Raw genomic sequence first — 57528 nt, 5'->3', positions numbered from 1 at the left:
GCCCGCCTCCAGAGTTCTGGCCAGCACTTCGGGATTGGTCAGGGGGTTGTTGGACGGCGAGAGCATATCCAGCATCTGCCGCGCCGTGAAGGACACGACGTCCTCATGGTGCGGGGTTACGCCCGGCACCTCATGGGTCGCGTTGTGCCACCATTGCTGCGCGAGCAGGAAGGACTGGGCGAAAGACGAGAAGGGCTGCTGCGACCAGGCCTGCGCCTTGAAACGATAATCTCCCGGCAGCGGCTCTATGCAGGGCGGCGTTTCGGGATCGACGGCGGCGGCTGCCAGATAGGTGGAAAGCCGGGCAGATTTGCGGATGGCCTTATCAATGAGTTCAAGCCGTTTGCCGGGCGCGGCGGCAAGATGGATGTTCCAGTCGATGAGCGCCAGAGCGAGCGAGGCCGGCGACAGCCCCCCGGTGAGATGCGCGCTCAGCGCCTCGCGCATCTGGTCGATGGCACGGTAGGCTTCGGACGAGACGCTCTCGTCAATCGCCCGCGGAATAACGGCATTTTTGCTGGTCTTCCGAAGCTGCGTCTGGCTCCTGGCAGGCGCCTTGTTCCGCGGAGATGTTTGAGCACTCACTGGATTCACCTTTCCATAGAGGAGAAGAAGGGGTGGCACATGGGCCGTTGCCCAGCAGCTGACCAAGTGCCAGCACGAAGAGACGTTCGGTCTCGCCGTCATCACCTTCGAGTAGCGGTTCGCTGCCGATGACGTCATGCAGAATGCTGACACCGGCAAAGAAAGCGGCCACCAGGGCGGCCTGGCGTTTCGACACATGCGGATGAGCGGCAATCATAGGGCCGATGAAATCTTCCATCAGCACCTCACGCAGCACCTGCGAGGCATCAGGACTGGAGAAGGATCGGAAAACAATGTCCAGCATGCGGACTTCATTTTGCGGCTCGTCGCCCAGCGTCTGCCGTGCAAGGGTGGCGGCGAGTTCCTGAATGTTGCCGGCAAACATCCAGTCCGGCCGCATGGCCGCACGGATGGACGCCCGGAACAGATTTTCCTTGGAACCGAAGCAGCGGTGGACATAGGCCACATCCACACCGACATCGGACGCCAGATCGCGCAGCGAGGTGGTGCTGTAAGACTGGGTCGCGAAACGCGCCATGGCAGCCCTGAGAATGCGCTCGCGGGTGTTTCCGCCAGAGCTGGCGGCTGCTGTTCTGACTGGCGCTATGTGGGGAACGGTCATCTGGGAATTCTTCGTGGCCTCATGCTTTCGCGATACAGCTTGCTTCTATCGGCAATGGAGGTCAACATTGTTGACATAGATCAATGACGATTCATCCGCTTCGGTGAATCCTGGGGTCGAAGGTTCTCATCATTGCGAGGAGTGGACGATCATGGCCGAGGGGAAACCGACTGAAGCGCAGACGCATTACGCCCGCTTTCCATCCCTGTTTCGACCCGACTGGCTTGCCGTGGCAACAGCCGCACAGGTGCGGTTCGGCGTCGGCCTCTGGGGTGGCGTGCTCAGCACCACAGCCAAACAGCTCCAGTATCAGGCCGATTATCTGAAAAAGCTTTCGGAAGCCGAGCAGCCGTCCGATGCGGTCAAGAGCAGCAGGGAATTCGTGCAGAAGGTCGTCAGCAGCGTCGCCGCCGAAGGGCGGCAGGTGTTCGACAGGAATGTCGCGCTCATTGCCGCTTCACGACAGGTCGGCTGATCCGGGCACGTTAAACCTTCAGGTAAGGAAAGAGCAAGCAACAGGTTGCACTCTCCGGATTTGAAGATACCGTCATCCGCGACTTAACGACTCGAAGTAAATCGAAACATCCGTTTCACTTCGAGGGACACCGAATTTAAGTATCATGACCGCCGGTTCGCGGCGGATCAGGCAGCGAGGGGATCAAGTGAAATATATCCTGTCCGGTCCGGCGCGGGTTTCTCCGTTCGCGCCCTCTTTCGAGTGCGGGCTCATCGCCGCCGCAAATGCAGAGGTTACAGCATCATGAAATCTGCCAAGAACTGGATTGTGGCCATAGTGGTCGCCGCAGTGGTTGCGGGAGGCTACTATTTCTGGCGGTTCTACGATGGTTCCGGACTGCCTGACGGCATTGTCGCGGGCAACGGGCGCATAGAGGCTGTGGAGATAGACATCTCCGCGCGAACGCCCGGCCGCATCAAGGAGATTCTTGCCGACGAAGGCATGTTCGTGGAGGCCGGACAGGTTCTGGCCCGCATGGATACCGAACAGATGGAAGCGCAGCGGCGCCAGCTGGAAGCGCAGCTCAAGCGGGCTTCGATCGGCATCGAAACGGCGGGCGCCCTGGTCAAGCAGCGCAATGCCGAGAACGCTGCCGCGCAGGCCGTGGTCGCCCAGCGCGAGGCGCAGCAGGACGTCATCGACAAGAAACTGGTCCGCTCCGAGCAGCTTGCCCGCACCGGCAATCTTTCGCAGCAGCTTCTGGACAATGACCGCGCAGCTGCGCTGGAGGCGGCAGCAGCCGTCAATGCAGCCCGTGCCCAGCTTGCGGCAACGGAGGCCGGCATCAGCGCCGCGCAGGCACAGGTCGTCGATGCGGAGGCTGCCGTGGATGCAGCCAGGGCAGCGATCGAGAGCATCACCGCCGACATCAATGATGCCGTCCTGCGTTCACCGCGCGATGGCCGCGTCCAGTACCGCGTGGCGCAGCCCGGAGAAGTTATCGCCAGCGGCGGCCGCGTGCTCAATCTGGTCAATGTCGGCGATGTCTACATGACCTTCTTCCTGCCGACGGCACAGGCCGGGCGCGTGGCCATGGGCACCGAAGTGCGCATCGTGCTGGATGCGGTCCCGCAGTATGTCATCCCCGCCAAGGTGAGCTTCGTCGCCGACGTCGCCCAGTTCACGCCGAAGACCGTGGAAACGGAAGAAGAGCGCCAGAAGCTGATGTTCCGCGTCAAGGCACAGATTTCGCCTGAACTTCTGCGCGAATATATCCAGTATGTGAAGACCGGGCTGCCGGGTGTCGCCTATGTCAAGCTGGACCCTGAAGCCGAATGGCCGGCACAGCTGCGCGAGGTCGTCAAGCCGTGACCATGGATGCTGCCGAAGCCGTGGCGCCGTCAGACGAAAAGCCAGATGGCAAATTCGTCGCGCGGTTGCAGAATGTCGGCCTGAGCTACGGCGAGACACGGGCGCTGGACGGGATCAACATCGAGATCCCGGCCGGGTGCATGGTCGGCCTGATCGGTCCCGACGGCGTAGGCAAATCGAGCCTGCTGTCGCTGATCGCGGGTGCCCGCGTGGTTCAGGAGGGACAGGTCGAGGTGCTGGGCGGCGATATCGCCGACCGGCGGCACCGGCGCGAGGCCTATTCCAGCATCGCCTACATGCCGCAGGGCCTCGGCCGCAATCTCTACCCGACCTTGTCGGTGTTCGAGAACATCGACTTCTTCGGCCGCCTGTTCGGCCACTCGAAGGAAGAGCGCCAGCACCGCATCGACACGCTTCTGGCACGCACCGGCATGTCGCCTTTCGCGACGCGGCCGGCCGGCAAGCTTTCCGGCGGCATGAAGCAGAAAACCAGCCTGTGCTGTTCGCTGATCCACGATCCTGACCTCCTCATTCTCGACGAACCGACCACGGGCGTCGATCCGCTGTCGCGCGGGCAGTTCTGGGAGCTGATTGACGATATTCGCGGCGAGCGCGAAGGCATGAGCGTCATCGTCGCCACAGCCTACATGGAAGAGGCCGAGCGCTTCGACTGGCTGGTGGCCATGGACGACGGCAAGATCCTCGCCACCGGCACACCGGCGGAACTGCTGGCCAGGACCGGCACCGACAATCTGGATGCGGCTTTCGTGGCGCTGCTGCCGGAAGAAAAGCGCAGAGGCCACAAGCAGGTGGTGATCCCGCCACGGCCGGCCGATGCCGCCAGCGACATTGCCATCGGCGCGAAGAACGTCACAGTTCGCTTCGGCAACTTTACGGCCGTCGACAATGTGAGCTTCGAGATCCCGCGCGGCGAGATTTTTGGCTTCCTCGGTTCAAATGGCTGCGGCAAGAGCACCACCATGAAGGTGCTGACCGGGCTGTTGCCGGCCAGTGAAGGCACTGCCATGCTGTTCGGCAAGGAAGTCGACACGCGCGACATGGAGATACGCCGGCGCGTCGGCTATATGAGCCAGGCTTTCTCGCTCTATTCCGAGCTTACCGTCCGCCAGAATCTTGAGCTTCATGCGCGCCTGTTCGCCATGGCGCCTGAAACCATTCCCGGCCGCATCGAGGAAATGGTGCGCCGTTTCGATCTCGGCGCCGTTATGGAAGCGCTGCCCGAAGCGCTGCCGCTCGGCATCCGCCAGCGCCTGTCGCTGGCCGTGGCGCTGATTCACTCGCCTGAAATCCTGATCCTCGACGAGCCGACATCCGGTGTCGATCCGGTGGCGCGTGATGCATTCTGGGAAATCCTCGCAGAACTGTCGCGCAAGGACGGCGTCACCATTTTCGTCTCGACTCACTTCATGAACGAAGCAGCGCTCTGCGACCGCATCTCGCTCATGCATGCCGGCAAGGTGCTGGTGTCCGACACGCCGGACGGGATCATCAGACGCAAGGGCGCGCAAACGCTTGAAGAAGCTTTTGTTGCCTATCTGGAAGAGGCGATCGGCGACGCAGGCCAGCCGCAGGCCGCGGCAGTCACGCCCATTGAGCCAGAATCTGAACCCGGGAAAACTTCCGATCAGCGTTTTTTCAGTTTCCGCCGAATGTTCGCCTATACCCAGCGTGAGGCGCTGGAACTGCGCCGCGACCCGATCCGCGCCAGCCTTGCTATCATCGGATCGGTGCTTCTGATGTTCGTCGTCAGCTTCGGCATCAGCATGGATGTGGAGGACCTGTCCTTCGCGGTGCTCGACCGCGACGACACCACCATCAGCCGCGACTACGCACTTCAGCTCGCCGGCTCACGCTACTTCATCGAAAAGGAGCCGATCAGGGACTATGAAGACCTCGACCAGCGAATGACCAGCGGCAAGCTCAGCCTCGCCATCGAAATTCCGCCCGGCTTCGGGCGGGATGTCGCGCGCGGCAGCAATGTCCAGATCGGCGCATGGATCGACGGCGCCATGCCCACGCGCGCCGAAACCGTCCGGGGTTATGTGCAGGGCGTGCATCAGACATGGCTGATGCAGAAGGCACGCGAAATCTATGGCGATGCCGCCACGGCCGGAAAGTTCCAGCTCGAAGTACGCTACCGCTACAATCCCGACGTCCAGAGCCTCGTGGCGATCGTTCCTGCCATCATCCCGATCCTGCTTCTGATGATACCGGCCATGCTGGCGGTGCTGAGCGTGGTGCGCGAAAAGGAACTGGGTTCCATCGTCAACTTCTATGTGACGCCGGTAACCCGCACGGAGTTCCTGCTTGGCAAGCAACTGCCTTATGTGGCGCTTGCCATGCTGAACTTCGTGATGCTGTCCTTCTTCGCCGTCTACATATTCGGCGTGCCGTTCACGGGAAGCTTCGCGGCCTATACGGCAGCGGCCCTGCTTTATGTGATCTTCACCACCGGCATGGGACTGGTGATCTCCACATTCATCGAAAGCCAGATCGCCGCGATCTTCGGCACGGCGCTGCTCACGCTCATCCCGGCGGTGCAGTATTCCGGCCTCATCGACCCGGTCTCGTCATTGCAGGGTTTCGGCGCCGTTATCGGCAACATTTACCCGACGACCTATTTCGTCAACATCTCGCGCGGCGCCTTCTCGAAGGCGCTGGAATTCGCCGACCTCGCCCCGCAATTCATCCCGCTGCTGATTGCCGTGCCGGTGCTCTTCATCCTCGGCATCGTGCTCCTGAAAAAACAGGCGTCCTGATCCATGCGTGTTGCCAACATCTACAATCTGGGCGTGAAAGAACTGCGTGGCCTCGGCCGCGACAAGATGCTGTTGTTCCTGATCGTCTACGCCTTCACGGTCGCGATCTATACGGCGGTGACGGCCATGCCCGAGACGCTCAACCGCGCCGCCATCGCCATCGTCGACGAGGACCAGTCGCCGGTGTCTTCGCGCATCACCACGGCGTTCTATCCCCCCTATTTCGTGGTGCCGAAGCTGATCGACCAGTCCGAGATGGACGCGCGCATGGATGCCGGAAGCGACACCTTCGCGCTCGACATTCCGCCGAATTTTCAGCGCGACCTGCTGGCCGGGCGCTCGCCTTCGATCCAGCTCAACATCGATGCCACCCGCGTCAGCCAAGCCTTCACCGGCGGCAGTTATGTGCAGTCGATCGTCACCAGCGAAGTCAATGAGTTCCTCAACCGCCACCGGGGAACCACGGAAATTCCCGTCGACCTCGCCTTGCGGGCCCGCTTCAACCCCGAACTCAACAAGGGCTGGTTCGGCGCGCTGTCGAATGTGATTTCATCGGTTACCATGCTCTCCATCGTGCTCACCGGCGCCGCACTCATCCGCGAACGCGAACATGGCACGATCGAGCATCTGCTCGTCATGCCGGTCACGCCGACCGAGATCATGATCAGCAAGGTGCTGTCGATGGGGCTGGTGGTGCTGGCCGCCACGGCCGCCTCCATCGTTTTCGTGGTGCAGGGCGTGCTCGATATTCCCATTCAGGGGTCGGTGGCGCTATTCCTGCTTGGCGCGGCGGTGCATCTCTTCGCCACGACCTCGATGGGCATTTTCCTTGCCACCATGGCAGGCTCGATGCCGCAGTTCGGCTTGCTGCTGATGCTCATCCTGCTCCCGCTGCAGGTGCTCTCGGGCGGTCTCACGCCGCGCGAGAGCATGCCGCAGATCGTGCAGGACATCATGCTGGCCGCGCCCAACACGCATTTCGTCATTCTGGCGCAGGGCGTGCTCTTCCGCGGCGCGGGTCTGGATGTGGTCTGGCCTCAGATACTGGCTCTGTTCGTGATCGGCTCGGTGCTTTTCATGCTCTCGCTGCGACGCTTCCGAAACTATCTGCGCTGATTTACCCGTCCGGGCGGATAACCGGAAAAATATGCCGCCGCCAGGTCGTAGCCTGCCCCGCAAGGGGCAGGCGGATTTCATGCCGCTGTCAGCCGGCTGCGCGGTCCCCGATTTCGTAGCTGCGGATCATATCCTACAGCTGTTCGGCGCGCAGTTGTTCGGCGCTTTTGGGAGAAAGCAGGCCGGGGGCCACATCGAACACGGTCTTGGCGCCATATTGCCCCATCTGGTGGAGGCGATGCACGGCACGCGCATAAGCCACCAGAACACTGGCCGTGAATTCGGGATTACTCTCCAGTTTCAGGCTGTATTCTATCGTTTGTTTTGTTCCGGCCGCTGTGTTGCCGCTGCGGATGACGAAGCCGCCATGCGACATCGCCGAATGATCCCTGGCCAGTTCCGCCGCACTGATGAAATTCACCGTTGTGTCATAGTCGGCAAAATAGTGCGGCATCTTGATGATCGTGTCGCGCACCTGATCCGCATCCGCGCCCTCGTCCAGCACCACGAAACATTCGCGATTGTGTTTTTCCCGCGTGGTCAGAACGCGCCTCGCGCCGCTTCGGGCCTGTTCAACCGCGGCCGGAACCGGACGCGTATATTGCACCGCGCCGGCCACACCGGGGATGCGGCGCACCGCATCGGAATGCCCCTGGCTCAGGCCGTCACCCCAGAACGTATAGGTGTCGCCATTGGGCAGCAGGGCTTCGCCGACAACGCGGTTGATGGAGAACATTCCCGGATCCCATCCGGCGGAAATCAGCGCAGTTCTGCCGCCAGACCGTGCCGATGCATCCATAGCGGCGAAGTATTCCGGGATACGCGCATGCGTATCGAAGCTGTCGACAGTGTTGAAAAGGGCAGCCAGCTCAGGCCCTTGTTGCGGCAGATCCTCTTTGGATCCCCCGCACAGGATCAGCACGTCAATGTGATCCGCATGGCCCGATATCTCCGCCATGGAGAATACCGGCGTTGCCGGGCACTTCGGGCTGAGCTGTTCAGGTGCGCGCCGCGTGAAGATGCCCACAAGGCTCATGTCGGGGTTGTGCGGCATCGCCGCTTCAACACCTCTTCCGAGATTACCATGGCCGGCGATGGCAACACGGATGGGCTGGGGCATGCTCATGATCGTCATTCCTGATGGGGAGATGATTCCTCTGAAACGGCGAGGAAGCGAAGAACGGCAAGGCAATACCGAATCGGAGAAACATTTCAAGAAGCGCAGGGCGCCGTTCCGGCATCGCCCGCAACAGCAGTCGCTCCGGCGTTCTACTACCGTCGGCATGACTGCCAATTAATTGACCGGCTAATAATTATGAGCCGTACTGCTACTCCTGATATTTCTGAATGTCAGCGCGCAGGCAAACCAGCCGTAGATACAGTCTGCGCTTCTCCCATTCGGTGTTCGGGGAAAAAGCAAGGGTATCGCGAATTGCGGAGGTAGCGAGCCGCTACTGTTGCCGTGATGTGACAGTTGCCGATATTCATCCGCCCACCGACAATCATCACAGAACACCATCCGAGGCAGGGAACGGCATGCATATGCGCCGCACCCCGCAGAAAACATGATAATTTCATACATGTTTTTCGCCGAATGGCCGCAATTGCGCCGATTCCGGTGCAATTCAACACCATTGAAGAGGTTTCAGCGATCTGATTAGAGAGTTCTGCCGCTCTGCGCCTCGCAGGAACGACGGCAGGATGAATATGCGGTCGATGCACTGATGAAGCCAGAGTGGCAAATCGCTCCGATGGTGGGGCTCCACATTGCGCAGTTTTCCGATCGGAGTGGGCAGCCGTGGCGAGTGGTCTGACGGCAGCGTTTCTCAACAACCGCCGCTCCCTGATGTGGAGCCTGATGCGGATCGTGCGCGATCCCCAGATCGCCGAAGATCTGACGCAGGAAACCTATGTCCGGGCCAGTCAGGCGATGGTGTCGGGACCAGTGGAGCACATCGAGGCGTTTCTCTATCAGACGGCCCGCAATCTGGCGCTTGATCACCAGCGTCGCAACCGGATGCGCAAAGGGGTCGAGCATTTCGATGCGACGGAGGCCGAGATGGCCAACATCGCCGCCGATCAGCCTACGCAGGAAGCGGTGGTCATCCATCGGGAGCGGCTGAGGGCATTTGAGGATGCCCTTTCCCAACTGCCCGCCCGCGCGCAGCAGGTCTGGCGGCTCAGCCGGGTCGAAAAATGGCCCTATCCGAAGATTGCTGCCCACCTCGGAATCTCCCCCAACACAGTTTTCAACGACGTGAAGCTGGCGCTGGCCCATTGCCAGCAGGCGCTCGATCGTCTCGACCGCGGTTAAATCCGATATTAAGAGAGCATTTTATCGCGCAGCCTGAGCGGGAGCCGGGAGGTTTTTTGTGAGATTGCATCCGGTCATTCGTCTCATCTGTATGAGCTTGCGATTCTGCAACATGGCAGGTGGACCGAGTGGTGAGTGACAGGGCCGATGGCCCGCAGCCAGACCAGACCTTGCAACATCCCGATCCGGTGACGGATGCGGCGCTTGACTGGTTTGTGCGCCTTCAGGAAGCGCCGGACGACCTTGGCTTGCAGGCCAGGCTTAAAGACTGGCTGGACAGTGATCCGCGCCACGCAGCAGCTTTCGCAAAGCTTCAGAACATGTGGGAGCTTCCCGAACTGGGTATCGCCAGCGCCCGTCATGCCAGCCGGCTTGATGCAAGGCAGGAAGAAAGGACGCCGATGGCCCGGGTGCCGGTGTACCGCTCCGGCAGCTGGACGATACGGATCGCCGCACTCGCGGCCGTGGTCATGGTCGCGGCCGGTATCCGGTATTATCCCGAGATGCTGCTGCGCTGGAACGCAGACCATCTGACGGCCACCGGCGAGCAAAGCGCCTTCGTGTTGCCGGATGGCTCGCGCATTATGCTCAACACCGCTTCGGCGGTGGCGCTCGATTTCGAGGGACAGAAGCGATCCGTCACTTTGCTGCGTGGGGAAGCCTTCTTCGATGTCGTTTCGGATCCGGCCCGACCTTTCAGGGTTGCGGGTTCTTTCGGCGACGTCGAAGTGAAAGGCACCGCCTTTTCGGTACGCACCGGCGGTGAAGACACGGTCATCCTTGAGCGCGGGCGTGTCGAGGTTGCCCAACGCGCGCATGAGGCACACCATGCCAGCCTGTCGCCCGGCCAGATGGTGGAGGTATCGCCGGCGGGTCTTTCCCCTGTCGCCGGGGTCGACACGGAAAGCGAGCTGGCCTGGCGCACCGGCTGGATCATCTTTCAGGAAAAGCCGCTCGCAGATGTGCTGGCCGATCTCGGCCGCTATTACACAGGCCGCGTGATAACCGTCGACCGCGGCCTTGGCCACATCAGGGTCAGCGGCAATTACAGGCTGGACGATGCTGAAGGCGTCATCCGTTCTCTGGCGGAAGCGGCCGGAGCGAAAGTGACGCGTTTGCCCGGCGGAATCATAATTCTTCGCTGATTACTCAAGTTTTTTTGTGAGATCGGACCAGCTCGTTCGTCAGATGTTCGAGGCGCTCTTCCGCAGGGAAAAATCGCCGCATCTACTCTGACGCAAGGAACTCTCCTCATGGGGCATCGCACTGGTCCGGCACCGCACGCAGCAATGGCTCGCGCCAAAACGGCAGCCATGGGCAAAGCGCCGGTCCGGCTCCTGCTGGCAAGCACCGTTCTGGTATCCTCGCTGATCCTGCTGCAGGGCGTTTCCTTCGCCCAGTCGACCTCGACCACCGCGGCGCAGACGGTGCGTTTTTCCATTCCCGCTCAGCCGCTTTCCGGGGCACTCAGCGCGTTCAGCCGCGCCTCCGGCTGGCAGGTCGGCTACACGTCGGAAATCGTGCGCGGCAAGACCTCGGTGGCAGTCTCGGGCGCGATGTCGCCCGCGCAGGCATTGCAGACCATGCTTGCCGGAACCGGCATCCGGGTGAGCCTTACCGGACCGGCGACCGCAACGCTTGTGGATCGTGTGTCAGAGGCTTTCGAGCCGCAGCCCTCCGATGGCTCGATGGTTCTTGCCACCATCGACGTCAAGGGCAATGCCGAAGGCTCGCCCTACAGCCCCTATGAGACGGCAGCCGCGACCAGCCATATCGAGGGCGAAAACATCGAGCGCTTTCGCGGCTCCAGCCCGGCGGACATGTTCCGCGGTACGGCGGGGGTCATGTCAGGCGAGGCGCGCAACGGCGCCGGCGCCGTCGACGTCAACATTCGCGGCATGCAGGGCATGGGCCGCGTGACCACGACCATCGACGGCGCCGAAAACGCCGTCACCGTCTATCAGGGCTATCAGGGCGTCTCCAACCGCACCTATGTCGATCCAGACTTCATCGCCGGCATCGACGTCACCAAGGGTGCGGATACCGCCTCATGGGGCAATGCCGGCTCGGTTGCCATGCGCACCGTGAATGCCGACGATATCGTCAAGCCGGGCAACACCTGGGGCGTCAGGGTCAAGGGCGAGATCGGCACCAACACGTCGAAGCCCCATGCCGGTGACAAGGCAGGCTATCAGTGGCCCTTTGCACCGTGGGACCCTGCCGGCGAAGTTCCGAAAGCCTCGGAAACCGGGATGGACAAGCCTTCCCTGCTTTCGCCGACACGCGGCGCCGGCAGCGTTATCGGCGCCTACAAGGGCGAGGATTTCGACTTTCTTGCCGGCTATGCGCGCCGCAAGCAGGGCAACTATCACGCAGGCAAGCACGGGCCTTCCGCCAATCCGGTCAACAAGGGCCGGCAACAATGGTGTCCCAACGGCGTCTGCAATCCCAACGGCACGACCTACTGGGAAAATTACTATGAGAACGACGGGGTTGTGAACTATCGCGCCGGCGAGGAGGTGCTGAACACCCAGCTTGAGACGGAATCCTGGCTGGCCAAGCTGACCGCACGCTTTGCCGATGACCACACCCTACAGCTCGGCTATACCGGCTATCGCAGCGAAGCCGGAGACCGGCTCGCCTCGCGGCTGATCGGCAAGCACGGGCAGTCGGAGCAGCAGGCGCAGACGTCGGGCACCAGCCTCGACACCGTAACCGCGCGCTATCGCTGGAATCCGGAAGATAACGAGCTTTTCGACCTGAAGGGCAATCTCTACTGGACGCATCTGGAACTGCGCAACCCGATCCGCGGCGGTCGCGGCGTAACGCCCGAACAGATCGGCTTGCCTGCCGGGTTCCGGGTCGGCTCCGATTCCGACATGTGGGGTGCCGATCTCTCCAACCTGTCGAAATTCTCGACCGGCTATGGCGATGTCGATCTCAGCTACGGCCTGTCCTATCGCGGCGAGGATACGCGCGGCAGCCGCCACACGGCGGCGCTGGAAGCCTGGAACACCGCGCGTGACGCCATTCGCCACGAAGCCGCAATCTATGCGAAGGCGGCATGGAAGCCGGTCGACTGGGCAACGCTGAACGCCGGGCTTCGCTATTCGCATTTCTGGTCGAAGGATCGTTACGATCCCTATGAGCGCGAGGACATCGAGAGCAGGGTTCTCGGCTTCCGCACCAATGATGGCGGGTTCAGCCCATCCGTCGGCGTGACGCTGGAGCCCTTCGACGGTTCGCAGTTCTACGTCAACTATTCCAACACGATGCGCGCACCCAGCGTCATCGAATCCGTCTCGGCCTTCAACAGCGTGGTCGCCAACGCCGATGTGAAGCCGGAGCGCTCCAGCAACTGGGAAGTCGGCACCAACCTGACCCGTGACGGTCTGCTGACCGGCGAAGACCGGGGCATGCTCAAGCTCGGCTACTTCAACTGGGGTGTGAAGGACTATATCGCACGGTCGGTCCGTAACGGCTCGGGGCCGCTGACGCTGAACATCGAGAACATCGACCGGGCGAAGTTCTCCGGCATCGAGCTTTCCGGCCGCTACGAGATCGGCGGTTTCACGGCCGATCTCTCGGCCAACTACTTCCTCAACGTCGAGTATTGCCGCACCGCCGGCACCTGCGAGAACAAATCGCTCTACGGCGACTATGCCACCAACCATGTGCAGCCGGAATATACGATCGACCTGACGCTGTCGCAGAAGCTGCTCGAAGATCAGCTTACGGTTGGCGGGCGCATTTCCCATGTCGGCCCCCGCGCCATCGGCCATGGCGACGTGACCGCGCAGGGCGCCAGCGAGTTCATCTCCCTTGTCGACTGGAAGCCCTACACGCTTGTCGATGTCTTCGCCGAATACAGGATCACCGAGGACCTGACCGCTGCGGTGCGCGTGGAGAACCTGTTCGACCGCTTCTATGTCGATCCGCTTGGCCTTGTTACGCAGCCGGGACCGGGCCGGACTTTCTATGCGAGCCTGACGGGATCCTTCGGTGGCGAGCAGAGTTTCCAGCCGTTCAGCAATCCGCTCGCCGGGTTGTCGGGCGGCCACGGCGCGGCGCGCGGTGGCGAAGCTGCGGCCATCGACTGGAGCGGGCTCTATGCCGGCGTGCATGCCGGCGGCGCCTTCGGCCGCACATGGGGCTCCACGACGACGCTCGACGGTTCCGACAGCACCATCGCTGCCCGGGAATCGGCGGATCTCAAGCTCAACGGCGCCATGTTCGGCGTACAGGCCGGCTACAACTGGCAGCTCGACAACGGGGTTGTGTTCGGTCTGGAGGGAGACTGGAGCAAGACCTACAACATCACCGGATCGAAGAAGGTTCTGTCCACCGATCCCGTTCTGGCGGCCAAGGGCCATGCCGATGCCTATACGAGCTACGACATCGACTGGATGGCCAGCCTGCGCCCGAAGATCGGCTACGCTTTCAGCAACCGCTTCATGGCCTATGCCTCGGGTGGACTGGCGCTCGCCCGCGAAACACAGTGGCGCGACCAGTACATTTCCGACCAGGCCGATGAAACCCTCCCCAACGGTACGCAAACGACCGTTTTCTCCGTCGAGAAGGCCGCCGCCACACGCGCCGGCTTTACCATCGGCGGCGGTCTCGAATATGCGCTGAACGACAACTGGTCGATCAAGGCCGACTATACCTACAGCCGCTTCGGCAAGAAAGATTTCAGGTTCAGAAATGCCCGTGCCGGCACAGGCAAGGATTATACTACCTCGACGACCACCGTCGTCGGATATGAAACGGTCGACCCTTCGCAGGACCCCAGCATGGCATGGCTGTGCGACATGGATCCGAGCTTCTGCACGCCCTATGAAAAGCCCATCTATGAGACGACGACCACCAACCATCCGGGCAGTTCGAGCACCGTGAACGGCCGCAATGCCTCAAACGCTCTCGATTTCCACATGATCAAGGTCGGGCTGAACTACAGGTTCTGAGATCAGCAGATCACGAAACAGCACCTGAAGGGCTTTACCGCAGCGGGAGGCGCCCAAATCGGGCGTCTCCGTGCCGGACGTGCCACCCACGGCAAGATCGGCAGGGTGCTCGCACAGGCCGGCGAGCGTCAGAGCCTCTCTCCCTGCAACAACTGCATCCGGCAGCTCTTTCAGCCTCATCATGGGTCAAGGCAGGAGCGGGCTTGCAAGCTGTGATCTTCCCCCGACAGGGGCCGCAAAAGGCTCTGGGGAAGGCGCGACGAATAGCTTGAAAAGCCTGACGCACATGCGATACGAGCAGGTGTCGGTTTCCGCAAGGAACGAAGAGGGAATTCGCCGTAGGCTTCAAAAAGGCCTGCGAAACGAAACTGCCCCCGCAACTGTAGGCGGTTGAGTCCTCTCCCCGAAATGCCACTGGGCTTCGGCCCGGGAAGGTGGGGAAGGGACGGTGACCCGTCAGTCAGGAGACCTGCCGACAACTGGAACTGAATGTGCCGGGCGGGGTGCCCGGGAGAGGTTGTCGATGAAGCCGTCCCTGCCTGTACGGGCTCTATTGCGCATCCGTGGCGATGCGCGGCTTTCCATTGCCGTCCCGACCCGAAGCCTTCGGTCCCTGCCGCAAACCGATCGGAGAACTTCGCGTCATGACCTTCCCGCGTCTGGCACTTGCCGCCGCCAGCCTTGCGCTGCTCACGGCCCATGCGTCCGCTGAACCCACCAGATACCCGCTCACGCTGGAAAACTGCGGTGAGACGATCACCTTCGACAAGGCTCCAGCCACGAGCGTAACCGTCGGACAGGCCGCCACCGAGGCGCTCTATGCCCTTGGCCTGGGCGACAAGGTGACCGGCACCTCCGTCTGGTTCACCGACGTTCTGCCCGAGCACAAGGCGATCAACGACAAGGTCGAGCGCCTTGCCGACAACGACCCGAGCTTCGAAAGCGTCGTGGCGAAGAAGCCCGGCGTCGTTGCCGTCCAGTTCATCTGGCATGTCGGGCCGGAGGGCATCGTCGCCACCCGCGAGCAGTTCCACGAGGTCGGCATCCCGACCTATGTGATGCCTGCCGATTGCGTGGCCAAGGACAACTCGGTCGGCGTCGACGGCACCCGCACCGCCGCCTTCTCGACCGAAACCATCCATCAGGGCGTGCGCGAGCTTGCCGAAATCTTCGACGTGCAGGACAAGGGCGAGGAAGTCGTCGCCGATCTGGTCAAGCGCGAGCAGGATGCGGTCGAGCGCGCAAAAGCACTCGATCTCAAGGACGTGTCGGCCGTGTTCTGGTTCTCCAGCGCCGACATGAACATCGATCCCTATGTCGCCGGTCGCAAGGGCGGTCCGGCCTACATGCTGGACAAGCTCGGCATCCGCAACATCGTGGAATCGGATGAGGAATGGCCGGTCGTGGGCTGGGAAACCATCGCCAAGGCCAACCCGACGCTGATCGTGATCGCAAAAATGGATCGCCGCCGCTTCCCTGCCGACGACTTCGAGAAGAAGCTCGAATTCCTGAAGAGCGATCCGGTTGCCAGCCAGATGGATGCGGTGAAGAACAACCGCATCGTGGTGATGGACGCCCATGCCATGGACGCCACCATGCGCACGGTTTCCGGCATCGAGGTGCTGGCGGACGCGCTGGTCGAAAAGGGCATCGCCAGGTGACCATTACCACCGCAGGCCGGCCTTCCGTAGCGCGCCTGTGGTGGCGCTGGCCTGCGGGGCTCGTCGCCATGGCGGCGACGGTCTTTGCCGGCACCTGCATCGGGGAGACGCCCATTCCGCTCTCCATCGTGGTGCAGACGCTGGCCAACAAGGTTCTGGGTGCTGCCTATCCGCTCGATCCGATCGACATGGGCATCATCTGGAACTATCGCCTTCCGCGTGCGCTGGTGGCCGCATCCTGTGGCGCGGGGCTGGCGCTGTCCGGCCTCGTGCTGCAATCGCTGCTGCGCAATGCGCTGGCCGACCCCTATCTGCTCGGCATCTCCGCCGGTGCCTCGACGGGTGCGGTGACGGTGACGATTGCCGGCATCGGCGGCGGGGCGGTATCCATGTCGCTCGGCGCCTTCGCCGGTGCGGTCACCGCCTTCCTGCTGGTCGCCCTGCTGGCACGGGCGGCGGGCGGCGGCGTTTCCACGCGCGGCACAGGACAGATCATTCTGGCGGGCATCGCCGGCTCGCAACTCTTCAACGCACTGACCTCCTTCATCATCACCAAATCGGCCAATGCCGAACAGGCGCGCGGCATCATGTTCTGGCTGCTCGGCAATCTGAGCGGCGTGCGCTGGCCGGATGTAACGCTGGCCGTACCCATCGCCCTGACCGGGCTGATTGCCTGCGTCTGGCATGCGCGCGCGCTCGATGCCTTCGCCTTCGGCGCCGACTCCGCAGCCTCGCTGGGCATTGCCGTGCGCAGGGTGCAGGTCGTGCTGATCGGGTTGACCGCGCTGGTCACTGCCGTCATGGTTTCCATCGTCGGCTCCATCGGCTTCGTCGGGCTGGTCATCCCGCATGCCGCGCGTTTCGTCGTCGGCGTACGCCATGGGCGCCTGGTGCCGGCGACGGCACTGACGGGCGCAGCCTTCCTCATCGCGGCTGACGTGCTTTCGCGCACCATGATCCCCGGTCAGGTGCTGCCGATCGGCGTCATCACGGCTTTGGTCGGCGCGCCGGCCTTCGCCCTGATCCTGCTCAGGGGACGCCGCCGGCCATGATCCTTGAAGCAAGCAATCTCGGCTGGAGCGTGCGCCGTCTCCGGATCGTGCAGGGCGTGGATCTTTCCGTGCGCGAGGGCGAGACGTTTGGACTGGTCGGTCCCAACGGTTCGGGCAAATCGACCCTGCTGCGCCTGCTTGCCGGAATTCTGAAGCCGACAACGGGCAAAGTCGCCGTGGAAGGGCAGCCGCTTTCCGGTCTGCCGCGCCGGCTCGCGGCCCAAAAGATCGCCTATCTCGAACAGCAGGCGGATACCGGCGAGGCGATCACCGTGCGCGATGCGGTGGAGATTGGCCGCACGCCCTGGCTGACGCCCCTGCAACCGTGGTCGGACGAGGACGACCGTATCGTTGCCGGGGCACTGGCCGATGCGGATCTGCACGGATTTGAAAGCCGCTTCTGGGCCACGCTTTCCGGCGGCGAGAAGCAGCGCGTGCATCTGGCGCGCGCCCTTGCCCAGCGCCCGCGCATCCTGCTGCTCGACGAGCCCACCAATCATCTCGACGTGCGCCACCAGCTTTCCATGCTGGACCTTGTGGCCGCCCTGCCGGTGACATCGATCATCGCGCTGCACGATCTCAATCAGGCGCTGGCCTGCGACCGCGTCGGCGTCATGGCTGGCGGGCGGCTGGTGGCGCTGGGGCCACCGCAGGAGGTTCTGAGCGTCGACCGCATCGCCGAGGTATTCGGCGTGCGCGCCAGCATCGTCGTCGATCCTGCCGACGGCGCCCGCATTTTCCGCCTCGACCATCTCCGCTGAAAGGTATTCCATATGCGTCTCGTTTCCGCCCTGATGCTTGCCTCGCTCGTCATCTCCGCACCGGCTTTCGCCGAAATGCACGAGGTGAAAATGCTCAACCGCAACGCATCCGGCCCGATGGTCTATGAGCCTGATTTTCTGCAGATTGCTCCCGGCGACACGGTGAAATTCATAAAGACCACCAGCGGCCACAATGCCGCGACGGTCGAGGGCATGGTGCCGGAAGGGCATGAGGGCTTTCTCGGCAAGATCAACGAGGAGATCGAGGTCAAGCTGGACGAGAAGGGCTTCTACGGCATCAAATGCTCGCCGCATTACGGCATGGGCATGGTGATGGTCATCCGCGTCGGCGATTCCGATCTGCCGGCCGCGTTCCCGGCCGCCGACGTGCCTGAGCGCGCGAAGAAGCGTTTTGTCGAAATCCTGGAACGCAACGGATACGGAAAATGACCGCGCCGTCGCCCCACGGCGACAATTTCGACCTGAAGGAAGAAATCCGCTCCTACTGGTCGAAGCGCGCGCAGACCTTCGACCTCGCCTTCGGCCATTTCATCGCGCCGGGACCGGAGGCGCGTGCGTGGCAAAAGCCGATACGCGACACGCTGGGTGAGAAGGCGCTGCGCGTGCTGGAGCTTGCCTGCGGCACGGGCGAGGTGACGCGGCTCATCCACGATCTCGGCCACGACGTCACCGCGCTCGACTTCTCCGAGGCGATGCTGGAAGTGGCGCGCGCCAAGCACGAGGGCAAGGAGCGGCTGCGCTTCATTCTCGCCGACGCCGAAAACACCAGGGAGCCCGATGCCGCCTATGACGCCATCGTCTGCCGCCATCTGGTGTGGACGCTGACCGTTCCGCAGGAAGCCTTCCGCGAATGGCTGCGGCTGTTGAAGCCCGGAGGCAGGCTGCTGGTTTATGATGGTGACTGGGCAGCGCCGAGCCCGACCGGGCGCCTGTTCGCATGGATGATTTCCCTGATCGATCGCATGCAGGGAGCCGATCCCTATTATGACGGGGCGATGAGCGACAAGCATGAGAAGATCATGCGCGCGATCCCGTTCCGCGAGGGCCTCACCTATGAGCGGCTGGCCCCAATGCTCAAAGATGCAGGGTTCGCAGAGATCCGCTACATGTCGCACGACAGCATCGCCAAAGCCCAGCGCGAAACCGCCACGTTGCGCAACTGGCTGCGCACCCGCGTCTACCGGCGTTTCATCCTCAGCGCCGTCCGCCCGGCCTGACCGGCCGCGTCATTTCACCACGAAACCGTGGGCGAAGGGGTCGCGGTCATCGATGAATATGGTGTTGTAGCCGGTCATGCGCGCCCAGCCGGCAATCGAGGGGATGATGGCGGAGTGGTCCGCCACGGTCGTCATGGCCTCGACCCGGCCTTTGAAAAGCGATCCGATGATCGATTCATGCACGAACTCGTCGCCGGCCTTCAGTTGTCCCTTTGCGGCAAGCTGCGCCATGCGCGCCGAGGTGCCGGTGCCGCAGGGCGAACGGTCGATGGCCTTCTCCCCGTAGAAGACGGCATTGCGGGCATGCGCGCCCGCCACCGTCGGCTTTCCCGTCCACTGGATATGGGAAAGGCCGCGAATTTCCGGATGCTCGGGATGCACGAATTCGTATTTTGCGTTCAGCGCAGCCCGCAGCTTTGGCGACCAGCCCACCAGTTCGCCGGCGGAGTGGTCGGCCATGTCGCGGAAATTCTTCTGCGGCTCGACGATGGCGTAGAAATTGCCGCCATAGGCGACATCGACGACGATCTCGCCAAGGCCCTCCACTTCGGCGGTCAGCCCTTCGGCATAGAGGAACCCCGGCACATTGGTCAGCCGCACTTCTTCCACGAAGCGACCTTCCTGCTGGTAAGTGATATCCACCTTGCCGGCGGGTGCGTCGATGGAAAGGCTTCCCGGCGCGCGCGGCGTGATCAGCCCGTTCTCGATACCCATGGTGATGGTGCCGATGGTGCCATGCCCGCACATGGGCAGGCAGCCGGAAGTTTCGATGAACAGCACCGCAACGTCGCAATCCGGGCGCGTCGGCGGATAGAGGATCGAGCCCGACATCATGTCGTGGCCGCGCGGCTCGAACATCAGGCCGGTGCGGATCCAGTCGAATTCCCGCAGGAAGTGGGCGCGCTTCTCCAGCATGTTGGCGCCTTCCAGTCGTGGTCCGCCACCGGCGACCAGCCGCACGGGATTGCCGCATGTATGCCCGTCGATGCAGGAAAAGGTGTGCGTGGCCATGGCTTCAGAACCTCTGCGCGGAGAAGGGGGAAAGATCGATGGCGAGCGGGCGGCCCTCGACAAGATCGGCAACGAGACGCGCCGTGCCGGCTGACTGGGTCAGGCCGAGATGGCCGTGGCCGAAGGCGTAGACGACGCGCTGCGTGGCGCGCGCCGTGTCGATGACCGGCAGACTGTCGGGCAGGGAAGGGCGGAATCCCATCCATTCGCTGCCGCCTTGCGGATCGAGCCCCGGCAGGAACGAAACCGCCTTCTTCAGCATGGCGCGGGAACGCGCGAAATTCGGCGGCAGGTCGAGCCCGCCCAGTTCCACCGCGCCGCCGACGCGAATGCCTGTCGAAAGGCGCGTCACGACAAAGCCGTGGCCGCCGAAGGTGATCTGCGTGCGCAGGTCGAAGGCGCCTGCCGGAAGCGTGGTGTTGTAGCCGCGCTCGGTTTCCAGCGGGATGCGCTCGCCGACCGTACGGGCGATGCGGTGCGAAAAGGCACCGGCCGCGACCACCACATGCGCGGCCCGAAAGGTGGTGTCGGCACAAACCACCTCGACGCCGGTTTCGGCAGGACGCAGGGCCGTTACGCCGGCGCGCTCGATCACCCCGCCATCGGCTGCGAAACGTCTGGCCAGCTCCAGTGTATAGACTTTCGGATCGGCGACCGAATACCAGCCGGGCGTGAAGGTGCCATGCGTGAAGCGCGGCGCCAGACCGGGCTGGATCTGCGCCATCTCCTCCGCGTCCATGTGGCGGAAGGCAATGCCGTGATCGGCGCGCGCCTGCCAGCCCGGCAACGAGGCACGAAATTCGGCCTCACCCTCATAGACCTGAAGGTTGCCGTCTTTGCGCAGCATGGAAGATACGCCGGCACGATGCAGGAACGGCTCCAGCTCTGCCTTCGACAGGTCCATGAGCGCGGTCTGCGCCGCCGTCGACTGCGCCACCCGGCGCGGCGCGCAGGCCCGCCAGAAGCGGAACATCCATGGCGCGATCCCCAGCGCATAGGACGGCGGCACCGACAGAGGCCCCAGCGGGTCGAGCAGCCATTTCGGCGCCTTGCGCAAAATGCCGGGCGAAGCCAGCGGCAATATGTCGGTGAAGGCGAACGCCCCCGCATTGCCGGCGGACGCACCCGCCGCGGGTCCCTCACGATCGACGACCGTCACGCGTTTGCCGCGTTGCTGCAGGACAAGTGCTGCCGACAAACCGACCACGCCCGCCCCGATGACAATCACATCCGGGACGATCAAATCTGGCCGGGCCGTGTCGGACATTCTTCTCTCATCGGGAACGCTCTGATCCGAAACGAGCGCATCTCCTGCATGGAGGCGCGCTCATTCACGATCAGACGTCTGCCCGACGAAGTAAAGCGGCTTGCCTGTGCCAGCTACTCTTTTTTTGCAGCGAAGCGGCTGTTCAGCCAGAGCGCCAGAATGGTGCAGATCGCGCCGGAAAGCAGGTAGGCGCCGGCCGAGATCAGCCCGAAATGCGTCGACAGCAGCAGTGCCGCCAGCGGCGCGAAACCGGCACCGAACAGCCAGGCGAAGTCGTTGGTGATCGCCGATCCCGTATAACGGTAAGCCTTGGCGAAGGAGGATGCCACCGCGCCGGAAGACTGGCCGAAGGACAGTCCGAGCAGGATGAAGCCGAGGATCATGAAGATCGCTTCGCCAACCGGACCGGCATCGAGCAACTGCGGCGCAAAGCCCGAGAAGGCGGCGATGGCGATGGCCGAGCCAAGCAACAGCGAGCGGCGGCCGACACGGTCGGCCACAATGCCGGAGACCATGATGGCAATCAGGCCGAAAACGGCGGCGACGGCCTCGATGATGAGGAAGCGGGCGATGCCTTCGGCGGTGAACAGGAACACCCACGACAGCGGAAACACCGTGACCATGTGGAACAGCGCGAAGCTTGCCAGCGGCGCGAAGGCGCCGACCACGACATTGCGGCCTTCGGCGCGGATCGTCTCGAAGATGCGCGCCGGCTGAAGCTCGCGATTGTGGAAAAGCTCGCGATATTCGGGCGTCGAGACGATGCGCAGGCGCGCGAACAGCGCCACCACGTTGAGCGCGAAGGCGACGAAGAACGGGTAGCGCCAGCCCCAGGTGAAGAAATCCTGCGCCGACAGATTGCCGACGAAGAAGGCGAACAGAAGGCTGGCCACGATCAGCCCGGCAGGCGCGCCCAGCTGCGGGATCATCGCATACCAGCCGCGACGGCCTTCAGGCGCATTCATGGCGAGCAGCGAGGACAGGCCGTCCCACGTGCCGCCAAGCGCAATGCCCTGACAGATGCGGGCGAGCGCCAGCAGCCAGATCGCGGCGACGCCGATGCTCTCATAGCCGGGCAGGAAGGCGATGGCCACGGTCGCCGTGCCAAGCATGAACAGCGCGATCGTCATCTTCACGCCCTTGCCCCAGCCACGGTCCACCGCCATGAAAATCGCGGTGCCGACCGGGCGCGCGACAAAGGCCAGCGGGAAGATGGCGAAAGACCAGAGCGTCGCCGTCAGCGCATCGAGATGCGGAAACAGCAGCTTCGGGAAAACGATCACCGAAGCGATGGCATAGACGAAGAAGTCGAAAAACTCGGACGTGCGGCCAATGAACACGCCGACGGCGATCTCGCCGGGCGCGACATGCCCATGGCTCGCCCCTCCACGTCTCGCTTCCGGGCCGAGCGACCCATCTCCTGTCATTGCTGCCTGCGAATGCGCCATGATCACACGGAATTTCTGTCTCTGGAATAATGGCCGGCAACGGCCTGCCGGGCCTTCGCACGGTGCTTAGCCTCTTCATGCTGCATTGCGGCATTGGGCAAATTGTCCAATGTGCCGCTCCCGCTCAAGGGGTTAGCCGTGCCCCCGAACCGCCCATCGATCGGGCCCATTGATCGGATCTTCGCCTTGAAACTGACAAGACTTCTGGCTTTGACCCTGTTGCCGTTCCTGCTGAGCGCCTGCGATCTCGTGGTGCTCAGTCCCGCCGGAGACGTGGCCTGGCAGCAGCGCGACCTCGTCATCATCGCAACAGTGCTGATGCTGCTCATTATCATTCCGGTGATGGTGCTGATTGCCCTGTTTGCCTGGCGCTACCGGGCCGGCAACACGAAAGCGACCTATACGCCCGACTGGGATCACTCCACCCATCTGGAACTGGTGATCTGGGCGGCTCCGCTGCTCATCATCATCTGCCTCGGCGCGGTGACGTGGATGTACACCCATCTGCTCGATCCCTACCGGCCGCTCGACCGCATCGCGCGCGGCCAGCCGGTCGCGGCGGAGGTCGAGCCGCTTGAGGTGCAGGTCGCCGCGCTCGACTGGAAGTGGCTCTTCATCTATCCGGAATACGGCATCGCCACGGTCAACGAGATGGCAGCCCCCGTCGATCGCCCGATCCGCTTCCGCCTGACGTCGACCTCGGTGATGAATTCCTTCTACGTGCCGGCGCTGGCGGGCCAGATCTATGCCATGCCCGGCATGGAAACGACGCTGCACGGCGTCATCAACCGTCCGGGCGAATATGACGGCTTCTCTGCCAACTACAGCGGCGACGGCTTCTCCGGCATGCGCTTCACCTTCCACGGTGTCGACCATGACGGCTTCGACCAGTGGGTCGCCAGGGTAAAAGAGGCTGGCGGCGGCCTCGACCGCTTCGCCTATCTGGAGCTCGCCAAGCCCAGCGAGAACGAGAAGCCCCGCCACTACGCCTCCGTCGACGAGCAGCTTTTCCGGCTGATCCGCGACCGCTGCGCAGAGCCCGGCCGCATGTGCATGGACGAGATGATGGCGATCGATGCCGAGGGCGGCCTCGGTCTGGCGGGCCTGCGCCTGCTGCAACCGCTTGAAGAGGGTCGCCCGTCGGCGCTCACCGCGCTGTTCGGACGCCGTTCCGTCGATGTGGCGAGCATCTGCACGCCTGAGGAAGCGGCCGCTTCGGAAGCCGTCTCCTGGTCGGCATCGCTTGTTCCTCAGGTTGATCCCGCACCGCTCGTTGGTGCCGGGCTGCCGCGTCCTGCTCCCATATCTTCCGCCGCGCCGGCCATGTCCGTGCGCCAGCCCTTCGGCATCTGAGCGTTACAGAGCACATGTTCAACAGTACCGACCTTACCAAGCTGATCTTCGGCAGGCTCACATGGGAATCGCTGCCCCTGCATGAGCCGATCCTCGTCGCCACCTTCGCGGTGGTGGCGCTGGGCGGCATAGCGCTGCTGGGCGCCATCACATATTTCCGCCTCTGGGGCTATCTGTGGCGCGAATGGTTCACCACCGTCGACCACAAGCGCATCGGCATCATGTACATGATCCTCGGCATCATCATGCTGCTGCGCGGCTTCGCCGACGCGGTGATGATGCGCCTTCAGCAGGCGATGGCCTTCAACGGCTCGGAAGGCTATCTCAACGCCCACCACTACGATCAGATCTTCACCGCCCACGGCGTGATCATGATCTTCTTCGTGGCCATGCCGCTGGTGACGGGCCTGATGAACTATCTCGTGCCGCTGCAGATCGGCGCGCGCGACGTTTCGTTCCCGTTCCTCAACAATTTCAGCTTCTGGATGACCACGGCCGGCGCGATCCTGCTGATGATGTCGCTATTCGTCGGCGAATTCGCGCGCACCGGCTGGCTGGCCTATCCGCCGCTGTCGGGGGCCGAGCACAGCCCCGGCGTCGGCATGGATTATTACCTGTGGTCGTTGCAGGTGGCGGGCGTCGGCACGACGCTGTCCGGCATCAATCTCATCGTCACCATCGTCAAGATGCGCTGTCCCGGCATGACGATGATGAAGATGCCGGTCTTCACCTGGACGTCGCTGTGCACCAACGTGCTGATCGTCGCCACCTTCCCGATCCTGACCGCGACGCTGACGCTGCTGACCCTCGACCGCTATGTGGGAACGAACTTCTTCACCAGCGATCTCGGTGGCAATCCGATGATGTACGTCAACCTCATCTGGATCTGGGGCCACCCCGAGGTCTACATCCTCGTGCTGCCCGCCTTCGGCATCTTCTCCGAGATCGTCTCGACCTTCTCGGGCAAGCGCCTGTTCGGCTATACCTCGATGGTCTACGCCACGGTGTGCATCACCATCCTGTCCTATCTGGTGTGGCTGCATCACTTCTTCACCATGGGGTCGGGCGCGAGCGTCAACTCGTTCTTCGGCATCACCACGATGATCATCTCGATCCCGACCGGCGCCAAGCTCTTCAACTGGCTGTTCACGATGTATCGCGGCCGCATCCGCTTCGAGTTGCCGATGATGTGGACGCTCGCCTTCATGTTCGTCTTCGTCATCGGCGGCATGACGGGCGTGCTGCTGGCCGTGCCGCCGGCCGACTTCGTGCTGCACAACTCGCTTTTCCTGGTCGCGCATTTCCACAACACCATCATCGGCGGCGTTGTCTACGGTCTGTTCGCCGGCATGGTGTTCTGGTTCCCGAAGGCGTTCGGCTTCAAGCTCGATCCGTTCTGGGGCAAGATTTCGTTCTGGGGCTGGGTGCTGGGCTTCTTCTTCGCCTTCATGCCGCTCTATGTGCTCGGCCTGATGGGCGTGACGCGGCGCCTGCGCGTGTTCGACGACGCCTCCATCCAGATCTGGTTCCAGATCGCGGCCTTCGGCGCGTTCCTCGTGCTGGTCGGCATCGTCGCCTTCATCATCCAGATCGCCGTCAGCATCTGGAAGCGTGAGGAACTGCGCGACACCACCGGCGACCCGTGGGACGGACGCACGCTGGAATGGGCGACCTCCTCGCCGCCGCCTGACTACAACTTCCCCTTCACGCCGGTCGTTTACGACAACGATGCATGGTGGGACATGAAGAGGCGCGGCTATGTCCGTCCGCTGGAAGGCTTCAAGCCCATCCATATGCCGAACAACACGGGCACGGGCATCATTCTTGCCGCCCTGAGCATCGTCATGTCGTTCGGTCTCATCTGGTACATGTGGTGGCTGGCGGCGCTCGGCTTCATCGCCATCATCGCGGTGTCGATCTATCACACGTTCAACTACGACAATGGCTTCACCATTCCCGTCGAGGACGTGACGCGCAGCGAAGATGCGCGCACGAAGCTGATGGCTGGGGAGGCCTGATCCGATGAGCGCCACGACCCGGACGATGGACGGCGCCGAAGCGCCCGTCTTCTACCTGACGGAAGACCACCACCACGAAGAGGGCAGCGGCACGCTGCTCGGCTTCTGGCTCTACCTGATGAGCGACTGCCTCATCTTCGCCTGCCTCTTCGCGATCTATGGCGTGCTTGGCACCAGCTATGCCGCCGGACCCGCGCCGAAGGACCTGTTCGACCTGCCGCTGGTCGCCGTCAACACGGCGATGCTGCTGTTTTCCTCCATCACCTACGGCTTTGCCATGCTGGAGATGGTGAAGGGCAATGTGCGTGCCACACTCGTCTGGCTCGGCATCACCGGCCTGTTCGGCCTCGCCTTCCTCGGCATCGAGCTCTACGAGTTCCATCACCTGATCCATATCGGGGCGACCCCGCAGCGCAGCGCCTTCCTGTCCTCCTTCTTCACGCTGGTCGGCACGCACGGCCTGCACGTGACCTTCGGCATCATCTGGCTGGTCACGCTGATGGTTCAGGTCGGCAGGTTCGGGCTGATCGAGGCCAACAAGCGCAGGCTCATGTGCCTGTCGATGTTCTGGCATTTCCTCGACGTCATCTGGATCGGCGTCTTCACCTTCGTCTATCTGCTGGGAGTTCTGCGATGAGCGCGCCCATTACCCATCACGAGGGTGCCCATCATGAGGACGCCCACCACCACGCCGGGGGAGGGCATTCCCACGGTTCGCTGAAAAGCTATCTGATCGGCTTCCTGCTCTCCGTGGTCCTGACCGCCATTCCGTTCTGGCTGGTCATGGGCGACGTTCTGGACAGCAGGCAGCTGACCGGTTTCATCATCGTCGGCTTCGCGGCGGTGCAGATCGTCGTGCACATGATCTTCTTCCTGCACATGGACACGCGTTCGGAGCAGGGCTGGACCATGATGGCGCTGATCTTCACCATCATCGTCGTCGTCATCGCGTTGTCCGGTTCGCTATGGGTCATGTACCACCTCAACGCCAACACCATGCCGTTCCACGACATGCAGCAGATGCGGTGAACGGGCGGTCCGGGAACCGTCCTCCGGCCAGAGTTATATTTCTGGCCGGCGCCGCGCTTGTCTGCGCGGCCCTTCTTGCCGCGCTCGGCATCTGGCAGGTGCAACGCCTGCAATGGAAGCTCGACCTCATCGCCCGCGTCGAGGCGCGCGTGAATGCCGAGCCCGTCGCAGCACCCGGCCCCTCCGGCTGGAACGCGATCTCCCCGGCCTCTCACGAATATCTGCGGGTGCACCTGCATGGCCGCTTCCTGCACGACAAGGAAGCGCTCGTTCAGGCCGTGACCGATCTGGATGGCGGATATTGGGTGGTCACTCCGCTTGTGACCGATGACGGCTTCACCGTTCTGGTCAACCGGGGCTTCGTCACGCCGCAGTTCCGCGATCCCGCAACGCGCGCTGAGGGCGCGCCGGAAGGGGAAGCCACCGTCACCGGCCTGTTGCGCATGAGCGAGCCGGGCGGCGGGTTCCTGCGCCACAACGATCCGCAGAACGACCGCTGGTTTTCCCGCGATGTTGCCGCGATTGCCACCGCGCGCGGATTGCAGGACACCGCTCCCTATTTCGTCGATGCGGATGCGACACCCAACGCAGGCGGCTGGCCGCGCGGCGGCCTCACCCGCATTACCTTCTCCAACAGCCATCTGGTCTATGCGCTGACATGGTTCGCGCTGATGGGAATGGCGCTGGCGGCGGCCTGGTATGTGCTGCATGAATGGCGGCGCAGGGAGCTTAAGGCGCCCCGCCCGCCTGATGGCGGAACACAAGGCGACGAGTGAGAGGACACTCAGCCGAATGCGGATCTTGGGGAGGAGGAACCTGACGGATGCCGGCCATGGAAATGACCAATCGCAAGAATCTCATGCTGCTGGTGCAGCTTCGCTGGCTGGCGGTGATCGGCCAGGTGGCGACCATCCTCATCGTGCATTACGGCATCGGCATCACCCTGCCGCTGGAGCCGATGGCGGCAATCGTTCTGCTGCTGATCCTTCTCAATGGCGCAACGCTCGCCCGGCTGCGCAACGAGAAGCCGATTTCCAATGTCGGGCTGTTCATGGAACTGCTGCTCGACGTCGCCGCGCTCACCGCCCAGCTTTATCTCAGTGGTGGCGCGGCCAACCCGTTCGTGCTGCTCTATGTGCTGCAAATCTCGCTCGGCGCAACGCTGCTCGATACGCGCTCGACATGGGCGCTGGTGGTGCTTGCCAGCATCGCTTTCCTGCTGCTGATGGTGTTCAACAGGCCGCTGCTGCTGCCCGGCGGCGATGCCGACGAGTTCTTCAACCTGCATGTGCAGGGCAGCTTCATCAGCTTCGCCCTGACTGCCTGCCTGCTGGTGCTCTACATCACGCGCATCACCCGCAACCTTCAGGAGCGCGATGCCCATCTGGCCGACCTGCGCCGACAGGCGGCCGAGGAGGACCATATCGTGCGAATCGGCCTTCTCGCTTCCGGCGCCGCGCATGAGCTGGGCACGCCGCTTGCCACCCTGTCGGTCATTCTCGGCGACTGGCGGCGCATGCCTGTTTTCCGCAAGAATGAGGAACTGGCCGACGAAATGGCCGAGATGCAGGCGCAGCTCGATCGCTGCAAACAGATCGTCTCCGGCATTCTCGTCTCGTCGGGCGAGGCGAGGGGCGAGGGCACGATCCGCACCACCGTGCGTGACTTCTTCGACGACGCCGTGCTACAGTGGCGCGCCAGCCGGTCGCCAGCGAAGTTGGATTATGACAACGCCTTCGAACCGGACGCCGCCATCGTTTCCGATGCGGCTCTCAGGCAGGTGTTGTTCAATCTGTTCGATAACGCTCTGGAAGCCTCGCCCGCATGGGTGGGCTTTTCCGTCAGCCGACAGGAGGACAAACTGGTAGTCGTCGTCAGGGACGCAGGACCCGGCTTCAGGCCGGAAATGCTCGAATCATTCGGCAAGCCCTATCAGTCGAGCAAGAACCGGCCGGGCAGCGGGCTGGGGTTGTTTCTCGTCGTCAACGCGGTGCGCAAGCTCGGCGGCATGGTCTCGGCATGCAACAATTCCCGCAGGGGCGCGTTTGTGACCGTAACCCTGCCTCTGGCAGCTCTTTCCGGAACGGATCGCCATGGATAGTGCCAGATCCCTGCTAATCGTGGAGGACGATGCGGCTTTCGCGCGCGCCCTGCGGCGCTCCTTCCAGCGGCGCGGCTACGAGGTGGAGGTCTGCGAAGGGCTGGAAGCCCTGCCCGATGCGCTGGAGGGCGCGCTGCCCGATTACGCGGTGGTCGACCTCAAGCTCAGCGTCGGCTCGGGCCTGAAGGCCGTCAAGATGCTGCATGACCGGGCCCCGGAAATGCGCATCGTGGTGCTGACCGGCTATGCAAGCCTTGCCACGGCGGTCGAGGCGATCAAGCTCGGCGCCTGTCACTATCTCGCCAAGCCCGCCAACACCGATGAGATCGAAGCCGCATTCGGCAAGATGGAAGGCGATGCTGACGTGGCCCTGACCCGCCGCAAGACCTCGCTCAAGACGCTGGAATGGGAACGGATCCACGAGACGCTGGTGGAAGCCGAGTTCAATATTTCGGAAGCCGCGCGGCGTCTCGGCATGCATCGCCGCACGCTTGCCAGAAAACTTGAGAAACGCCGGGTTTCCTGACCTCCGATTACTTACAGGAATATTGCCGATAAACCTGACCGGGAAGTCCATCGCCGCTTCCCGGCCATAGGCGTTTCTTTCTCGGAAACAGCGGATACGGATTGAATTTGTTCAAAACCCGTAAATGCGCGCAATCCGACCTGTCTCCCTTCCGATTATTGGGATCGGTTTTCTTTCCTGCGCGCCCATAGCGGGCGAAACTACGCACTTCGTAATGACACTATAAGGAGTGCAACGTTATGAACTTCCTGAGAAGAGCGGGGGTGTTGGTGGGCGCCTTCTTCATGGTTGGCGCAGCACATGCGGCCGAACCTCTGGTAACGGCAGACTGGCTGCAGGATAATCTGGAAAATAAGGACGTTCGCGTCTTCGAGGTCAGCGTCGATACAGGCGTTTACGAACGCGGCCATATTCCCGGCGCCGTTCACCTCGACTGGCACACCGAACTGGTCGATCCGACCCGGCGCGACATTGCCTCGCGGGAGGATTTCGAGAAGAAACTGCGCGAAGCGGGCGTAACGGCCGATACGCATGTCGTGCTCTATGGCGACAACAACAACTGGTTCGCCGCATGGGGCGCATGGGTATTCAACGTCTACGGCATCGAGGCCAGCCTGCTCGACGGCGGCCGCAAGCTGTGGGAAGCGAAGGGGCTGCCGCTCGACACCGCAGCGCCCCAATATGCGGCCTCCGAAATCGTGCTTCCCGAGCGCAATGACGATCTGCGCGCGCGCTTCACCGAAGTGCTCGACATCGCCGAGGGTCGCAAGCAGGCGAGCCTCGTCGATATCCGCTCCAACGACGAATATACCGGCAAGGTTTTCGCGCCTGAAGGCGTGAAGGAACTGGCCGTGCGGGCCGGGCACATTCCCGGCGCGGAAAACGTGCCATGGGGCTCCATCGTGCAGGAAGATGGCACCTTCAAGCCGGCCGAGGAAATCAAGGCCATCTATGCGGCCAAGGGCATCGACGGCTCGAAGCCCATCGTCACTTATTGCCGCATCGGCGAGCGTTCCTCGCACACCTGGTTCGCCCTCAAGCGCATTCTCGGCTACGACGTGAAGAACTATGACGGCTCGTGGACCGAATATGGCAACGCCGTCGGCGTGCCGGTCGTCAACGTGGCCGGCACCGTCTGGACCGGAAAATAACCGTTCCGGCATAAAGCGTCGCAACATACCCATCAGGACCGGAGGCGGGCGTTCGAGTGCCCGCCTCCTTGTCCGTTTCATATCTGCGGGGGAGGATGCAATGAAATCCGGGGCAACAAGAACGCTGGCGCCGGTCGTGCTGCTGTCTGGCATAGCCGTTCTGGCATGGTTTCTTCACGGCCAGCCCGGCGGGCGCGATCTCTCCTTTTCCCTGCTTGCAGGTGCTGCCTTCGGCATCGTGCTTCAGCGCGGGCGCTTCTGCTTTCTGTGCAATTTTCGCGATTTCGTGGAAAAGCGCGACCCGCGCGGACTGCTTGCCATCGTCGTGGCGCTGGCGGCCGGCGTCGCCTTCTATCACGCGGTGATGATGGCCTGGGTGCCGGTGCCGCAGCCCGGACGCCTGCCGCCCAACGCGCATATCGGACCGGTCGGGCCGGTGCTGGCTTTTGCAGCGCTCGCCTTCGGCATCGGCATGGCCATATCGGGCTCCTGCCTGTCGGCGCATCTGTATCGGCTGGGCGAAGGCTCGCCAAGCTCGCCCTTCGCGCTCATCGGCGCCGGTATCGGCTTCTTCATCGGCTTTCTCACATGGAACCCGCTGTTCACGCTGGCGATCTATGCAAGCCCGGCCATCTGGCTGCCGCACCGGCTGGGCTACACGGGCACCCTGCTCGTCAGCCTTGCGCTTATCGCTGTCATCGGCCTGTTGCTGCTGCGCTTTTCCGGCAATCCCGAACCGGCTGCCCCGAGCCGCTACGATTTGCGCGGCACGGCCGGAAAACTGTTCGTGGACCGCTGGCCGCCCGTCACGACCGGGCTTCTGGTCGCCATCATTTCGGCCATCGCCTATCTGCGGGTGGCACCACTCGGCGTGACGGCGGAACTCGGCAGCATCGTGCGCACCGCCGGTTCGGCATCCGGCCTGCTGCCTGATACGCTCCACGGTCTCGACCTGCTGCGCGGCTGCGCCACCGTGGTCAAGCAGACATTGCTGTCAGCCAACGGAGTTTTCGTTCTGGGTATCGTCATCGCCAGCTTCGCCGCGGCACTGGCGGGCGGACAGTTCCAGCCCCGCCGTCCGACGAGCCGCGATGTCGGCAAGGGGCTGGCCGGCGGCATCCTGATGGGCTGGGGCGCCATGACCGGCCTTGGCTGCACGGTCGGCGTTCTTCTCTCCGGCATCCATGCCGGCGCCGTTTCGGGCTGGGTGTTCCTGATCTTTTGCGCACTGGGCGCATGGATCGGCATGACCGTCTCGCGCCGGCTGGGCAACGCGGCGCCGGCAGCCTGAACCGCTTAAAGCGTGTCGCGATCTTTCAGATCGCGCCTTACGCTTTAAGTTGCTGTTTTTACGCATGTCGTTATCCCGAAACCGGTTCCCACTTTCGGGCGACATGCTTTAGCGAACGCGGTTCAGGCCTTGAGTTCGTGCAGCACCACCATCAGCGCACGGGCGGTCTGCCTGCCGGTGTTCCTGATCTCATGGGCGACATCGGCGCGATAGCGCGCGGTTTCGCCCGTCGCCAGCTTCTGCGACCCATGCTCCGTTTCGACCAGCAGGCCCTCGCTGTAGGCCGTGAGATGCTCGAACGTGCCGGGAGCATGGGGCGCGCTCTGCAGCATGCAGCCGGGCGCAATCTCCACCTCATACCATTCGACCTGACCGGCCAGCATGGGCGGGCTGAGAATCCGCAGCCGCCATGCGCCGTCGGGGCTCCTGATCTCAGGCGTCAGCGCCAGCGTCACCAGATCGATGCTGTCCGGCTTGCGCTGCTGCGACGTGCCGCCGGCCAGTAACTGTGAAAAATCGATGCCCAGCGCCTGCGTCAGCGACCACAGAACCGCAAAAGTGGGATTGGCTTCGCTGCGCTCGATCTGCGACAGCATCGAGCGCGAAACGCCCGAAAGCGCGGCCAGACGGTCGAGCGTCAGATGCCGCTTCTTGCGCTCCGCCTGAATGACGGGCCCGATCTTCGGCGCTTCGTTCACACTGTCCATTTCATCTTTTCCAAAGCAGCAGGCCGGAGGAGAGAGCAGTCGGCCGCCGGACTGCAAAATCGGAACCGTTCTTCCGCTCAATCCGTTGCCTGATCAAGATGCAAGGGGCCGCTTTTGCGCATCTGAAACACCGGATGGCCTCATTCATCGCACCGGATGCAGGCCGCATGGCAGCGCATCCGGCAGGTTGGCATAAACATTCCTCTGGATTTAACATCAGATCCACTATATTGGAAATTCCAATTTAACGGATGAGAAGCCCATGACACCGGATTTCCTTTCCCACATCGAAGGCGTGCTTGCCGGCATTGAGGCGGACGGGCTCTACAAGCGCGAGCGTCTGATCGCAGGCACGCAATCCGGCCGCATCCGCGTCAGGGGCCCCGGGGGCGAACGGCAGATGGTCAATCTGTGCGCCAACAACTATCTGGGCCTCGCCGACAATGCCGAGATCAAGGCAGCCGCCCGGCAGGCGCTCGATGATTACGGGTTCGGCATGGCCTCCGTGCGCTTCATATGCGGAACGCAGATGTTGCACCGCGAGCTTGAACACGCCGTCGCCGCCTATCTCGGCAAGGACGACGCCATTCTGTTCGCCGCCTGCTTCGATGCCAACGGCGCCCTGTTCGAGCCGCTGCTCGGTCCCGAGGACGCCATCATTTCCGACAGCCTGAACCACGCCTCCATCATCGACGGGGTGCGCCTGAGCAAGGCGAAGCGCTTCCGTTATGCGCCGGGCGACATGAACGATCTGGAGGCGCAGCTCAGGCAGGCGGATGCGGAAGGCGCCCGCTTCAGGCTCATCGTCACCGACGGCGTGTTCTCGATGGACGGCCACATCGCCCGCTTGCCGGAAATCTGCGATCTGGCCGAGCGCTTCGGCGCGATCGTGGCCGTGGACGATTGCCATGCCACCGGCCATCTGGGCGATCAGGGGCGCGGCACGCCCGCTCTGACGGGCGCAGGCGATCGTGTCGACATCGTCACCGGCACCTTCGGCAAAACGCTGGGCGGCGCCATGGGCGGCTTCATCGCCGCTTCGCAGCCGATCATCGATCTTCTGCGCCAGCAGGCGCGGCCCTATCTGTTTTCCAACAGCCTTGCACCGGCCGTCGCCGCAGGGTCGCTGAAGGCGATAGAAATCGCCCGCGAAGCCGACGACCTCCGCGCCCGCCTCGCTCGCCACACCGCGCGCTTCCGCCAAGGCCTTACCGAGGCCGGTTTCACGCTTCTTCCCGGCGAAACGCCGATCATTCCCGTCATGCTCGGCGATGCCGTGCTGGCGCAGCGCATGGCCGGCGCCCTCGATGAACGCGGCGTCTACGTCGCCGGCTTCTTCTATCCCGTCGTGCCGCAGGGCAGGGCGCGCATCCGCACCCAGATGTCGGCCGCGCTGACGGATGAGGACGTCACATTCGCCATCGACGCTTTCAAGGATGCCGGGCGCACGCTCGGCATCATCTGACCCGCAGGAGCAGCTCATGCGCGCACTGGTCAAAGCCAAGGCGGAACCCGGCATCTGGATGGAAGAGCGCCCGATACCGGAAATCGGCCCCGACGACGTTCTCATCAAGGTCAAGAAAACCGGCATCTGCGGCACCGACATCCACATCTACAACTGGGACGAGTGGGCAGCAAAAACCGTGCCCGTGCCCATGGTGACCGGCCATGAATATGCCGGCGAGATCGTCGAGGTCGGTTCCCACGTCCGCGACTTCACGATCGGCCAGCGGGTGTCCGGCGAGGGCCATGTCATCGGCATGCGCAGCCGCGCCAGCCGGGCCGGCCGCTATCATCTCGATCCCGAAACGCGCGGCATCGGCGTCAACCTGCCCGGCGCGTTCGCCGATTACGTGCGCGTGCCGGCCTTCAATGTCGTGCCGCTGCCCGACACCATAGACGATGAGCTCGGCGCCATTCTCGATCCGCTCGGCAACGCCGTGCATACGGCACTCTCCTTCGACGTGGCCGGCGAGGACGTGCTGATCACCGGCGCGGGACCGATCGGCATCATGGGCGCCGCCGTCGCGCGTCATTGCGGCGCGCGCCATGTCGTCATCACCGACGTCAATCCGGCACGGCTGGAACTCGCCAGCAAGGTCGCCGACGTGACACCCGTCAATGTGGCGAAGGAGGAACTGCGCGACGCCATGGCAAGGCTTGGCATGCGCGAGGGCTTTGACATCGGCTTCGAGATGAGCGGCGCGCCGGCCGCCTTCGAGCAGCTGATCGACCACACGCTGATGGGCGGGCGCATCGCACTGCTGGGCGTGCCGGCCAAACCGTTTTCGTTCGATCTCGGCAAGGTCGTGTTCAAGATGATCACGCTGAAGGGCATCTATGGGCGTGAAATGTTCGAGACCTGGCACAAGATGCTCGCCATGCTGGAAAGCGGTCTCGACGTGCGCAAGGTGATCACCAGCCGCATGAAGGCCGAAGACTATGAACGGGCCTTCGCCAATGCCGCCGCCGGAGAGGCCGGCAAGATCGTTCTGGAGTGGTGACAGGAGATCGGCACATCAAAAGGACGCCGCGTGACTCATGCCCGGCTCCCCTTTGGCGCATGACGATCAAAGGCTGCAGTTCAATGGCGTGAAAGTGCTGCCTGCACGTTGGAGCATTTCTGCTTTTCTCTGAATCGCAAAGATGCCCTGTCTCTTTGTTTTGGCCGCATTTATGCGACGCCAGATGTTTCCATCCGGCTGCAAGATGCTCTAACGGCTGACGGCATCGCCCTTGTCCGAAATGCCGATCTTCTTCAACACCCTGTCGACAGGCGCAAAATCGCCCCATGCTCCCGGCAGGACAAGGTCCCTGTTGTCGTATTTTTCCGTGCGGTAGAGCCAGACCTGCGTGAAATCCATCTCCTTGCGCTGTAGCCCGCCATTCACCGTCCAGCTTCCGGCATAGATTTTCGCCAGTTCCTCCAGCGTATCGCGGCCTGTATCCGGACGGGCGCGCGTCATGGCATCGACCCACTTGCCGGGATCCGTCGCGTAGTCACGGGCCGCCATGGTCAGCGCCTCAAGTACCGCATCAAGCTCATCGGCACGTTCGGCGATGACGCTCCGCGGCACCACATTCACCTTGGAAACGATAGGCGCCGCACTGAAATATGTATCAACATCGACCAGTATCTTCAGGTCCTTACGATCAGGCATGACCGTGAATACACCGATCGACATGGTCGTGGCATCGATCCGGCCCTGCGCCAGTGCCCGACCGCGCACATTCGGCTGGCCCAGCGGCACGAACTCGATCTTGTCCGGTTTGGCGCCGAGATACTGCAAAACCGTCCATGACAGCGTATGATCCAAACTGTTGGGACGGCCGACACCGAATTTCCGGCCGGCCATGGTTTCAAGGGTCAAATCCGCCCGACCGGCAATGATGTAGGGAATGGCCTTGTCGGTCGAACCAACCGCTTTCAGATCCGTGACGCCACCGGTGTAGAGCCCCAGCAGGCTGTCCACCGAGATGTTGGCCATCTCTCCGCCACCAGTGCGCAATGCGGTTACCGCCATCGGCGTCTGTTCAACCGGTATCAGTTCGACATCTACGCCTGCACGTTCGAAATAGCCTTCGCTTTGCGCCAGATGCAGCACCGAGTTCGGAACCAGCGGGGCCTCCTTGCTTGTGACGATGATGCGAAATGGTTCCGCCATTGCCACACCAGTCATGAGCACGCATGCCAGCGCGCAGGCAATCACAGTCTTCATTTCATTCTCTTTCACTGATGAGGCCTGCCCGGCGCGCGAAAAAGGTTTCGACATAGCGCAGCAGAGCCGTGGTAAAGATGCCGATCAGGGCAAGCGTGATGACGATCACGAAATAGCGCGGCATGTTGAAGGAGTTCCCATAACCGACCAGCAACCCGCCAAGCCCGGTCATTGCAGTGTAGATTTCAGCCACCACGCAGGCCGCCAGCGCATAGCCTGCACCGACGCGCATGCCGGCAACCATTTGGGGAAGGGCAAGAGGCCACACCACTGCGAGCAGTGCACGCAGCCGCGTGGCGCCAAGATCAAGCGCGGCCTCTTCATAATCGCCATCGATCTGCCTCAGCGCGGCGTGGCCATTGATTGCCACGGGCAGCACGGCGCCCAGAAACACGATCGTCACCTTGGCGGGCTGGTCCAGTCCCATGAGCGCCACGACCATTGGCATGAACGCGATGTTGGGCACCGAACCGAGCAGATCGAGCAGGGGATTCAGCGCGCGCCCGAGAAGAGGGGATAGCCCCATCACCAGCGTCAGCGAAAGCCCTGCCGCTACGGCACCAAGAAAGCCCCGAAAAAAAACCGAGAGCGTTTCGCCTATTCCCACAATATATTCGTTATGTCTGTCTGCCAGCATCCAGTAAAGAGCTTCGAAGGTCTCATAGGGAGATGCAAATGTTGCTGCAGGATATTTTTCCCCCAGCAGGAACCATACAATGCATGCGAGACAAAAAAGAAAAACGAGAAGAATTTTTGCTTTGTCGATGCTGGTCAAAAATTTTCTAGCGGCACCCAGTTCTTCAGAAAGAACGGCGGTAAAATGCGCCATCATGATAAACACCAGCCTTTCCCGGATGCCCGGACCATGTGGCTTTGCCGATTTGCGTCATGCGCATCGGCCTGCGTCGGTTTCCGATGACGCGTTGGCTTGAACGGTGCTCTAAGTCGGAATATAGCCCAATGCAAGTTTCGCATTTGCGCAAGGTTCTGTGCCTGCGCCAGTCGTGGACCTGGCGCTTATCAGACACCCAGCAGTTCCCATGTAAGGACGAAACTGACTGGACGACCGCTTGCCTTAAAGCGCATCAGCCCTCTCCAGTTCTGTGTAGACGGCCCCTCGCCGGGGCCGTGTGGACAATGCCAACCTCGCTTCCACGTGCGATCAAGGAGACTACACCGTGGCTTCCGATGCTAAACCTGAGACGACGGGCCGATGGGCCCATATCATACTGGGGGTGCTGTTTGCCCTTTCCGGCCTCTACTTCGCTGTTGGAGGAGGCATTCTCATCGCGCGCGGCGGTAGCTGGTACTATCTGATCTGCGGACTTGCGATTCTTGCGCTGGCCTGGGGCCTGTTCCGTAACAAGCTCTATGTCGGACCGCTCTACGCCATTATTTTCGTGGCCACGCTCGCATGGTCCTTCTGGGAAGCGGGGCTCGATTTCTGGCCGCTCTTTACCCGCCTTTTCATCTTCCTCGTGGCTGGTGCACTTCTGGCCTTCGCAATCCCGTCGCTGCGCCGCAATGCAGGTGCCGAAGGCAAAACCGGGCTCCACGCAGCGATTGGCGGCGTGCTTGCGGCAGCTGCCATTGTCATGTTCGCCGGCACGTACAAGGATCGCGGAATCTACAACGCGCCAGCCCCGACAGCAGCTGCGGCTGTAACGCCTGAAACCGAGCACAGGAACTGGGACAACTACGGCGGCAATGCCGAAGGTGAGCGTTTCGTCGCGCTCGACCAGATCAACCGCGACAATGTGCAGAATCTCGAAGTGGCCTGGACCTATCGCCATGGCGACATTCCCGAGAGCCCCAACGGTCTTGGCCGCGAAGATCTCAACACACCGCTTCAGATCGGCAATACCGTTTTCTTCTGCACGCCCAAGAACAACGTGGTCGCACTGGATGCGACCACGGGCGAGGAAAAGTGGAAGACCATCATCGATTCCAAGCTTGGCAACTGGGCACGCTGCCGTGGCATTGCCTATTATGACGGCACCGGCGCCGAGCCAAACCGGGCGCAGGCGGGTGTGGAGAAGCGTTTCGGTTATGTCGCAAACACCGATCCGGGTGTCTGCCCGCGTCGCATCCTCACCAATACGGTCGATACGGAACTGATCGCCATCAATGCCGACACGGGCGAGTTCTGCTCCGATTTCGGCACCAACGGTCGCGTCAACCTGTATGACGGCATGGGCGAAGGTCCCGGCGACTACAAACAGACATCGGCGCCTACACTCGCCGGTGATGTCATTGTCGTCGGCGGCTTCGTCTCCGACAACGTTTCAACGGAAGTGCCCTCGGGCGTCATCCGCGCCTTCGATGTCAAAACGGGTGAACTGCGCTGGGCCTGGGATTCCGGCAACCCGGCAGTTACCGGCGCGCCAACACCCGACATGCCCTACACACGCGGTTCTCCCAATGTGTGGGCGCCAATGTCCTACGATCCGCAGACGGATACCGTCTTCCTGCCGATGGGCAACAACTCGCCCGACCTGTGGGGCGGCAACCGCGACGAGAACCGCGAGCGCTATTCCGCATCGATCGTGGCGCTCAATGCTTCCAACGGCCGCCCTGTCTGGCATTACCAGACCGTGCATAACGACCTGTGGGATTTCGACATTCCCATGCAGCCGACCCTGACCACCTTCCCCAAGGACGGTCAGGACGTGCCTGCCGTCATCTTCGGCACCAAGCAGGGCATGTTCTTTGTCCTCGATCGCAAGACAGGCCAGCCACTGACCGAGGTGGAGGAACGCCCTGTTCCCGCAGGCAACCTCAAGGGTGAGAAGTATTCTCCCACCCAGCCCTTCTCGGTCGGCATGCCACAAATCGGCAATGAACTGTTCACTGAAGCGGATATGTGGGGCGCAACACCCTTCGATCAGCTTCTGTGCCGGATCGACTTCAAGGGCATGACCAATTACGGCCTGTTCGTTCCGCCCGGGCTTGAAAAACAGCTGTTGCTTCCGGGCTCGCTGGGCGGATTCAACTGGGGTGGTATCTCGGTCGATCCGACGGGTCACACCATCTTCGTCAACGACCTGCGTCTGGGCCTGCGCCTCCAGCTCGGGGAGCGCACGTCGGAGGACGAGGTGCTGCCGGCCGGCACCAGCCTGCCAATGGCGGGAACACCTTACTATGTGAAAGAAAAGACCCGCTTCTATTCACCGCTCGGCATTCCGTGCCAGGAACCGCCCTTCGGTACGATGACGGCAATCGATCTCAAGACACAGAAGATCGCCTGGAGCGTACCCGCAGGCACGGTGAAGGATGCCTCGGTTCTCGGCTTCAAGCTGGGGCTGGGCATTCCCGTCGGGCTTCCCACCATTGGCGGTTCGATGGTCACGCAGGGCGGCGTTCTGTTCTTTGCCTCGACGCTCGATTACTATCTTCGCGCCTATGACAGCTCGACCGGCAAGGAACTGTGGAAAGGCCGGCTTCCGGTCGGTTCGCAGGCAACCCCGATCAGCTACAAGTCACCGACGACCGGTGAGCAGTTTGTCCTGATCAGCGCCGGCGGAGCCCGCAACTCCGACGACCGCGGCGACTATGTCATCGCCTACAAGCTCAGGAAGTAAGGCTGCAAGACCCTCGTCCAAACAGAAAACCCGCCGGCAATCCGGCGGGTTTTTATTGTCCGGCATCGGCTTCATGCACAGGGCAATCCTCGCCAACAGGCACTCAGGCGCTGCGCTGGAAGCCCTCGCTGGCGACAAGCAGGTTGCGGGTATAGTCCTGGCTCACATTGCGGCTGACGAGATCGGCGGAGGCCAGAAGCTCCACCTCGCGTCCATTCTGCATCACCATCAGCCGGTCGCACATATGGGTAACGACGGCGAGGTCATGGCTGACCATGATAAATGTGAGCTTGCGTGCGGCGCGCACCTCTTCCAGAAGGTTCAGCACCTCAGCCTGCACCGAGGCATCGAGCGCCGAGGTCGGCTCATCGAGCAGCAGGATCGACGGTTCGAGGATCAGGGCGCGCGCGATCGCCACGCGCTGGCGCTGGCCGCCGGAAAGCTGGTGCGAATAGCGGAAGCGGAAGCCGGAGCCCAGCCCCACTTCTTCCAGCGCCCGCACGATGCGGCGCTCGGTATCGGCGAAGCCATGGATCGCCAGCGGCTCCAGCAACAGCCGGTCCACCGTCTGGCGCGGATGCAGGGAACCATAAGGATCCTGAAACACCATCTGCACCTGACGGTAGAATTCCTTGCTGCGCCTGCCGTCGAGCGTCTTGCCGTTGACCTGAATAGTGCCGCCGCTGATGGGAGAAAGGCCCGCCACGGCGCGCAACAGCGTCGACTTGCCGGAGCCGGATTCCCCGACCAGTCCAAAGGATTCGCCGGGCGCCACCGTCAGGCTCACCTCCTTCAGCGCCACGAAATCCTCGAAGGTGACGCTCAGCCGTTCGATTTGGAGAGCAGGCGCCGTCATAGCGCCCACTCCGGCCGGCGGTCGAGAACGGGCAGGGGATGGCGGTCATTGTCGATGCGCGGCATGCAGTTGAGCAGGCCCTGTGTGTAGGGGTGCTTCGCCTGCGCCAGTTGTCCGGCGGCAAGCTCTTCCACGATGCGCCCCGCATACATGACGAGCACGCGGTCGCAGAAGGAGGACACCAGCCTCAGATCATGCGAGATGAAGATCAGCCCCATGCCGCGATCGGCCACCAGCCTATTGAGAATACCCAGCACTTCGAGCTGCACCGTGACATCGAGCGCCGAAGTCGGCTCGTCGGCGATCAGCAGTTCGGGACCGGCCACCAGCATCATGGCGATCATGGCGCGCTGACCCATGCCGCCCGACACCTCATGCGGATAGAGATCGAAGACGCGCTCGGGATCGCGGATCTGCACGGCAGCCAGCATGTCGAGCGCCCGCTTGCGCGCCGCCGCCCGCCCGATCCGCTCATGCGTCTTGAGCGTCTCGACGATCTGGCGGCCGATGGTCATCACCGGGTTCAGCGAATATTTCGGGTCCTGCAGGATCATGGCAATGCGGTTGCCGCGCAGCGCCCGCCGTTCAGCTTTCGGGATATTGATGAGATCGATGCCACTGAATTGCAGCTTCTTCGCACTGATCTGGCCGTGTTCCGCCGTCAGCCCCATGACGGCGCGCCCGGTCTGCGACTTACCGGAACCGGATTCGCCCACGATGCCCAGCCGTTCGCGGCCGAGCGTGAACGATACCCCTCGCACCGCCTCCACCACGCCCGTGCGGGTGGGGAAGGAAACGCGCAGATCATCGACTTCAAGAAGCGCGCTCATTGGCCGCTTCCTTTTGGATCGAGCGCATCGCGCAATCCGTCGCCCAGCAGGTTGAAGCCGAGGCTGACGATCAGGATGGCGAAGCCCGGCATGGCGGCCACCCACCACTGATCGAGGATGAAACGGCGGCCGGACGCAATCATCGCGCCCCACTCGGGCAGCGGCGGCTGCGCGCCGAGGCCGAGGAAACCGAGCCCGGCAGCGGTGAGGATGATGCCCGCCATGTCGAGCGTCACGCGCACGATCAGCGAGGAGATGCAAAGCGGCATGATGTGACGCAGCACGATGCGCCATGGCGAGGCGCCCATCAGCCGCACCGCCGAGATGTAGTCGGAATTGCGCACCGTCAGCGTTTCCGCCCGTGCGATACGGGCATAGGGCGGCCATGAGGTGATGGCGATGGCGATGATGGCGTTGCCGATGCCCGGGCCGAGCGCAGCGACGAAGGCCAGCGCCAGAACCAGCTTCGGGAAGGCGAGGAAGATGTCGGTGATGCGCATCAGAACCGCATCCACCCAGCCACCCGCATAGCCGGCGACCGTGCCGACCAAAAGGCCGATGGGTGCTGCTATGATCGCCACCAGCAGCACCACCTGCAGGGTCAGGCGCGAACCGTAGATCAGGCGCGAGAGAATGTCGCGCCCCTGATCGTCGGTGCCGAGCCAGTGTTCCGGCCCCGGCGGCAACAGGCGCTTGCCGGCAAGATCGCCGACATAGGGCGAGTGGGGCGCCAGTGCGGGGGCAAAGATCGCCACCAGAACCAGCGCCAGAATGATCAGCATGCCGAGCACTGCAAGCTTGTTGGCCGTAAAACGCCGCCATGTCACATAGGCGCGACCGAGCCTTGCCTGCAGGCGTGACTGCGGCCTGTCGGTGAGCAGCCACTGGCGGCGGGTCATCGTCGTTTCGCTCATCCTCGTCAGCTCCTCGTGCGGGGATCGAGCATGCGGTAGAGCACGTCGGACAGAAGGTTGATGGCGATGAACACCGAGCCGATGACGATGGTGCCGCCAAGCACGGCGTTCATGTCGGCGTTCTGAAGCGAATTGGTGATGTAGAGGCCAAGTCCCGGCCACGCAAAGACCGTCTCGGTCAGCACCGATCCCTCAAGCAGGCCGGCATAGGAAAGCGCGATTACCGTCACCAGCGGCACCGCCGCATTCCGCAGCGCATGACCCCAGATGATGCGCGTTTCCGACAGGCCCTTGGCGCGCGCGGCGACGATATATTCCTGTTGCAGCTCGTTCAGCATGAAGGAGCGCGTCATGCGGCTGATATAGGCCATGGAGAAATAGCCGAGCAACGAAGCCGGCAGGATCAGGTGGGAAACGATATCGCGGAAAGCGGCCCAGTCGCGATTGATGATTGCGTCAATCAGGAAGAAGCCCGTGACCGGCGTGAACGTATATTCAAACACCACATCCATGCGGCCGGGACCGGACGTCCAGCCCAGCTTTGCATAGAACACCAGCAATGCCAGCAGCCCGAGCCAGAAGATCGGCACGGAATAGCCGATCAGGCCGACGATGCGAACAAGCTGGTCGGCAAGGCTGCCGCGCCTGACGGCCGCCAGCACGCCCAGCGGAATGCCGAAGGCGGCCCCGATGATGGTGCCGACCGTGGCCAGCTCCATAGTTGCCGGAAAGACGCGGCGTATGTCGGTCATCACCGGATTGGTGGTCAGCACCGAGGTGCCGAAATCGCCATGCAGTACGCCTTTCACGTAGAGGATGAACTGCTGGTAATAGGGCAGGTTGAGGCCCATTTCCTGCCGCACGCGCTCGATCACATGCGCCGGCGCTCGATCGCCCACGATGGCGAGGACCGGATCGATCGGCACCACGCGGCCGATGAAGAAGGTCACCGCCAGCAGGCCGAGATAGGTGGTCAGAACGATCACCAGAAAACTGGCGATCGCCCTGAATATGGCCCAGGCGCGCCGGTTGGCGCGCCTTGCCGGCACTGGTGTGTCAGCTGTGCTCACCCGATCGGTCCTGCCGGATCAGTCCTTGCTGACCGGGGCGAGCGGGTTGGAATCGAAGCTCGGCCCGAGCCTGTAGCCCTTCACGTTGTTGCGTACGCCCGCGACCTCGATCTGCTGGTAGATCATGACGAACGGGCTCGAATCCAGCGCCTCCTGCTGCAGCTTCTGATAGAGTTCGGCGCGCTTGTCATTGTCGCGCTCCAGAAGGGCGGCCTTGACCTGCTCGGTCAGCTCGGGAATGTCCCACGCATTGCGCCACGCAAGCGACTTCACCGCTGCATCGTCGCTGTTGTCGGGATTCGAGGTGAAGGCATCGGCATTGGTGTTCGGATCCCAGTAATCCATGCCCCACTGACCGATATAGAGATCATGGTTGCGGGCACGGTACTTGGTCAGCGTCTGCTTGCCGTCACCGGGAATGATCTCGATCTTCACGCCCGCCTGCGCCGCCGTCTGCTGGAAGGATTCGGCAATGCCGGTCACAGGCTGCGTGTTGCGCACGTCGAAGGTGACGGAGAGCCCGTCCTTCAGACCCGCTTTCTCCAGCAGCTCCTTCGCCTTGGCGACGTCGAGCTTGTAGGGATTGGAATCGAGTGCGCCGAGCACACCCTTGACCTGATAGGTCTGGTGGATCTCGCCGATGCCCTTGATCAGTGTGGCGCCGATAGCGTCGTAGTCGACGAGGTACTTGAACGCCTCGCGCACTTCCGGCTTGGCCAGCGCCTCGTTCTTCTGATTGAGGCTGATGTAGTAGACGGTGCCCTTCGGCGCGTCCGTCGTGGTCAGATCGGCGTTTTTCTGAACAGCGTCATAATCGCCGGGCTCAAGGTTGCGGGCGACATCCACGTCGCCGGCTTCAAGCATGAGCCGCTGCGTCGCGCTTTCCTTGACATGGCGGTAGATGACGCGGTTCAGCGCCGGCTTCTCGCCATAGTAATTGTCGTTGCGCTCCAGGACGACGATCTCGTTGGCGCGCCAGTCGCGGATCTTGAAGGGACCGGAACCGGCATAATTGGTCTTCAGCCAGCCATAGCCGAAATCGGTGTCGTATTTGTAATCGTCGCTCGGCGTCTTTGCCTCGGCGTGCTCCATCACCAGCTTCTTGTCGAGCACTGCTCCCACCGTCGCGGTCAGGCAGTTGAGCACGAAGCTCGGTGCGTATGGCTTGTCGACGGTGAAGACAAAAGTGGTGTCGTCGACTGCCTTGGCAGTTTCACTGACATTGTCAGCCGTCAGACCGAACTGGGTCAGGATAAAGGCCGGGCTCTTGTCCAGCTTCACCACGCGCTCGAACGACCATGCCACATCCTCGGCGGTGATCGGATTGCCGGAGGCGAACTTGATGCCCGGCTTCAGCTTGAAGGTGTAGGTGAGGCCGTCGTCGGAAATTTCCCAGCTCTCGGCGATGCCGGGCTTCACCTTGGTGGTGTCGTCGATATCGAGACGCACCAGCATGTCATAGGTGTTGCCGATGAATTCGGCCGGGCTCAGCTCGAAAGATTCGGCCGGATCGAGCGTGATGGTGTCATCGAACGCCCATGCCTGAACCAGCGTATCGGCGGGTGTAGCCGCGAACGCAGGAACGGCACCGCCGGAAACGAGCAGCAGCGAGAGAGCCGCGCCTGCAAGCAGCGGGCGGAAGCGCATATTCAATCTTGCCATGGCCATATGATTTTCCCCTTCATGACACGCTTTTGCTTCAAAAGCCGCTACAGAATGACATCAGCCAGAATGTATCGGACACGATTTGCGAAATTCAATCATGTTATCACTGGTAAAGACAATACCCCACGACAGCCGTTTCTGTTGACCAAGGGGGAGAAGAACAAAAACAGGCAGTCGATATCTGTTCTTCCAGCATCAGGACGAGTGCTGAACTTCGACGAAGGTCTATCTTGCCTGTTTCAGAAAGAGGGAAATCTGCCCCGTAAGCCATGCACGAAACGCCTGCACACCGGGCTCGGCAGCCTTGTCGTAAGGCGAGACGAAGTAATAGGCGCTGGCGCTTTCGACCGGAAGATCAAGCGCCTTGACGAGCTGACCGCCCGAAAGCTCGCTGGCGATGAGAAAGGCCGGCATCAGCGCCACGCCGAGCCCGGCCCGGCAGGCCTGCGAGACATTCATGAACTGCTCGAACCGCATGCCTTCGCGGTAATCGTCGGCTATGCCAAAATGTAAAAACCACAATTTCCACGCATGCGGCCGCGACGCCATTTCCAGAAGCGGCACCTGCAACAGGCTGGCCGGGTCTCTGATCTGGTTGCGCTTCAGGAAGTCGGGACTGCAGACCGGAACGACTTCTTCCTTCAGCAGAAGCTGGCAATCGCATCCCGGCCAGTCGCCCGTGCCCACATGAATGGCGGCGTCCAACTGTTCCTTGTCGAAATCGAAGCGGCCGATGCGGGTGGAGAAGCTGAGCGTCATTTCCGGATGGCTTTTGACGTAATCCGGAATCCGCGGCAGCAGCCACCTTGTGCCGAATGTGGGCGGGATCGCCAGTCTGAGCGCGCTGGACGGCGTGTGAGCCATCACCTCCAGCGAGAGCACACGCAGGCGCTCGATGATTTCGGCAACGCCCTTTGCGTAGCGCTCACCACCAGGGGTCAGCGACACGCCCTTGTTGTTGCGGACGAAAAGCACCGCGCCAAGCTGGCTTTCCAGCGCACTGATCTGGCGGCTGATGGCGCCTGGCGTCAGGTTCAGCGCCTCGGCGGCGGCCGAAAAACTGCCCAGCCTCGCCACCGCATCGAACGCCGTCAGCGAAGAGGTCGAGGGTATGAGGCGGCGCTGCAGATTGCTCATCTGCTTTGCATAAAAGACAAAGCAAGGTGAGTAAATATGGCTTGCATCCTTGTCCGCGCAAAGCGAATGTCTTCGCCACAATCGAATCCATGCAAAAATCGGGAGTTCATATGAGCAAGTCGGCCTTCGTCTGGGACGATCCGTTTCTTCTTGAAGATCAGCTGACGGAAGAGGAGCGTCTGGTGCGCGACGGGGCGGCGGCCTTCGCCGCCGACAAGCTCGCCCCGCGCATCGAGGCAGCCTATATGGACGAAACCACCGATCCCGCGATCTTCCGCGAGATGGGCGAGGCGGGCCTGCTTGGCGTCACCGTGCCGGAGGAATATGGCGGGCTAGGCGCCAACTATGTCACCTACGGCCTGATCGCACGTGAGGTCGAGCGCATCGATTCCGGCTATCGCTCGATGATGAGCGTGCAGTCGTCGCTGGTCATGTTCCCGATCGACGCATACGGCTCCGAAGAGCAGCGCAAAAAATACCTGCCGAAGCTGGCTTCAGGCGAATGGATCGGCTGCTTCGGCCTGACTGAGCCCGATGCCGGTTCCGATCCGGGCGGCATGAAGACACGCGCTGAGAAGATCGACGGCGGCTGGCGCATTTCCGGTTCCAAGATGTGGATCTCGAACGCGCCGATCGCCGATGTGTTCGTGGTGTGGGCCAAGGTGAAGGGCGACGACAGCAAGGACGTCATCCGCGGCTTCGTGCTGGACAAGGGACTGAAGGGCCTTTCGGCACCGAAGATCGGCGGCAAGCTTTCGCTGCGCGCCTCGATCACCGGCGAGATCGTCATGGAAGGCGTGGAAGTCGGCGACGACGCGCTGCTGCCCAACGTCTCCGGCCTGAAGGGTCCGTTTGGCTGCCTCAACCGGGCGCGCTACGGCATCTCCTGGGGCGTGATGGGTGCGGCGGAAGATTGCTGGCACCGGGCGCGCCAGTACGGGCTCGACCGCAAGCAGTTCGGCAAGCCGCTGGCCGGCATGCAGCTCTATCAGAAGAAGCTCGCCGACATGCAGACCGAGATCGCGCTCGGCCTTCAGGCTTCGCTGCGGGTCGGCCGGCTGATGGACGAGCACCGCTTCACGCCGGAGATGATCTCCATCGTCAAGCGCAACAATTGCGGCAAGGCGCTCGACATCGCCCGCCTTGCCCGCGACATGCATGGCGGCAACGGCATCCAGATCGGCTACCACGTGATGCGCCACGCGCAGAACCTTGAGACGGTCAACACCTATGAGGGCGCACATGACGTTCACGCCCTCATCCTTGGACGCGCGCAGACCGGCCTTCAGGCCTTCTTCTGATCTGAATAAAAGACCGGCGACGCATTCGGAGTTTCACTCCCGAATGCGTCGCCGGTGTTTTTTTAGATCAGCTCATGCTGTGCAGATGACGACGGATGCAAACTCCGCGGCCGTCACCCGCTATATTCCAAAGCCAAGTCAAACCGTCAGATAGCCGCCGTCGACATTGATTTCCGCGCCGGTGGTGTAGCTGGCAGCAGGAGAGGCCAGATAGAGGATCGCGCCGACGATCTCTTCCGGCTGCGCCACCCGGTTCATCGGAATATGCTGAAGGGCCATCTTGAGTATGGCCGGGTTCTGAACGAGAGCGGCGGCGAACTTCGTATCGGTCGCGCCCGGCAGTATGGCGTTGACCCGCACGCCCTGCGGCGCGCACTCCTTGGCGAAAGCCTTGGTCATCGACAAAACCGCGGCCTTGGTGATGGAATAGATTCCCTGCATGGCGGCGGGAATGGCCCCATTGACCGAGGCGACGTTGATGATCGACCCGCCGCCATTCTTCGCCATCAGCTTCGCACCCAGAGCGCACATGAAGAAATAGCCGCGGATATTGACGTCCACGGTCTTCTGGAAGGCTCCCAAATCGGTGTCGACGATCGGCCCGAAATAGGGATTGGTCGCGGCGTTGTTGACGAGGATGTCGAGGCGGCCATGCTCTTGTTCGATCGCCTCGAAGGCTGCCGTGATGTCGTCCATCTCACCGATATGGCAGGCGAGGGCGCTTGCCTTGCCACCATTCGCCCGGATCGCTTCGGCCACTTCCTCGCAGGCCCCTTCCTTGCGGCTTGAAAGGATGACATGCGCGCCATGCGCCGCAAGGATGCCGGCAGCGGCAGCACCGATGCCGCGGCTGGCGCCCGTTACCAGCGCGATCTTTCCGTCGAGATCGAATGTGTTGTTCTGTGCCATGCCAGTCCTCCCTGCTTGCGCTCAGCGATAGGTGATAAGGGAAGCGTCGTTGACCGCTTCCAGATGTGAAATGACATTGAAGGCAGACGCGGTCAGACGTCCGCGGCGGCTTTCCATTGTGGTAATGCTCGCATTGCGAATGGCCCAGTAGATGTCGAGAACCTTGCTGTCTGGTATGGCGAGTGCAGACTGGAGGGCCGAGCCGATCGGTCCGCCGGAGGTGAACACGATCACCGAACCATCCGCGTCACAACGGTTTGCGATCCGGGTCAAAACATCGGCGCACCGCGCATTGAAAGCCTGCCAGCTTTCCTTGTAGAGGCCCGTCTGTTCGTCATTGATCCATGCCGTCACGGCATCCGCGAACAGTCTCTGGAAAACCCTGTGCGCGTCCACCCTGCCGGCCAGCAGATTTGCCAGTTCCTCCGGATCTGCGAGATTGGGCGCATAACGGGTGAGCACGTCATGATGATCGAACTCATTGAGCGCCGCATCCTCCTGCAATGGCAGGCTGGCGAGCCCCCATGCCTCCAGACAGGCACGCGCCGTTTCGCGGTGACGCTCAAGGGTGCCGCAGACCACCGTACCCGGTGGCTGCCCATACCGCGCCCACCATTGGCCCAGAAGCTGCGACTGGCGAACCCCGACAGGAGAGAGCCGGTCGTAATTCTTCGACCCGAAGCTCGCCTGTCCGTGCCGCACGAGGATGACGCGGCCAGCGTTCATCCGACAGGCCCGTCAGCCGCCAAAGCCGCGAGGCAGCGCTTTTCCAGATAGCGGGCAACCTTGCCGAATCCGGCGAACTGCTCGTTCTTCGTCTGTCCCTGCGCATAGCGATAATAGATCTGCTGGACGATCACAGCGAGCCGAAACAGGCCATAGACGAGATAGAAGCGCATGTCCTGCGCGCGAAGTCCCGTGCGTTCGCTGTAATAGGCGATAACCTCGGCACGTGTCAGCATGCCCGGCAGATGCGTTGGCTGGCGGCGCAGCGCCAGAAAGGTGGGATCGTCATCCGCCTGCACCCAGTAGGCAAGGCTGTTGCCGAGATCCATCAGCGGATCGCCAAGCGTCGCCATCTCCCAGTCCAGAACGCCGATGACTTTCGAGGGCTCATGCTGATCGAGCACGACATTGTCGAAGCGGAAATCATTGTGCACGACCCGGATCGCCGTCTCGCCCGCCGGCATGTTGGCGGCCAGCCACTGCATCACCGTTTCAAAATCCGCTGAATCCGGCGTACGCACCTTGCGATAGCGATCGCTCCAGCCCTCGATCTGGCGTCGTACATAACCTTCGCCGCGTCCGAGGCTTTCCAACCCGGAAGCTGACGGATCGATGCTGTGCAACTCGATCAGGCGATCCACCACCGAAAGGCACAGGCGGCGCGTCTCATCCGGGGAAAGCGACAGGCCAGCCGGCAGGTCCTGCCGGGGAATGATGCCGCAGATGCGCTCCATCACGAAGAAATCGCAGCCCATCACCTCATGATCGTCACAGATCGCCAGCACTTCCGGCACATAAGGGTAGACCGGGCGCAGCGCCTGCATGACGCGCGCCTCGCGCAGCATGTCATGCGCGCTCCTAGCCTTGTGCCCGAAAGGGGGGCGGCGCAGGATCAGGTCGCGCTCAGGATAGCTCAGCAGATAGGTCAGGTTGGACGCCCCACCGGCAAACTGCCTGACCAGCGGTTCGCCACTCAGCCCGGCACCAGCCGCAGTGCCTTTGAGAAAGGCATCGATGCGGGCGACGTCCAGTTCCTCGCCTTCACGCACGCGCCCCGCCTTGTCGAGCAGCGCATCGCTGGTTTTTTGTGAAGCATCGCTCATCGTCACCGCCCCTTGCCGATCTCGATGCCGGCAGCAGCTGCCTGTGCCTTAAGTTCGAGCTTGGCGATAAGGGCGCGATGCACCTCGTCGGGTCCATCGGCAATGCGCAGCGCACGGGCATAGGCGAACAACCCGGTCAGGCCGTAGTCGTCGCACACGCCGGCCGCTCCATGGATCTGGATCGCGGCATCAACCACGGACTGCGCCACGGCAGGGGCCACGACCTTGATCTGCGAAATCTCGCTCATCGCACCTTTTACGCCCACCGTATCCATGAGCCAGGCGGCCTTGAGGGTGAGCAGGCGGGCCTGTTCGATGGCGATGCGGGCGTTGGCGATGACATCGACATTGCCGCCCAGAGACGACAACGGCTTGCCGAAGGCGGTGCGTGTCAGCGCCCGCCTGCACAGCAGCTCAAGCGCATGTTCGGCAGCCCCGATGGCGCGCATGCAATGGTGGATGCGCCCCGGCCCAAGCCGGCCCTGCGCGATCTCGAACCCCTTGCCGGGGCCGGCGATGACGTTTTCCAGCGGCACCTCGACATCGGTGAAGCTGACTTCGCCGTGGCCATATGGCTCGTCGAGCGTACCGAAAACCGGCAGCATGCGGCCGATCTCCACGCCTTGCGTGTCAACCGGCACCAGAACCATCGAGTGCCGCGCATGGCGCGGCGCTTCCGGATCGGTCAGGCCCATGAAGATCAGAATGCGGCAGTCCGGATGGCCAATGCCGGTGCTCCACCATTTGCGGCCGTTGAGCACGATGCGGTCGCCCTTCACGATCGCGGTCGCCTCCATGTTGGTGGCGTCGGAAGAGGCGACGTCCGGCTCCGTCATGCAGAAGGCGGAACGGATCGAACCATCGAGAAGCGGCTTCAGCCAGCGCTCCTTCTGCATCGGCGACCCGTATTTGGCCAGCACCTCCATATTGCCGGTATCGGGCGCATTACAGTTGAAAATCTCCGGCGCGAACGGGACGCGGCCGGTGATTTCAGCCAGCGGCGCATATTCGGCATTGGAAAGGCCCGGCCCATATTCGGGTTCCGGCATGAAAAGGTTCCACAGACCCTCTGCCTTCGCCCGATCCTTCAGATCCTGCATGACCGGCGGAACGTTCCAAGGCTGCGCGCCGGTCGTCAGGGTGCGATAATATTCGCCCTCGGACGGCAGCACATGCTTGTCCATGAACGCTGTCAGGCGCTCGATATAGCCTTTCGCCTTGTCGGAAAAACCAAAATCCATGACGCGCTCACCCTCCACGATCCGCTCGGCCAGAACCAGCCTTGCAAACTGTGCGTCAACGTGAGCCAATAAATCAAATGATTGTTCTTTATCCGCTTTCATGAATATGGTGCATATGAGCCGCCTCGATCTCAACCTGTTCGTCATCCTCGAAGCCATCTATTCCGAGGGCAGCATCACCAGGGCCGCAGCGCGTCTGAACCTCACCCAGCCGGCGATCAGCCATGCCCTGCGCCGGCTTCGGCTGACCTTCGATGACCCGCTTTTCATCAGGCAGGGCAACACAATGGTGCCGACGGCGCTGACCCAATCCGTCATCGCGCCCATCCGCCAGTCCGTACGGACGCTGAGCGGAAGCGTGCAGGCGGCTCGCTCCTTCGATCCGGGGGCAACGCAGCGCACCTTCACCATCGGTTGCCGCGACGTTCTGGAGGCGCACCTGTTGCAACCGCTGATGCGCAGGATCGCCAGCGAAGCGCCGGGTGTCAGCATTTCCTCGGTGCGGGTGGATCGCAGCGATCTGGAGACGAGCCTTGCCAAGGGGGAACTGGATCTGGCGGTCGAGATGCTGGCGCGCGTTTCCGACAGGGTCCATCGCACCGCCATCATCCATGACAGTCTGGTCGTGGTGGGCCGCAAGGATCATCCCGTTCTGGCGGATGAACCCGATCTGCCCGCCTATCTCGGGCAGGAGCACATCTTGGTGTCGTCGCGGCGTCGGGGCATGAGCCTTGAGGATGTCGAGCTCGCCCGCATCGGTCACCAGCGCCGGATAGCCCTGCGCTGCCAGCAATATTTCGCGGCTTCGATGCTGGTCGCCGAAACGGACCTGTTGCTGACCATGCCAGAGCGCTATGCGCGGATCGTCAATCGCGGCCTGCCAACCCGCATCGTGCCGTTTCCGGTCGCGGTCCCGCCTGTCGCGGTCTATCTGTACTGGCATGAGAATGCCGATCCCGACCCCGCGAACCGCTGGCTGCGAAACCTGATCTCCGAAATCGCGGCAGGCCCAGAGGCAGGCTTCGACTGAGACCCTGTCCACAAGCATTGTCCGGCTATGGGGAGCCCCGAACCGCCTGCCGGCCTGCAAAACAATCAGTCCATGTTTCGCGACGTCTCTGCTGCACGTTCGAAGTGGATCATGAGCCGGACTTTCAGCTCGCCACCGATCCCCACCTTGTCGATTGCCCGCTCCATGCAGCGCAGCCACAGGTCGCGCATGTCCGGGCCGATCGGCACATGCTCGTGAATTTCCTTCAGGCGCGAATGCCCGTGCTTCTGCACATAGCGACTCGGCCCTCCGAAGAAGCCGGAAAGATAATTGAACTGCTCTTCGCGGGAGTGGGACACCCCGTGTCCCCTCAGATGCAAAAGGTGCAGTTCCCGGGCGTCCTCATCCTGCTCGATGATGTCGTAGAAGGTTTCCACGAGGGCCCGCACACCCTCTTCCTCGCCAAGCTCCCTGTAGAGCGTGTGCAGTTTCGCTGTCGCGTCGTGCATCGATGCAACTCCTTTCGGCGCTGCAGGCGAGACATCAGGCATCAATCCGGCACAGACCATGTGCCGGAATGCGTTGCGATCCCGCCAGCGGTGTTCCGCTCGCCCTAGCCGTCAGTCGGGACCGAAACCCGGAGAGGTCGGCTGCCCGTCGTCATATTTCGACAGCCATTCCACGGTCGTCGGGCGATAGCGCACGAGACCTTTGTATTCAGCCAGCTCGTCAGGCAGGTCGCGCAGCACGCGGTGGAAACGGCGCGCCCATTTCGGCGAGCTGACCAGCTCCTCCATCTTGATGAGATAGCAGCGGATCGGGAACAGGAGCGCATTGGAGCGTGGCAGGCGGAAGAACATCTGCACCTCGACGCGCAGATGGACCTTGTGCCCGACATTGTCCGGGGTAACGGTGGTGCGATCGGTGCCCCATTTGTGATAGTTCTCCGGGCTGGTATCGAGCCGCGGATTGATGGTCATCGTCCAGTTGAAGCGGCGCGCGGGCTGGCCCTGCTGGATGGCCATCAGGAATTTCAGCGCCCGGTTGAAGACGCCCATTTCATGCGCAAGCGGAACCGGCGCATGCCATTCGAAGAAATTCATGCCGATGTCGAAATCGAGCGACCAGTCGGCCTGCGTCGTCACCATGCCGGCATCCATCCACAGATTGCCGTCACGCTGGTCGAGCACGGCAAAGTCACCCTGGCTCTGCCGCGTTATGTATTCCAGCGGACCGTAGGGCAGGGTGGATGTATCGCCGAAGGTGAAGCGGTCATCGATGCCGAGGGGCCGGTTGATCCAGTGCCACTTGTCGCCATCCCGGGTCAGCGAGAAGAGATCGGGATAGCTCTTTGCCTTCTCGGTCATGAGAAGTTCGAGCGTGTCCCATCCGGCGAGGGTCATGTAGGGCAGGGACTGACAGCGCAGCGGATCTTCCGCCAGCACCATGGCACGGTCCCGCATCTCGGAAATATAGTGTTCGTCGACATCGAAGAGATGCTCGAACACCGTGTTTTTCGGGCCCGGCACATGCGGCTCGATATTGACCGAATACATGTAACCGTCCTCGTGGAAGGGGAACGGAAAACGCCTGATCTGTTCAGGGCTGTTCTTGAAAGAAAAATCGTTGCGAAAGGTTTCCTGTCTGAAGTTAATACCCATGGTCTCCTCCTGCGGGTATGTCGCCTACCGTTCGAGAACGAGCGACCTGCCTTCGAAACGTGACACGCACGGCATGATCTTGCAGCCCGAGCGGCGGTCTTCCTCGCTCAGCCAGTGATCGTTGTGCAGGAACTTGCCGTCATGCGAAATCACATTGGTCTCGCACTGGCCGCAGACACCGCCCCGGCACAGATAAGGTGGATCGATGCCGGCAGCCTCGATCGCTTCCAGCAGGCTTTCGTGCTCCCCGACACGAATGTCGATGCCGCTGAGCGCCAGCGTGACATCGAACGGCTTGCCGGGCTGCGGTGCAGCGAAATGCTCGTAATGCACCGTCTCCATGGGCCATCCCAGCCCCGCTGCCGTGGCTCGCACCCAGTCGATCATCCCTTCCGGTCCGCACACATAAAGATGCGTGCCCAGCGGCTGGGTGGCCAGAACCCGCTCCAGCTCGAAGGTTTCCTGCAGATCGCTGCGGTAGAGGTTCACCTTCCGGTCATAGCGTTGGCGCAGGAAATCGGCGTAGCTGCCGACCCCGTCGTTGCGGAAGCAATAGTGCAGCTCGAAATTCCCGCCTTCGGCCGCAAGCTGTGCCGTCTGCGCCAGAAACGGCGTGATGCCGATGCCGCCGGCGATCATGAGATGCTTGCGCGCCCGCAGGTCAAGCGAGAACAGGTTGACAGGGCTGCTGATGACCATGCGCTGGCCGGCTTCGACCCGGCTGTGCATGAACAGCGAGCCCCCGCGTCCGGCATCATCGCGCCGCACGCTGATCGTATAGTCGCGTGTGTCGAGCGGCGAACTCATCAGCGAGTAGGGGTTGAGCCGGGTACGCTCCTCGTCCCGCATTTCGACGACGATATGGGCTCCCCCGGAAAATGTCGGCAGAATGCCGCCATCAGTCCGCCGGAAATGGAAGCGCTTCACCAGTTCGTTGACGGTGACGATATCCGTCACCACGGCTTCTATCCTGTTGGCACCTGCTTTCAACGGAACACCTCCTCTGCCGGTGGGATCTCGCTCGGGTCCTCCGCATTGATGCACACGCCCTGAAAGGCGGCGAGGCGTCGTGAATAGTGATCGCGCACGAGCAGGAGCAGGTCACAGTGAGAACATCTGACCGGCTGGGTGGTCACGTTCTCGGTGATGCCCTTGCAATGAACGCATTGCACGCGGCGCGCCATGGAGCCGCGCAACTCCGTCTGGATCGAGCTGTGCTCGATCCCGGCCTCGGCTGCAATCCGGCTGACCTGCCCGATCAGGCTTTCAGTCCCGGTCAGGTAGAGCCTGAGGCCCATATGGGCATTTTCTAAGATGTGCCGAAGGCGCTGCGTGGCCGCCGCGACAGACGGCCCGCGATAGAGACGGCCCGGAACCAGTGCCTCCAGGCCGGCCACATATTTGTCTCCGGCGGCGCCGGGTATGTACATGATTTCGGCGGAGGCGAAAAAATCCGGGCTCGCCTGCTTCGCCATGTCGAGGATTGCGGACGCACCTTCGGAGTCCGCAATGAAGAGATGATGTGTTCCGGCCTGCGCTGAAAGTTTTCCGTAGACCGGGCGACTGAGAAGAGTCATGACCGGTACGCTGTCCAACGTCCTATCCCTTCGCGGTCCGCTTCAGCTTCTTCGGATCATCGAACGGCAGGGGCTGAGCCTGCGCCTTCACTGTGCCGGAAGCATTGTGAACCTCAAGATCGGTCCCGGCAACGGCGCAGTCCACATCGAGGCGCGCGATCGCCATGGATTTCTTCACCAGCGGCGAATACATGGCGCAGGTGACAACGCCGACCTTCTTGCCGTTGCGGTAGATTCCCGCCCCTTCGTCCGCAGCCTTGTCGCTGGCGACCTCAAGCCCGAAGATCTTGAAACGCTCCTTGCCCTTCAGCCGGTAGTGCTCCTCCGCACCGCGGAAGCCGGTCTTGCCGGGGCTGACGGTGAAGTCGAGGCCAAGCTCCCACAGCGTATCGCCGGGGCCTTCGTTCTCGAACGGATATTTCTGCGAATTGTCGTAGGGATAGAAGAGCAGGTAGCTTTCCACGCGCAGCATGTCGAGCGTGGTGAAGCGGCAGGGGATGATCCCCATTTCCTTGCCTTCCTCCACGATGCGGTCCCAGATCGCCGGAGCATCCTGCCCGCGACAGAAGATTTCATAACCACGTTCACCGGTATAGCCGGTGCGCGAGATCATGACCGGGAAGCCGAACAGCTGTGTCTGCGTATGATGGAAGTAATTGAGGTCGCGGATGCCCGGAACGTGCTTCGCCAGATAGTCGACCGCGACAGGCCCCTGCAATGAAAGATTGTGCAGATTGTCGTCGAAGCGCACGGACACGTCACGACCGATGGAGGCGCGCGTCAACTCCTCATGGCCCGTTCCCGCGCCATGCACCACCATCCAGGAATTCGGCGCCAGACGGTAGATCACGCAATCGTCGGTGAACTTGCCGGCATCGTTGAGCATGCAGGCATAGACGGATCGGCCTGGCTGGATTTTCTCGACGTTTCGCGTAGTTGCGAGGTCGATCACATGAGCGGCGTGGGCACCGGTGATGTGTACCTTCTTGAGGCCGGAAACGTCCATGATGCCGGCTTTGGTGCGGATTGCCGTATACTCGGCATCAGGGTCGCCATCATAACTCCAGGCGGTGCCCATGCCGCTCCAGTCCTCAAGCTGCGAGCCGAGAGCCCGGTGCCGGTCGGCCACAGTAGAAAAGCGCCAAGATGCCGTCATTCGATTCCTCCACATTCTGATGCCGTTGCGGGTTTTCCCAACTGTCCGGCAGTCCCTCGGCAGCGGTCTCCGCCGCTTCCGAGCATTGAACCACATTGCTCTGACGATGCAATACTCTTATGCAATTTATTTTACTGGCAGGCGAATCCTCCGTGCCGTTTCCTGCTTGCCTGCTCTCAGCTTAGCCCTTCGATATCGCCATTTTCGTTGAGATAGATGTTCTCGGATGATGGCTTGGAGGGGAGGCCGGGCATGGTCATGATCTCGC

General features: G+C 62.3%; 50 protein-coding genes and 1 riboswitch (1 of these 51 only partly in view). Of the genes, 26 read left to right on the top strand and 24 right to left on the bottom strand.

Annotation, left to right across the window (positions count from 1 at the left end):
• A protein-coding gene (locus HNR59_RS20210; protein WP_343060880.1) for a PHA/PHB synthase family protein crosses the window boundary here: on the bottom strand, positions 1-504 show its beginning. It extends 1248 nt beyond the left edge of the window; 504 of the gene's 1752 nt are visible here — the first part of the coding sequence; its start codon is at positions 502-504; the stop codon falls past the left edge of the window.
• Positions 488-1207 (bottom strand): TetR/AcrR family transcriptional regulator, encoded by a 720-nt coding sequence (locus HNR59_RS20205; RefSeq protein ID WP_183833061.1) that lies wholly within the window; start codon positions 1205-1207, stop codon positions 488-490. Before HNR59_RS20205 ends, HNR59_RS20210 begins: the two co-directional genes overlap by 17 nt.
• 151 nt (positions 1208-1358) lie before the next feature.
• On the opposite strand from HNR59_RS20205, the gene HNR59_RS20200 reads away from it, so the two are divergent.
• From HNR59_RS20200 to HNR59_RS20185, 4 genes are all read left to right on the top strand, one after another.
• A complete protein-coding gene (locus HNR59_RS20200; RefSeq protein WP_183833059.1) occupies positions 1359-1682 on the top strand; it encodes a hypothetical protein in 324 nt (107 codons plus the stop codon).
• A 285-nt stretch (positions 1683-1967) separates the two neighbouring features.
• Positions 1968-3035, top strand: coding sequence for an HlyD family secretion protein (locus tag HNR59_RS20195; RefSeq protein ID WP_183833057.1), 1068 nt, complete (start codon positions 1968-1970; stop codon positions 3033-3035).
• Positions 3036-3037: 2 nt separating this feature from the next.
• Complete coding sequence (gene rbbA / locus HNR59_RS20190; protein WP_183833084.1) at positions 3038-5815, top strand: ribosome-associated ATPase/putative transporter RbbA; 2778 nt, start codon at positions 3038-3040, stop codon at positions 5813-5815.
• A gap of 3 nt (positions 5816-5818) precedes the next feature.
• On the top strand, positions 5819-6931 hold the full coding sequence (locus tag HNR59_RS20185; protein WP_183833055.1) for an ABC transporter permease: 1113 nt from the start codon (positions 5819-5821) through the stop codon (positions 6929-6931).
• Between the two features lie 133 nt (positions 6932-7064).
• Here the strand turns inward: HNR59_RS20185 and HNR59_RS20180 are convergent, their stop codons facing one another.
• Positions 7065-8216, bottom strand: a complete 1152-nt coding sequence (locus tag HNR59_RS20180; protein ID WP_246374889.1) for a diaminopimelate dehydrogenase — start codon at positions 8214-8216, stop codon at positions 7065-7067.
• Positions 8217-8729: 513 nt separating this feature from the next.
• Here HNR59_RS20180 and HNR59_RS20175 point away from each other — a divergent pair.
• From HNR59_RS20175 to HNR59_RS20140, 8 genes are all read left to right on the top strand, one after another.
• Positions 8730-9245, top strand: a complete 516-nt coding sequence (locus HNR59_RS20175; RefSeq protein WP_183833053.1) for a sigma-70 family RNA polymerase sigma factor — start codon at positions 8730-8732, stop codon at positions 9243-9245.
• A 131-nt stretch (positions 9246-9376) separates the two neighbouring features.
• Complete coding sequence (locus HNR59_RS20170) at positions 9377-10390, top strand: FecR family protein (protein ID WP_343060878.1); 1014 nt, start codon at positions 9377-9379, stop codon at positions 10388-10390.
• 144 nt (positions 10391-10534) lie between these two features.
• On the top strand, positions 10535-14209 hold the full coding sequence (locus tag HNR59_RS20165) for a TonB-dependent receptor domain-containing protein (protein WP_183833049.1): 3675 nt from the start codon (positions 10535-10537) through the stop codon (positions 14207-14209).
• A gap of 288 nt (positions 14210-14497) precedes the next feature.
• Positions 14498-14700, top strand: a riboswitch (cobalamin riboswitch).
• Between the two features lie 153 nt (positions 14701-14853).
• Positions 14854-15870: an ABC transporter substrate-binding protein gene (locus HNR59_RS20160; RefSeq protein ID WP_183833047.1), complete on the top strand. Its 1017-nt coding sequence runs from the start codon at positions 14854-14856 to the stop codon at positions 15868-15870.
• A gap of 68 nt (positions 15871-15938) precedes the next feature.
• Positions 15939-16922 (top strand): FecCD family ABC transporter permease, encoded by a 984-nt coding sequence (locus HNR59_RS20155; protein ID WP_183833082.1) that lies wholly within the window; start codon positions 15939-15941, stop codon positions 16920-16922.
• Complete coding sequence (locus tag HNR59_RS20150) at positions 16919-17683, top strand: ABC transporter ATP-binding protein (protein WP_183833045.1); 765 nt, start codon at positions 16919-16921, stop codon at positions 17681-17683. The genes HNR59_RS20155 and HNR59_RS20150 overlap by 4 nt, the downstream gene beginning before the upstream one ends.
• Before the next feature lie 12 nt (positions 17684-17695).
• On the top strand, positions 17696-18133 hold the full coding sequence (locus tag HNR59_RS20145; RefSeq protein ID WP_183833043.1) for a pseudoazurin: 438 nt from the start codon (positions 17696-17698) through the stop codon (positions 18131-18133).
• Positions 18130-18921, top strand: a complete 792-nt coding sequence (locus HNR59_RS20140) for a class I SAM-dependent methyltransferase (RefSeq protein WP_183833041.1) — start codon at positions 18130-18132, stop codon at positions 18919-18921. The genes HNR59_RS20145 and HNR59_RS20140 overlap by 4 nt, the downstream gene beginning before the upstream one ends.
• A 9-nt stretch (positions 18922-18930) precedes the next feature.
• Here the strand turns inward: HNR59_RS20140 and HNR59_RS20135 are convergent, their stop codons facing one another.
• The 3 genes from HNR59_RS20135 to HNR59_RS20125 form a co-directional block, all read right to left on the bottom strand.
• Positions 18931-19932 (bottom strand): 4-hydroxyproline epimerase, encoded by a 1002-nt coding sequence (locus tag HNR59_RS20135; RefSeq protein ID WP_183833039.1) that lies wholly within the window; start codon positions 19930-19932, stop codon positions 18931-18933.
• 4 nt (positions 19933-19936) lie between these two features.
• The gene (locus HNR59_RS20130; protein WP_183833081.1) at positions 19937-21175 is read right to left on the bottom strand and encodes an NAD(P)/FAD-dependent oxidoreductase; all 1239 of its coding nucleotides are present in this window, start codon (positions 21173-21175) and stop codon (positions 19937-19939) included.
• 137 nt (positions 21176-21312) lie between these two features.
• Positions 21313-22626 carry an MFS transporter gene (locus tag HNR59_RS20125; protein ID WP_183833037.1) on the bottom strand — a complete coding sequence of 438 codons (1314 nt, stop codon included), beginning with the start codon at positions 22624-22626 and terminating at the stop codon, positions 21313-21315.
• A 213-nt stretch (positions 22627-22839) separates the two neighbouring features.
• Between HNR59_RS20125 and cyoA the strand changes: the two genes are divergently transcribed.
• The 9 genes from cyoA to HNR59_RS20080 all read left to right on the top strand — a co-directional run bounded on the left by cyoA (position 22840) and on the right by HNR59_RS20080 (position 32116).
• Positions 22840-24000, top strand: coding sequence for a ubiquinol oxidase subunit II (gene cyoA, locus HNR59_RS20120; RefSeq protein WP_183833080.1), 1161 nt, complete (start codon positions 22840-22842; stop codon positions 23998-24000).
• A gap of 14 nt (positions 24001-24014) precedes the next feature.
• Complete coding sequence (gene cyoB, locus HNR59_RS20115; RefSeq protein WP_183833035.1) at positions 24015-26018, top strand: cytochrome o ubiquinol oxidase subunit I; 2004 nt, start codon at positions 24015-24017, stop codon at positions 26016-26018.
• 4 nt (positions 26019-26022) lie between these two features.
• Positions 26023-26655, top strand: coding sequence for a cytochrome o ubiquinol oxidase subunit III (cyoC, locus tag HNR59_RS20110; RefSeq protein ID WP_183833033.1), 633 nt, complete (start codon positions 26023-26025; stop codon positions 26653-26655).
• Entirely contained in the window at positions 26652-27047 is a 396-nt protein-coding gene (gene cyoD, locus HNR59_RS20105; RefSeq protein WP_183833031.1) for a cytochrome o ubiquinol oxidase subunit IV, read from the top strand. The genes cyoC and cyoD overlap by 4 nt, the downstream gene beginning before the upstream one ends.
• Positions 27044-27823, top strand: coding sequence for an SURF1 family protein (locus HNR59_RS20100; protein ID WP_425291418.1), 780 nt, complete (start codon positions 27044-27046; stop codon positions 27821-27823). The genes cyoD and HNR59_RS20100 overlap by 4 nt, the downstream gene beginning before the upstream one ends.
• A 56-nt stretch (positions 27824-27879) precedes the next feature.
• Positions 27880-29148: an ATP-binding protein gene (locus tag HNR59_RS20095; RefSeq protein WP_246374883.1), complete on the top strand. Its 1269-nt coding sequence runs from the start codon at positions 27880-27882 to the stop codon at positions 29146-29148.
• A complete protein-coding gene (locus HNR59_RS20090) occupies positions 29141-29674 on the top strand; it encodes a response regulator transcription factor (protein WP_183833025.1) in 534 nt (177 codons plus the stop codon). The genes HNR59_RS20095 and HNR59_RS20090 overlap by 8 nt, the downstream gene beginning before the upstream one ends.
• Positions 29675-29913: 239 nt before the next feature.
• Complete coding sequence (locus HNR59_RS20085; protein ID WP_425488688.1) at positions 29914-30825, top strand: sulfurtransferase; 912 nt, start codon at positions 29914-29916, stop codon at positions 30823-30825.
• Positions 30826-30925: 100 nt separating this feature from the next.
• Positions 30926-32116, top strand: a complete 1191-nt coding sequence (locus HNR59_RS20080; protein WP_183833023.1) for a YeeE/YedE family protein — start codon at positions 30926-30928, stop codon at positions 32114-32116.
• A 122-nt stretch (positions 32117-32238) separates the two neighbouring features.
• Here HNR59_RS20080 and HNR59_RS20075 read toward each other — a convergent pair whose 3' ends face one another.
• On the bottom strand, positions 32239-32823 hold the full coding sequence (locus HNR59_RS20075; protein ID WP_183833021.1) for a helix-turn-helix domain-containing protein: 585 nt from the start codon (positions 32821-32823) through the stop codon (positions 32239-32241).
• A gap of 262 nt (positions 32824-33085) precedes the next feature.
• On the opposite strand from HNR59_RS20075, the gene HNR59_RS20070 reads away from it, so the two are divergent.
• Together HNR59_RS20070 and tdh are read left to right on the top strand one after the other, a co-directional pair.
• The gene (locus HNR59_RS20070) at positions 33086-34288 is read left to right on the top strand and encodes a glycine C-acetyltransferase (RefSeq protein WP_183833019.1); all 1203 of its coding nucleotides are present in this window, start codon (positions 33086-33088) and stop codon (positions 34286-34288) included.
• A gap of 16 nt (positions 34289-34304) precedes the next feature.
• Positions 34305-35327: an L-threonine 3-dehydrogenase gene (gene tdh / locus HNR59_RS20065; RefSeq protein WP_183833017.1), complete on the top strand. Its 1023-nt coding sequence runs from the start codon at positions 34305-34307 to the stop codon at positions 35325-35327.
• A 210-nt stretch (positions 35328-35537) separates the two neighbouring features.
• On the opposite strand, the gene HNR59_RS20060 is transcribed toward tdh, so the two are convergent.
• Positions 35538-36542, bottom strand: a complete 1005-nt coding sequence (locus HNR59_RS20060; protein WP_210307483.1) for an ABC transporter substrate-binding protein — start codon at positions 36540-36542, stop codon at positions 35538-35540.
• A 1-nt stretch (position 36543) separates the two neighbouring features.
• On the bottom strand, positions 36544-37374 hold the full coding sequence (locus HNR59_RS20055) for an ABC transporter permease (RefSeq protein ID WP_183833015.1): 831 nt from the start codon (positions 37372-37374) through the stop codon (positions 36544-36546).
• 346 nt (positions 37375-37720) lie between these two features.
• On the opposite strand from HNR59_RS20055, the gene HNR59_RS20050 reads away from it, so the two are divergent.
• Positions 37721-40123: a membrane-bound PQQ-dependent dehydrogenase, glucose/quinate/shikimate family gene (locus HNR59_RS20050; RefSeq protein WP_183833013.1), complete on the top strand. Its 2403-nt coding sequence runs from the start codon at positions 37721-37723 to the stop codon at positions 40121-40123.
• 103 nt (positions 40124-40226) lie between these two features.
• On the opposite strand, the gene HNR59_RS20045 is transcribed toward HNR59_RS20050, so the two are convergent.
• From HNR59_RS20045 to HNR59_RS20020, 6 genes are all read right to left on the bottom strand, one after another.
• Positions 40227-40979, bottom strand: a complete 753-nt coding sequence (locus HNR59_RS20045) for an ABC transporter ATP-binding protein (RefSeq protein ID WP_183833011.1) — start codon at positions 40977-40979, stop codon at positions 40227-40229.
• A complete protein-coding gene (locus HNR59_RS20040) occupies positions 40976-41809 on the bottom strand; it encodes an ABC transporter ATP-binding protein (protein ID WP_183833009.1) in 834 nt (277 codons plus the stop codon). Before HNR59_RS20040 ends, HNR59_RS20045 begins: the two co-directional genes overlap by 4 nt.
• A complete protein-coding gene (gene nikC, locus HNR59_RS20035; RefSeq protein WP_425291416.1) occupies positions 41806-42723 on the bottom strand; it encodes a nickel transporter permease in 918 nt (305 codons plus the stop codon). Before nikC ends, HNR59_RS20040 begins: the two co-directional genes overlap by 4 nt.
• A 5-nt stretch (positions 42724-42728) precedes the next feature.
• Complete coding sequence (locus HNR59_RS20030) at positions 42729-43793, bottom strand: ABC transporter permease (RefSeq protein WP_343060877.1); 1065 nt, start codon at positions 43791-43793, stop codon at positions 42729-42731.
• Between the two features lie 18 nt (positions 43794-43811).
• The gene (locus tag HNR59_RS20025; protein WP_425488687.1) at positions 43812-45455 is read right to left on the bottom strand and encodes an ABC transporter substrate-binding protein; all 1644 of its coding nucleotides are present in this window, start codon (positions 45453-45455) and stop codon (positions 43812-43814) included.
• Positions 45456-45683: 228 nt separating this feature from the next.
• Positions 45684-46595: a LysR family transcriptional regulator gene (locus HNR59_RS20020; RefSeq protein ID WP_183833005.1), complete on the bottom strand. Its 912-nt coding sequence runs from the start codon at positions 46593-46595 to the stop codon at positions 45684-45686.
• 110 nt (positions 46596-46705) lie between these two features.
• Between HNR59_RS20020 and HNR59_RS20015 the strand changes: the two genes are divergently transcribed.
• On the top strand, positions 46706-47896 hold the full coding sequence (locus tag HNR59_RS20015; protein WP_183833003.1) for an acyl-CoA dehydrogenase: 1191 nt from the start codon (positions 46706-46708) through the stop codon (positions 47894-47896).
• Between the two features lie 138 nt (positions 47897-48034).
• Here the strand turns inward: HNR59_RS20015 and HNR59_RS20010 are convergent, their stop codons facing one another.
• From HNR59_RS20010 to HNR59_RS19995, 4 genes are read right to left on the bottom strand one after another with little or no spacing between them, the layout of a single operon-like run.
• Positions 48035-48805 carry an SDR family oxidoreductase gene (locus tag HNR59_RS20010; RefSeq protein WP_183833001.1) on the bottom strand — a complete coding sequence of 257 codons (771 nt, stop codon included), beginning with the start codon at positions 48803-48805 and terminating at the stop codon, positions 48035-48037.
• A gap of 21 nt (positions 48806-48826) precedes the next feature.
• Positions 48827-49531, bottom strand: coding sequence for a histidine phosphatase family protein (locus tag HNR59_RS20005; protein WP_183832999.1), 705 nt, complete (start codon positions 49529-49531; stop codon positions 48827-48829).
• Complete coding sequence (locus HNR59_RS20000; RefSeq protein WP_183832997.1) at positions 49528-50634, bottom strand: phosphotransferase family protein; 1107 nt, start codon at positions 50632-50634, stop codon at positions 49528-49530. The genes HNR59_RS20005 and HNR59_RS20000 overlap by 4 nt, the downstream gene beginning before the upstream one ends.
• A 2-nt stretch (positions 50635-50636) precedes the next feature.
• Positions 50637-51875: an acyl-CoA dehydrogenase family protein gene (locus HNR59_RS19995; RefSeq protein WP_183833069.1), complete on the bottom strand. Its 1239-nt coding sequence runs from the start codon at positions 51873-51875 to the stop codon at positions 50637-50639.
• Positions 51876-51990: 115 nt separating this feature from the next.
• On the opposite strand from HNR59_RS19995, the gene HNR59_RS19990 reads away from it, so the two are divergent.
• The gene (locus tag HNR59_RS19990) at positions 51991-52905 is read left to right on the top strand and encodes a LysR family transcriptional regulator (protein WP_210307480.1); all 915 of its coding nucleotides are present in this window, start codon (positions 51991-51993) and stop codon (positions 52903-52905) included.
• A gap of 65 nt (positions 52906-52970) precedes the next feature.
• On the opposite strand, the gene HNR59_RS19985 is transcribed toward HNR59_RS19990, so the two are convergent.
• The 5 genes from HNR59_RS19985 to HNR59_RS19965 all read right to left on the bottom strand — a co-directional run bounded on the left by HNR59_RS19985 (position 52971) and on the right by HNR59_RS19965 (position 57260).
• A complete protein-coding gene (locus HNR59_RS19985; protein WP_183832995.1) occupies positions 52971-53375 on the bottom strand; it encodes a group II truncated hemoglobin in 405 nt (134 codons plus the stop codon).
• A 111-nt stretch (positions 53376-53486) separates the two neighbouring features.
• On the bottom strand, positions 53487-54527 hold the full coding sequence (locus tag HNR59_RS19980; protein ID WP_183832993.1) for a heme-dependent oxidative N-demethylase family protein: 1041 nt from the start codon (positions 54525-54527) through the stop codon (positions 53487-53489).
• Between the two features lie 24 nt (positions 54528-54551).
• The gene (locus HNR59_RS19975; RefSeq protein WP_183832991.1) at positions 54552-55517 is read right to left on the bottom strand and encodes a PDR/VanB family oxidoreductase; all 966 of its coding nucleotides are present in this window, start codon (positions 55515-55517) and stop codon (positions 54552-54554) included.
• The gene (locus HNR59_RS19970; RefSeq protein ID WP_183832989.1) at positions 55514-56104 is read right to left on the bottom strand and encodes a dimethylamine monooxygenase subunit DmmA family protein; all 591 of its coding nucleotides are present in this window, start codon (positions 56102-56104) and stop codon (positions 55514-55516) included. Before HNR59_RS19970 ends, HNR59_RS19975 begins: the two co-directional genes overlap by 4 nt.
• Positions 56105-56126: 22 nt before the next feature.
• A complete protein-coding gene (locus tag HNR59_RS19965) occupies positions 56127-57260 on the bottom strand; it encodes an aminomethyl transferase family protein (RefSeq protein WP_183832987.1) in 1134 nt (377 codons plus the stop codon).
• Positions 57261-57528: the final 268 nt, after the last annotated feature.

Origin of the sequence: Aquamicrobium lusatiense, from assembly GCF_014201615.1 — a bacterium.
Taxonomy (GTDB): Bacteria; Pseudomonadota; Alphaproteobacteria; order Rhizobiales; family Rhizobiaceae; genus Mesorhizobium; species Mesorhizobium lusatiense.
The sequence above is the reverse complement of the archived record's forward strand: the minus strand, read 5'-3'. Positions and strand labels throughout refer to the sequence as shown.

Bases quoted from the DNA above. Each gene is read 5' to 3' on its own strand.
- HNR59_RS20060 (WP_210307483.1), bottom strand. From the start codon at position 36,542: ATGAAGACTGTGATTGCCTGCGCGCTGGCATGCGTGCTCATGACTGGT.
- HNR59_RS20020 (WP_183833005.1), bottom strand. From the start codon at position 46,595: ATGAGCAATCTGCAGCGCCGCCTCATACCCTCGACCTCTTCGCTGACG.
- HNR59_RS19990 (WP_210307480.1), top strand. From the start codon at position 51,991: ATGAGCCGCCTCGATCTCAACCTGTTCGTCATCCTCGAAGCCATCTAT.
- HNR59_RS20200 (WP_183833059.1), top strand. From the start codon at position 1,359: ATGGCCGAGGGGAAACCGACTGAAGCGCAGACGCATTACGCCCGCTTT.
- HNR59_RS20090 (WP_183833025.1), top strand. From the start codon at position 29,141: ATGGATAGTGCCAGATCCCTGCTAATCGTGGAGGACGATGCGGCTTTC.
- cyoD (WP_183833031.1), top strand. From the start codon at position 26,652: ATGAGCGCGCCCATTACCCATCACGAGGGTGCCCATCATGAGGACGCC.
- HNR59_RS20005 (WP_183832999.1), bottom strand. From the start codon at position 49,531: ATGAACGCTGGCCGCGTCATCCTCGTGCGGCACGGACAGGCGAGCTTC.
- HNR59_RS19970 (WP_183832989.1), bottom strand. From the start codon at position 56,104: ATGACTCTTCTCAGTCGCCCGGTCTACGGAAAACTTTCAGCGCAGGCC.
- HNR59_RS19980 (WP_183832993.1), bottom strand. From the start codon at position 54,527: ATGGGTATTAACTTCAGACAGGAAACCTTTCGCAACGATTTTTCTTTC.
- nikC (WP_425291416.1), bottom strand. From the start codon at position 42,723: ATGAGCGAAACGACGATGACCCGCCGCCAGTGGCTGCTCACCGACAGG.
- HNR59_RS20085 (WP_425488688.1), top strand. From the start codon at position 29,914: ATGAACTTCCTGAGAAGAGCGGGGGTGTTGGTGGGCGCCTTCTTCATG.
- HNR59_RS20150 (WP_183833045.1), top strand. From the start codon at position 16,919: ATGATCCTTGAAGCAAGCAATCTCGGCTGGAGCGTGCGCCGTCTCCGG.
- HNR59_RS19985 (WP_183832995.1), bottom strand. From the start codon at position 53,375: ATGCACGACGCGACAGCGAAACTGCACACGCTCTACAGGGAGCTTGGC.
- HNR59_RS20010 (WP_183833001.1), bottom strand. From the start codon at position 48,805: ATGGCACAGAACAACACATTCGATCTCGACGGAAAGATCGCGCTGGTA.
- HNR59_RS20070 (WP_183833019.1), top strand. From the start codon at position 33,086: ATGACACCGGATTTCCTTTCCCACATCGAAGGCGTGCTTGCCGGCATT.
- HNR59_RS20155 (WP_183833082.1), top strand. From the start codon at position 15,939: ATGGCGGCGACGGTCTTTGCCGGCACCTGCATCGGGGAGACGCCCATT.
- tdh (WP_183833017.1), top strand. From the start codon at position 34,305: ATGCGCGCACTGGTCAAAGCCAAGGCGGAACCCGGCATCTGGATGGAA.
- HNR59_RS20165 (WP_183833049.1), top strand. From the start codon at position 10,535: ATGGCTCGCGCCAAAACGGCAGCCATGGGCAAAGCGCCGGTCCGGCTC.
- cyoC (WP_183833033.1), top strand. From the start codon at position 26,023: ATGAGCGCCACGACCCGGACGATGGACGGCGCCGAAGCGCCCGTCTTC.
- HNR59_RS19995 (WP_183833069.1), bottom strand. From the start codon at position 51,875: ATGGATTTTGGTTTTTCCGACAAGGCGAAAGGCTATATCGAGCGCCTG.
- HNR59_RS20140 (WP_183833041.1), top strand. From the start codon at position 18,130: ATGACCGCGCCGTCGCCCCACGGCGACAATTTCGACCTGAAGGAAGAA.
- HNR59_RS20055 (WP_183833015.1), bottom strand. From the start codon at position 37,374: ATGATGGCGCATTTTACCGCCGTTCTTTCTGAAGAACTGGGTGCCGCT.
- HNR59_RS20180 (WP_246374889.1), bottom strand. From the start codon at position 8,216: ATGCCGACGGTAGTAGAACGCCGGAGCGACTGCTGTTGCGGGCGATGC.
- rbbA (WP_183833084.1), top strand. From the start codon at position 3,038: ATGGATGCTGCCGAAGCCGTGGCGCCGTCAGACGAAAAGCCAGATGGC.
- HNR59_RS20185 (WP_183833055.1), top strand. From the start codon at position 5,819: ATGCGTGTTGCCAACATCTACAATCTGGGCGTGAAAGAACTGCGTGGC.
- HNR59_RS20095 (WP_246374883.1), top strand. From the start codon at position 27,880: ATGGAAATGACCAATCGCAAGAATCTCATGCTGCTGGTGCAGCTTCGC.
- HNR59_RS20135 (WP_183833039.1), bottom strand. From the start codon at position 19,932: ATGGCCACGCACACCTTTTCCTGCATCGACGGGCATACATGCGGCAAT.
- HNR59_RS20025 (WP_425488687.1), bottom strand. From the start codon at position 45,455: ATGGCAAGATTGAATATGCGCTTCCGCCCGCTGCTTGCAGGCGCGGCT.
- HNR59_RS20145 (WP_183833043.1), top strand. From the start codon at position 17,696: ATGCGTCTCGTTTCCGCCCTGATGCTTGCCTCGCTCGTCATCTCCGCA.
- HNR59_RS20125 (WP_183833037.1), bottom strand. From the start codon at position 22,626: ATGACAGGAGATGGGTCGCTCGGCCCGGAAGCGAGACGTGGAGGGGCG.
- HNR59_RS20080 (WP_183833023.1), top strand. From the start codon at position 30,926: ATGAAATCCGGGGCAACAAGAACGCTGGCGCCGGTCGTGCTGCTGTCT.
- HNR59_RS20040 (WP_183833009.1), bottom strand. From the start codon at position 41,809: ATGAGCGCGCTTCTTGAAGTCGATGATCTGCGCGTTTCCTTCCCCACC.
- HNR59_RS20075 (WP_183833021.1), bottom strand. From the start codon at position 32,823: ATGGACAGTGTGAACGAAGCGCCGAAGATCGGGCCCGTCATTCAGGCG.
- HNR59_RS20015 (WP_183833003.1), top strand. From the start codon at position 46,706: ATGAGCAAGTCGGCCTTCGTCTGGGACGATCCGTTTCTTCTTGAAGAT.
- HNR59_RS20160 (WP_183833047.1), top strand. From the start codon at position 14,854: ATGACCTTCCCGCGTCTGGCACTTGCCGCCGCCAGCCTTGCGCTGCTC.
- HNR59_RS20000 (WP_183832997.1), bottom strand. From the start codon at position 50,634: ATGAGCGATGCTTCACAAAAAACCAGCGATGCGCTGCTCGACAAGGCG.
- HNR59_RS19965 (WP_183832987.1), bottom strand. From the start codon at position 57,260: ATGACGGCATCTTGGCGCTTTTCTACTGTGGCCGACCGGCACCGGGCT.
- cyoB (WP_183833035.1), top strand. From the start codon at position 24,015: ATGTTCAACAGTACCGACCTTACCAAGCTGATCTTCGGCAGGCTCACA.
- HNR59_RS20195 (WP_183833057.1), top strand. From the start codon at position 1,968: ATGAAATCTGCCAAGAACTGGATTGTGGCCATAGTGGTCGCCGCAGTG.
- HNR59_RS20205 (WP_183833061.1), bottom strand. From the start codon at position 1,207: ATGACCGTTCCCCACATAGCGCCAGTCAGAACAGCAGCCGCCAGCTCT.
- HNR59_RS20045 (WP_183833011.1), bottom strand. From the start codon at position 40,979: ATGACGGCGCCTGCTCTCCAAATCGAACGGCTGAGCGTCACCTTCGAG.